Raw genomic sequence first — 40,919 nt, 5'->3', positions numbered from 1 at the left:
CCGCTGCCCCTACCAGGTCCTGGGCCTGGTGCTGCCGACCGCCGACTTCTGGGAGCTGCTGCAGGCCGACCCCGCCGCATTGACGCAACAACTGTCAACCCAACAGGATGGCGGATGAGACAGTGCCACAGGTGCCAGCCGATCGACAGCCGAAGCAGCACGAGGAACAGGGCGCCGAGGAAGCCGGGGTAGTACGCTCGCGGGGCCATGATGGTCGACCTTCCTGACTCGCTGGTCCGATCGGGGGGCGGCACCGGCTCGGGGGCACCGGGGAGGCCGGGCCGGGCGGGGCCCGGGGGATTTCGACAGTTTACGGGGAGTCGGCCGCGCCATCGAGGGCGTCGGCCGCGAAATCGCGGTCGGTGAGGTTGAACGTCGCCAGCGCCGGCCGGTCGCCGTCCCCCGACGGCAGGACGAACAGGGCGCCCACGTCCGACCGCTCGCGGAGGATCGGGGCGGCCCCTTCGGGGCCGAGCACGGAGAAGGCGGTGGACAGGGCGTCGGCCTCGGCGGCGGTCGGGGCGAGGACCGTCACGCTCGCCGGGGAGTCCTCGCCGATCGGCCGGCCGGTGCGGGGGTCGATCAGGTGGCTGTAGACCCGGCCGCCGGCCTCGAACCGCTGAATCGAGCTGCCGGAGGTCGCCAGCCCCCGGTTCCTCAGGTGCAAGGTGCCGACGGGACGGCCCGGGTCGAACGGGTTGGCCACCCGGATCTGCCAGCGCCCGCCGAAGTGGTCGGGGGGGGAGCCAATAGCGTACAGGCTCGACTGCCCGCCGTGGACCAGGGCTCCGGTCGGGAACCAGTACCCCTTGATCAGCTCGGCAACGCGGTCGATCGCGTAGCCCTTGCCGATGGCGCCGAAGTTCAGGACGACCCCGGGGCGGTCGAACGCCACGGTGCGGGCCTCGGGATCGAGCCGGAGGCGGTGCCGGCCCGATCGCGATCGGGCGTCGGCCAGCTCCTCGGGCGTCGGCACCCGCTTCGGGCCCCGGATGAACCCCCAGGCGAGGCTCAGCGCCCCCGAGGCGACGTCGTAGGCCCCCTCGGTCTGCTCGCCGAGCCGGACGCCCAGCGCGATCAGCTCGAACAGCTCGGCCGAGACGGGCACGGGCCGTTCGTGGGCGGAGGCGTTGACGAGGCTGACCTCGGAATCGTCCCGATAGATCGTCAGCCGGTGTTCGATGGCGTCGATCAGGTCCAGCGCCGACTGGGCGAGGGCCGCGGCGCCGGGGGTGCGGGCGGGGATGCGGACGTCGAAGTAGGAGCCCATCGCGGGCCGACGGGCGAGGATCAGGTCGCCGCCGTTGACGCGATCCAGCGCCGGCGGCGGCTCGGCCGGATCGGACCCCTCGGCGCCGCGGCTCGGGCGGAACCGGAACAGGTCGCGGCGGCTGACGCTCGACGGCGGTCGGGACACTCCGGGCCTCGCTGCTCGGATCGGGTCACGATCGGGGACGGTAGGCGGGGAGGGTGGGGCCGATCGCGACAGGCTTCCGGGACCGGGACGATCGATCCCGGAGGGCCGAGGCCGAGACGGCACCATTCATTCTATCCTCATCTGGGGCCGGGAAGGAAGGGCCTGTTCGCGGCCCGACGCCGGGAGGCCGGCCCTTCGGCCCCCCGGGCGGCGCATTCCGATTGACCGCTCCGGGAGCCTCGGCTATCGTCGCCGCCCGATCTCCCCGCGGGAGGCGGGGATCCCGGGCGGCGCCGGATCGGCCGCCCGACGGCCCACGGAGGGAGACGCGAAGCGATGCGAGACCACAACAAGGCGTTCTGCCGACTCGTTTCCGAGGCCTTCGACTGCCCTGGGCCGATCGTCGAATTTGGCGCCTACCAGGTCGAGGGGCAGGAGGGCTTCGCCGATCTCCGCTCGCTGTTCCCGGGCACGCCCTACATCGGCTGCGACATGCGGTCGGGCCCCGGCGTCGACCGGGTCGAGGACGTCAGCGCCATGACCCTGGCCGACGAGTCGGCCGGCACGGTCATCTGCCTGGAGACGTTCGAGCACGTTTTCGAGGTCCGTCGCGCCTTCGACGAGGTCTACCGTGTGCTCAAGCCCGGCGGGCTGTTCATCCTGACCTCCCCCTTCCACTTCCGCATTCACGGCTATCCGGATGATTACTGGCGGATGACCCCGTCATGCCTGGGCCGGATGCTGGAGTGCTACGCCCTGCGGGTCGTCGGCCAGCAAGGGCCGGTGAAGACGCCGCACACGGTGATGTCGGTCGGCATCAAGCACCCGGCCCCGGCCGACGCCGTCGAGCGTGCCGAGCGGCTGGCGGACGCCTACCGCTGCTGGCTCAACGCCCGGGAGGCGGCCATCCCTCCGCTGGAGAAGGCCCGCCGCCGCCTCGCGATGCTCTACCGCTCCAAAGCCGAGCGCGCCCAGATCCGGGACGAGCACGCCGTCCGCTTCTCGATTGACGGCACCGCGGCCGAGGCGCACGCCGTCGCCCGCGCCGGCTGAGCGGAGGATCGGGGAGCCCGGCGGCCTGACCCCCGAGTCGGGCCTCTCCGAAGCGAGGCGGGCTGGACGCTCCATCGCAGGGAAGGCTGGTCTCCGATCCGAGCCCCGGGAGCCGGCAGCCGGGAGCACGGACGGACGACGGGGCCGATCGCCGGCCCGGCCCGATGGGGGGCCGGCCCGGTCCAGGAGGATCGAATCGCCATGACCGCCATCGCCGACCGTGTCCTGATCCTCGGCCTCGACGGCGCCACCTGGTCGGTGCTCGACCCGATGCGCGACCGGGGGGCGATGCCGAACCTCGACGCCCTGATCTCCCGGTCGGCCCGGGGGACGCTCCGGTCCACCGAGCCCCCCATGACCGCCGCCGCCTGGGCGACGATGCAGACCGGCTGCGACCCGGCCGACCATGGCATCTTCGACCACCGCTACTATGACCCGGCCGCCGGCCTGATGCGCGTCAACCACTCCGGACGCTTCCGGGTGCCGACCCTGTGGCAGTTGCTCGACCGCGCCGGCCGGTCGGTCATCAGCCTGAACCTGCCGGGGACGTACCCGGCGCCGAAGGTCAGGGGCGTCGTCGTTTCCGGCATGGACGCGCCGCATCTGGAGGCGGCCCTCTCGGGAGTGCCGGCCGGTTTCGCCGAGGCTCTGCGTCGCGAGGCGCCCCGATACTCGTTGAACTACCAGTGGAAGCGCGTCCCCGAGTCGCTCGACGAGCTGAAAGCCAACGCCGAGGCCACCGTCTCCGGCTTCCTCGGCCGGGCCGAGGGGGCGCTGCTGGCCGACCGGATGGTGCCCGACTGGTCGGCCCTGCTGGTCCAGTTCCAGAACCTCGACCCGTTCCAGCACCGCGCCTGGCGGTACCTGAACGTGGATGAGACGGGGATCGAGCACGATTCCTGGAACGAGGCCGCCACCAGCGTCGTGCGCGGGCTCGACCAGGCGATTGGGCTGCTCTGCGAGCTGGCCGATCGCCGGGGAGCGGCCGTCCTCTGCGTCAGCGACCACGGCTTCGGCCCCTGCCGGGGGAGGATCCACGTCAACCGGATCCTGCTCGATCACGGCATCATCCGCCTTCCCGGCGTCGCCGGCCGCCTGCGACGGCGGGCGACGCAGGCCCTCGACCGCCTCCGCCTCTGGGGGGACAAGCGGCGCGACCCGAAGGCCCGGGGGGCCTCGTTCCACGCCTCGGTCGCCGCGAGCTTCCCGTTCGACTGGTCCCGCACCGTTGCCTTCGCCCCGCACCAGGACTGCGGCGCGATGGTCTACATCCCCCGGGACGGCGCCCCGGGCGGGCCCTTGCCGTCGACCCCGAGGCAGGTTGATGAGGTCCGGCGGCAAACTCGGGAGATTCTCGCCTCGGCGAAGCACCCCGAGACCGGCGAGCCGCTCTTTCCCAAGGTCATCGACCTGGGGGCCGACTACGGCCTCGACCCGAGCGAATTCGGCTATCCCGACCTGATCGCCCTGCCCGACCGCTTCTACTGGGTCCGCACCAAGTTGACCTCCGATCACTCCTGGGTTGCCGCCGACCCCTCCCTGCCCGGCACCCACCGCCCCGAGGGGATCGTCTCCCTCTCCGCCCCGGGATTCGGGCCCGACCGCTCGCTCGACGCCTCCTTGCGCGACGTGACGCCCTCGGTCCTCTCCCTGCTGGGTGAGCCGATCCCCGATCACATCCGGGGCGTTCCTTTCCCCGGCCTCGGATCGAAATCGGTCCGCTCCGATGCCGGCGACCGTGCCGGCGCCATCCGGCCGCCGCACGGCTTCGACTTCGACCCCGAGGACGAGGCGATCGTCGAGCAGCGGCTGATCGACCTGGGCTACCTCGGCTAATCGGCTTCGCGACGGGGGGAGCGCGGATCCGAGGGTCGGGAGCGTCCTCAGGCCCCGGGAGCCGCCCGCCCGACGCCGAAGAAGTCCAGCACGGCGGCAAGGACGGCCTCGCGCTCGACGTCCAGCGCCAGCAGGTGATCGGACCGCTCCAGCCAGAGGAGGAGGCGGTCGGCGGCCGGGGTGCCGAGGTGCCCCTCGAGCCAACGCGCGCCGGCGGGGTCGACGACCGAATCCCGGGAGGACTGGATGACCAGGGTCGGGGTCGAGATGCGGGGCACCTCGGCCCGGACCAGTCGGGTCAGCTCGACCGCGCTGCGCGCGGCGTGCAGGTTGAAGGAGCGGAAGGGGAGCTCCCGGCGGATCTCGGCCCGGACGGCCCGATCGGCGATTGTGGGAGCCCGGCGCGGGATCCGCTCCAGGAGGCGGCCGACCGTCTCCAGGTAGACCTCGAGCCTCGGCCCGAGGAACCAGTAGTGCTTCACGGCCAGGAACGGCGCCAGCAGGGCCAGCCGGGCCACGGGACGCCCGGCCGCCAGGTGCAACGCGAGCGTTCCCCCCGTGGAGAAACCGGCCACGGCGACCGTCCCGTGCCGGGCCGACAGGCGGTCGAAGGCGTCCCGGGCGACCTCGAACCATTCCGGCCAGGTCGATCGGGGCATGTGCGGCCCTGGCCCGGTGTGGCCGGGGTAGACCGGCGCCTCGACCGTCAGTCCGGCCTGCCGCAGGGCGTCGATCAGCGGGCGGGCCTCGTAGGGTCCGCCGCCGAGCCCGTGGAGCACCAGGCAAGCCCGGGGGGGTGCGACGTCCTCGTCGAGATCCGGGGAACGGTTCATCCAACCAGGACCGGAGCGGGGGGATCGGGTCAGGCGGCGCGGCCGCCGCGCGCCCGCCATCGATCGAGGAAGCGGCGGTAGTCCTCCGGCGTGTCGATGCCCGCCGCGGCGGTCGGCACGACGCCGACGGCGATCGGCTCGCCCAGCTCCAGCACTCGAAGCTGCTCCAGCCGCTCGGCCCGCTCCAGCGGCGAGGGGGGCAGGGTGGCCAACCGCATCAGGAACTCGCGGCGGTAGGCATACAGGCCCAGGTGCAGCAGGGCCAGCGGCGCGACCGCCGGGTCGGGCTCGCCGTCTCGGTGGCAGGGGATCGGCCGTCGGGAGAAGTAGAGGGCTCGGCCCCCCGAGGCGAGCACGACCTTGACGCACGAGGGGTCGAGGTACGTCACTCGGTCCCGGATGGGCGTGCAGAGCGTGGCCATCGGGGCCCCGGGGTCGTCGTCGAGCAGCTCGACGACGCGATCGAGCGCCTCGGGCTCGATCTCCGGCTCGTCCCCTTGCAGGTTCACGACGATCCGAGCCGAGGGAAGCATGGCGGCGACCTCGGCCACGCGGTCGGTGCCGCTGGGGTGGTCGTCCCGGGTGAGTACGGCCTCTCCCCCGAACCGCTGGACGGTGTCGAGGATGCGGACGTCGTCGGTGGCGACGATCACGCGGTCGATCCTGCTCGACCGCCGGGCCGCCTCGACGACATGCTGGATCAGCGGCCGGCCCGTCTCGGCCAGCAGCGGCTTGCCCGGCAACCGGCTCGACGCGAACCGAGCCGGAATCACGGCGACGACCGAGCCGCCTCGGTCGAACGGGGAGGACCGATCCGATCGGACTGCGTCGGCAGCCATCTTCGCACCTCGCCTTCCCTGGCGGACGGGGCGGCCGGCCCCCGGGCGGGGATCGGATCGGATCGGATCGACCTTCGGGGAGATCGCCGACCGCTCCGAGCCTCACCCTAGCCCCGGAGGCGGAGGGGCGTCAAGGTCGTTTGGTCGGTCGGGCCGGAGGATGGCCAAGCTGGCTGATGGCCGATGGCCGAGGAGGAGCGGCCTTGTGAGGAGGCGGCGGTGGGAGCCGGGGGGAGTTGGCGGAGGGGAGGGCGGTGGGCGGTGGGCGGTCGGATTGGGGGAGGGAGTTGATCGGGGCGGAGGGGGAGGTCGGCGAGGGCTGGATGGCGAGGGGGGCCGTCCTGGCTCCCGGGGAGCGTCATCCCTGGTTCATCGGAGCAAGATCATCCGTCATTCGCCATCATCGAGGAGCGATCGGGCGCCGTCGCGATTGGCTCGAGGCTCATCGGGTCGAGGCGAGGGCAGGCCTTCCGAGGATCTGCTCGGCGGGGAAGTGGTCGCCGGGGCAGACGGTGGGGGAGGCGGAGAAGTCGGAGTGAGTGCCAACGCGGTCGGCGGGGATGAGGTAGCGGTCCTGGAGGTAGGCGACCAGGACGCGGGCGGCTTCGACCTGCTTCGGGGTGGGGCCGGTGGCGTCGAGGTCGCCGACCAGGCAGATGCCGATGCCGTACTCGTTCACGCCGGACTGCTTCGGTTCCCGGCAGTGGGCGCCGGGACGCTGGTCGGACCAGCGTCGGGTGACCTCGATCGTGCCGTCGGGGGTCTCGCTGCCGTTGCCGATCACGAAGTGGTAGCTGCAGCCGTCCAGGCCGGCCCGCTCGCGGTGCTGGCGGTCGATGGCGGCGTAGCCTCCGGTCGGCGTGGCGCTGTGGTGCAGGACGATGAACCGCCAGGGCCGATCGGCCTTGGGAGGCTGCACCAGGTCGAGGGGATCGTCGGCCATCGCCTGCACTCGGGCCCGCAGCTCGGATCGAGAGGCGGTAAGCGTCGCGGTTCGGCCGGACTCTCTCCGGCTCATCGGGGTGTTCAACGGGGAGTTGATCAGCGGGGGCTGATCGACGTTGGACGGTTTCGTCTCGCCGGAGCCGGCGCCGTTGCCGAGGGGGGGGAGCGGCTGGGGCTCGTCCAGCGGCTTCAGCTCCAGCTCCGGCTCGGCGGCTGGGCCGGCGGGGGGCGAGACGTAGGGGCCGTAGGTGTCCTCGTAGCCGGGCGAGGGGACGGCCGACGGCGAGGACGAAACCCCGTAATCAGAGCCGGACGGGTCGGTCGGGATCACCGTCGCCGACGAGGGGGACGGATCGACCAGGACCGGCTCGGGGTCGACGAACACCGGTCGGAGAGCCGACCGGCGGTGCTTGCAGCCGGCCACCGCGGCCGAGGCGATCAGCAGCCCGACGACCATCATCTTGGCCAGCCGGCGGGCTCGGAGGGTGTTCCAACGGGCATCCATGAGTCGTCTCCACTCTGGGCTCGATTCGGACCGCGATGCGAGGTGCGATGTCGTCAGGAGCAAGGGCGGTGCCGAGGTCGATGGCCGTCCGGGGCCGTCCTCCTCGGATTCGTCTCAAGTCTACACGCCGATGGGACGACGGGACGGCCGATCCGCGCCGGATTCCCGAAAAATGGCTCAAGTCCCGGGAAAGATTTGCCGGGATCCCCTGTAACCCTTGCAAGGGCTAGGGTCGCATTATCATTGCGGCCCGCGCAGTCGTCTTCGTGCGCGCAGTCGCGCCCGGCTTCGCTGGCGTCGGAGCCGCATCGGGAGTATCCTTAGAGATCCGGCTTTTCTCTCCGCCCCCCCCCCCCCCCCGAGGATCGGGCCGACCGGCGCAACCCGAGCGACGCGACCCCGGCCGAAGACGTCCGCCGACCGACGAGGAGACCGCAGGTCGATGCCGGCCTACCACCCCCAGCGCATCGAGACGAAGTGGCAGCAGTACTGGGAGTCTCGCCAGACCTTCCGCGTCGCCGACCTCGTCCCGGACAAGCCCAAGCTCTACATCCTCGACATGTTCCCCTACCCTTCCGGGGCCGGCCTGCACGTCGGCCACCCGGAGGGGTACACCGCCACCGACATCCTCTGCCGCTACAAGCGGATGCGCGGCTACAACGTCCTGCACCCGATGGGCTGGGACGCCTTCGGCCTGCCCGCCGAGCAGTACGCCATTCAGACCGGCACCCACCCCCGAATCACCACCCAGAAGAACATCGATACGTTCCGGAGGCAGATCAAGGCCCTCGGCTTCTCCTACGACTGGTCCCGGGAGATCGATACCACCGACCCCGACTACTACAAGTGGACCCAGTGGATCTTCCTCCAGCTCTTCGACACCTGGTACGACCCCTCCTTCAAGTGGACCGACGCCGAGGGGCGCCCTCGCACCGGCAAGGGCCGCCCCATCGCCGAGCTGCCCATCCCCGAGGGCTGCGCCGACCCGGACGCCTACCGCGACTCGAAGCGCCTCGCCTACCGGGCCGAGGTCCCCGTCAACTGGTGCCCGGCCCTGGGGACGGTGCTCGCGAATGAGGAGGTCATCGACGGCAAGTCGGAACGCGGCAACCACCCGGTTGTCCGCATGCCGCTGAAGCAGTGGATGCTGCGGATCACCGCCTACGGCGACCGCCTGATCGAAGACCTGGAGCTGGTCGACTGGCCCCGCGCCATCAAGGACATGCAGCGCAACTGGGTCGGCCGCTCGGAAGGGGCCGAGGTCGACTTCAAGATCAAGATCGAACACGACTTCGACAACTGGCGACAGGCCCGCCAGGCGTCCCCCTGGCCCGAGGAGATCCCGGGGGACGTGATCCGGGTCTACACCACCCGGCCCGACACCCTTTTCGGGGCCACCTATATGGTGCTCGCCCCCGAGCACCCGCTCGTCGACCGCATCACCACCCCCGAGCAGCGGGCCGCCGTCGACGAGTACCGCCGCCAGGCCGCGGGCAAGAGCGACCTCGACCGCACCGACCTCGCCAAGACCAAGACCGGCGTCTGGACCGGCGGCTTCGCCGTCAACCCCGCCAACGGCGAGCCCGTACCCGTCTGGATCGCCGACTACGTCCTGATGGGCTACGGCACCGGCGCCATCATGGCCGTGCCCGCCCACGACGAACGCGACTTCGAGTTCGCCAAGACCTTCGGCCTGCCGATCCGCCCCGTCGTCTCCCCGACCGACTCCTGGCTCGCCGCCCATGCCCCCGAGGGGACCGCCGACCCCCGGGCCTCCTACGACCGCGACCCCGGCTCCTTCCCCGAGGCGTTCTGCGAGGAGGGCATCGCCTACAATTCCCGGAACCCGGAGCTCGTCCTCGACGGCAAGAGCACGCCCGACGCCAAGGCCGCCATGATCAAGTGGCTCGCCGCCAACCGCCTCGGCCGCAAGACCGTCAACTACAAGCTCCGCGACTGGCTCTTCAGCCGCCAGCGCTACTGGGGAGAGCCGTTCCCGATCCTCCTCGACCGGGAGGAGAGGCCCCGGGCCGTCGACGTCTCGGAGCTCCCCGTCCGCCTCCCCGAGATGGACGACTTCAAGCCCTCCTCGTCGGGGAAGCCCGAGCCCCCCCTCGCCAAGGCGGCCGACTGGGTGAACTACTCCGACGCCTACGTCCGAGAAACCAACACGATGCCCCAGTGGGCCGGCTCGTGCTGGTACTACCTCCGCTACATCGACCCGAAGAACTCCGAACACCCCTGGGATCCCGAGAAGGAACGCTACTGGATGCCCGTCGACCTGTATGTCGGCGGTGCCGAGCACGCGGTGCTCCACCTGCTCTATTCCCGATTCTGGCACAAGGTGCTGTTCGACCGCGGCCTCGTCTCCACGGCCGAGCCGTTCCAGCGGCTCGTCAACCAGGGGATGATCCTCGGCGAGACCGAGTACACCGCCTATCAGGATGAGCAGGGCCGCTGGGTCTCGGCCGCGATCGTCCAGGAGCGGGAAGGGGGGGGATTCGTCTCCCGGGAGGGCAGGGGGGAGGCCCGGCCGGTCTCTCCGGTCAAGTTGCCCGAGGACCGCGTGGTGAAGAAGGGCGAGGGCTTCGTGCTCGTCGAGGACGAGGCGATCCGGGTCGACGCCCGAGCCCACAAGATGTCCAAGAGCCGGGGCAACGTCATCAACCCCGATGAGGTCATCGCCGACTACGGGGCCGACAGCCTCCGCCTCTACGAGATGTTCATGGGCCCGCTCGAGGCCACCAAGCCCTGGAGCATGAAGGGGGTCGAGGGCGTCTACCGCTTCCTCGGCCGGGCCTGGCGGATGATCGTCGACGACCGGGCCGACGAGGTGACCCTCTCCCCCCAGGTCCAGGACGTTCCCCTCGACGCCGACGCCGCCAAGGTCGTCGCCCGGACGATCGCCGGGGTGACGGACGACCTCGAGGGGATGCGTTTCAACACCGCCATCAGCAAGCTCATGGAGTTCGTCAACGTCTTCACCGGCCGAGACGTCCGCCCGAAGGCCGCGATGGAGGCGTTCACCCTGCTGCTCTCGCCGATGGCCCCCCACCTGGCCGAGGAACTCTGGCAGGTGCTCGGCCACGACGAGACGCTTGCCTACGAGCCCTGGCCATCGTATGACCCGGCCCTGCTGGTCGACGCCGAGGTCGAGATCCCCGTCCAGGTCAACGGCAAGCTCAAGGGCCGAATCCTCGTTCCCGCCGAGGCGACCGAGGCCGAGGTCGAGGCCATCGCCCGGGCCGACGAGAAGATCGCCGCCGCGATCGAGGGCAAGGAAGTCCGCAAGGTGATCGTCCGCCCCGGCAAGCTGATCAACTTCGTCGTCGCCGGCTGACCTCGACCTTCCCTCCCCGAGGGAGGCGGGCGGGCCGGGGAGTCACGAGCCCCCGCCCGCTCCTCGAGCCTCGTCGAACACGTCGGCGAGGATCTGGTCCAGCCCCCGGGTCGGCTCGTAGCCGATCAGCCGTCGGATCTTGTCCAGGCTGGGGACGCGGCGGACCATGTCCTCGAAGCCGGAGGTGTAGGCCTCGTCGTAGGGGATGGTGCGGATCGCGCTCCGGCCGCCGGTCAGGTCTCGGACGCGCTCGGCCAGTTGCAGGATCGAGACTTCCTCGCCGTTGCCAACGTTGAAGACCTGCCCCCGGGCGTCCGGGTGGTGGATCAGCCGGACCAGGGCGTCGACCACGTCGAGCACATGGGCGAAGCAGCGCGTCTGGCGGCCGTCGCCGTAGACGGTGATCGGCTCGCCGGCCATCCCCTGCTGGACGAACCGGGGGATGACCATGCCGTATCGGCCGGTTTGCCGGGGGCCGACGGTGTTGAACAGCCGGGCGACGACGACCGGCAGCCTCGCCTCGTGCCAGTGGGCCAGCGCGAGAAACTCGTCGAGCATCTTCGCCCCGGCATACGCCCAGCGCCGGGTCGTGGTGGGGCCGAGGACGACATCGTCGTCCTCCCGGAAGGGGATGCGGTCGCTCTTGCCGTAGACCTCGCTCGTCGAGGTCAGCAGCATCGGCCGACGATATCGGGCACAACACCGGAGCACGACGTCGGTTCCGTTGACGATCGTCTCGATCGTCTTCACCGGCTCGTCCACCACCAGGCGGACGCCGACGGCGCTGGCCAGGTGGAAGACCGCCCCGCATTCAAGCACGCAGGCCTCGACCACCTCCGGCTGGGTGACGCTCGCCACCCGGAGCTCGAATCCCGGGCGGCCCTCCAGGTGGGCGACGTTGGCGAAGCGGCCGGTGCTCAGGTCGTCCAGCGCCAGCACCTCGGAGCCATCGTCGAGCAGGCGCTCGCAGAGGTGGCTGCCGATGAAGCCGGCGCCTCCGGTGACGAGGTATCTCATGTCGGATCGGGCCGGGGTCGGGGAGGAGGGCGATCGGTCGGCGATCGGCCGATTGCTCCAGTCTACCCCGGCCGTCGGGCCTCGGGCGATCCCCGGGGGCCAATCAATGGGCCCCCGGGGGGCGGTGGAGTGCGGCGCGGTGCGGGGCGGTGCGGGGCGGTGCGGTGCGGGCAGGAAGGAGGCGAGGGGCCTTACTCCCCCTCGTCCAGCGCCACGTTCCAGTAGGCCTCGCTGATGAAGCGGGACCAGCTCTCGATCCGCATGGTGGAGTAGGCGTACATCGGCTTCCACTCGGGCCGAACGGGCTTCTTGCGGAGCTTCATGTGCGCCTGCTCGGGGGTCCGGTTGGCCTTGCGCGAGTTGCAGGAGACGCAGGCCAGCACGCAGTTTTCCCAGGACGACACGCCCCCCTGCGACCTCGGCAGCACGTGGTCGATGGTTAGCTCCGAGGAGCCGGGCCGGCCGCCGCAGTACTGGCAGGTGGAGTGGTCGCGTTTGAAGATGTTGCGGCGGCTGAAGGTGACGGTCGACTCGCGGTAGCGGTCGTAGTGGGTCAGGGAAACCACCTCCGGCACGCGCATGCGAAACGTGACGGCCTGGATGAACGGCTCGTCGTCTCTTGGTTTCAGCCGGGCCCAGTCGGCCCAGTCGTAGAGTCGGAAATCGTCGGGGTCGACGACCCGGGCCGACTCGTTCCACAGCATCACCAGCGCCCTGGAGACCGAGGCCACGTTGACCGGCTGCCAGTTCCGGTTCAGGACCAGGGTCGGGCGATCGAGGACAGCGACGCTCATCGCGGGTGGGCCTCCCCCGACGCGGCGGGACCGGGTTCATGAGGGCCGAACTCGGTCGAGCCCGATCGGGGGGCTCGACGCTCCCGAGGCTGGGCGGACGCGGACGCGGACGGATGGCGGTCGACCCGTGGGGGGTCGCCCTACTATTATGACACGACTCACGCTCCGCTCCGCAACCTCCTGCACGGCGGACACGGCCGGCTTCGGGACCGGTTCGCACCCGGACCGCCCGGATTTCCTCGGAATTCCGGGTCCGGCCGCACGTCGGAGCGATTGCGAAAAGTTCATGAATGCACCCCAGGGGCCCGACCCGACGCCCCTCCGGACCGCCCGAGCGCCCCCATGCGAGCCGAGCTCCTGATCGTCGGAAGCGAGCTGACCAGTGGCGAGAAGCTGGACACCAACGGCCAGTGGCTCTGCTCCCGGCTGGCCGGGCTGGGGCTGCCGGTGCGGTTCACCACCGTGCTGGGGGATGATCTGGAGGACAACATCGCCGCCTTCCGGGCCGCCGCCGGCCGATCGGAGCTGGTCGTCTCCTCCGGAGGCCTCGGCCCGACCCAGGACGACCTGACCCGAGACGCGCTGGCGAAGGCCGCCGGCGTCGGCCTGGTGCAGGACGACGAGGCCCTCGGGATGATCGAGGCCCTCTTCGCCCGCCGCAACCGCCCTATGCCCGACCGCAACCGCATCCAGGCCCTCATTCCCGAGGGGGCCTCCATCCTTCCCAACCCGACGGGCACCGCCCCCGGCATCTGGATGAAGGTCGATCGCGCGAGGGTCGCCTGCCTGCCGGGCGTTCCCCGAGAGCTGAAGGCGATGTTCGACCAGGAGCTCGTCCCCCGCCTGAAGGCCGCCGGCCTGGCCGGCCGGGTGGTGGTGGGTCGGACGATCAACCTGTTCGGCCTCGGCGAGTCGGAGGTCGAGGCCAGGGCCCCCGACCTCACCGCCCGAGGCCGCGTTCCCGAGGTGGGCATCACCGCCTCCGACGGGACCATCAGCTTTCGGATCCGAGCCGAGGGGGCCGACGAGGCCGAGGCCCTCGCCCGGATCGAGCCCACCGCCGCCATCATCTACGAGCGCTTCGCCGACCTGATCGTCGGCGAGGGGACCGACGACGTGGCCGAGGGGCTTGTGGCCGCCCTGCGCTCGACCGGCAAGACGATCGCCGTGGCCGAGTCCTGCACCGGGGGCCTGATCGCCCACCGGATCACCCGGATCGACGGCGTCAGCCCGGTCTTCCCCGGCGGGGTCGTCTCGTACGCGAACGAGGCCAAGTCCGAACTGCTCGGCGTGCCCGACGACCTGATCGCCGCCCGGGGGGCCGTCAGCCCCGAGGTCGCCGAGGCGATGGCCGAGGGGGTTCGCCGCCGCCTCGGGGCCGACCTGGGGCTGGCCGTGACCGGGGTCGCCGGCCCGACCGGGGGCTCTCCCGAGAAGCCCGTCGGCCTGGTCTATCTCGGCCTGGCCGACGCCTCCGGCGCCCGCTCCCGACGCCTGGAGTTGGGCCCCGAGCAGCCCCGCACCGTCATCCAGAGCCGGGCCTCGAAGCACGCCATGAACTGGGCCCGCCTGGCCCTGCTCGGCAAGCTGCCCTGATCTCGCCTCCGGCAAGGTGGCCGATCGCCGGGCCGTTTCGTCCCTGGGTTCCCCGCACCCTCTCCCCGCCGACGAAGGAAACCGGTCCACCATCCCATGAGCTCGATCGACCTCGTCATCATCCTGGTCTACATCGTCGGCGTGACGCTGTTCGGTTCCCTCGTGGGCGCTCGGAGCAAGGGGCTCTCCGGCTACTTCCTGGGGGGCTCTCGGGTGCCGGCGTGGGCGGTGATGCTCTCGATCGTCGCCACCGAGACGAGCACGGCGACCTTCCTCAGCGTCCCTAGCCTGAGTTTCCGAGCGGGGGGCAACTTCACCTATCTGCAACTGGCCATCGGCTACATCATCGGCCGCGTGCTTGTCTCGGTCTTGCTGCTGCCGAGCTACTTTCGCGGCCAGATGTACACGGCCTATCAGGTGCTCAACCAGCGATTCGGCGGCGCGACCAAGACCGTCGCCTCGATCCTCTTCCTCCTCTCCCGGACCCTCGGCGACGGCCTCCGCCTTTACCTGGCCGCCATCGTCCTGCGCCGCCTCCTGCTGCTGAGCGGGCTGGTCGGCGACGGCCCGGGGGCGATCATGCCGGCCGAGTGGGCGATGCCCGCGGCGATCCTCGGGATGGGCCTCTCGACGATCGTCTACACCTTCCTCGGCGGCATGACGGCGGTGGTCTGGACCGACGTGACGCAGTTTCTTATCTATATGCTCGGTGCCGTGGCCGCCCTGTTCATCATGGTCGGCCGGCTCGACGGCGGCTGGGAGGACCTCTGGGCCTCCGGCGCCGCGGCCGGGAAGTTCCGCCTGTTTGATCTCTCGTTCGACCTGACCCAGCCGTTCACGATCTGGGCCGGCGTCATCGGCGGCATGGTCCTCAACACGGCCACCCACGGCGCCGATCAGATGATGGTGCAGCGGTACCTTTCCGCCCGGTCTCGGCGGCAGGCGTCCGGGGCGTTGATCGCCAGTGGCCTTGTCGTCTTCGCTCAGTTCGCGCTGTTCCTCCTGATTGGCGTGGCGCTGTCGATCTTCTACACCGAGCACCCCCCCGAGCGCCCCTTGCAGGTCGACGGCGAGTTCGCCGCGTTCATCGTCACGTACCTGCCGACGGGGCTGGTCGGCCTGGTCGTCGCGGCGATCTTCTCGGCGGCGATGAGCACGCTGTCCAGCTCGCTGAACGCTTCCGCCTCGTCGACGGTCAACGACCTGATCCGGCCGAGCTTCCCGGGCCTTGGCGAAGGGCGCCTCCTCGTGCTCTCGAAGGCCCTGACCGTCGCCTGGGGCATCGCCCAGATGGGGATTGCCGTGGTGGCGGCAGCCCGATTCCAGGACAGCACGGTGGTGGAGAACGCGCTGGCGATCGCCTCGTTCGTGACGGGGATCATCCTCGGCGTCTTCCTGCTCGGAGTGCTGACCCGTCGCGTCGGCCAAGGGGCGGCGCTGATCGGGCTGATCGCCGGCCTCGCGGCCGTCTCCTACGCCAAGTTCGGCCCCGTGCTCACCGAGTGGTTCCCCTCGATGCCCCGGGGCGTCTACCCGTTCGAGGGCGCTCTTGCCTGGCCCTACTTCGCGCTGGTCGGCTCGGGGACGACGTTCCTCGTCGGCCTGCTCGCGTCGCTGATCGTCCCCCGCACCGAGACGGCCGGGCCCGTCTCCGAAACCGGCCCCGAGGACTGAGCCGCCATTCGTTCGAAGGTTGCACACTCCAAGACGTTTCCGCATTCAGGATCGGAACGACGATGACCGCCTCCGCCGCCCTTTTGCTCGCCGGCCTGCTGGCCGCCTGCCCCGCTCCGGGGGCGCTCCCCTCCGCTCCTGCCGAGGATCTTGGCTTCGACGCCTCGAAACTCGCCGAGGTGACGGAGGCCGTCTCCTCCGCCGTTGCCGAGGGCCAGGTTCCCGGCGCCGTGGTGGTCGTCGGCCGCCGGGGCCGGATCGCGCTGGCCGAGGCGATCGGCCTCCGAGCCGTCGAGCCCGAGGCCGAGCCGATGACCCGGGACTCGGTCTTCGACATGGCCTCGCTCACCAAGCCCGTCGCCACCGCGACCTCGGTCATGATCCTCTGGGAACGCGGCCTCATCGACCTGGACGAGCCGATCACAACGTACCTGCCCGAGTTCGCCAGCAACGGCAAGGAGGCGATCACCGTCGAGATGCTCCTCCGCCACCGCGCCGGTCTGATCCCCGACAACCCGATCGGCGACTACGAGCACGGTGTCGAGGAAGCCTGGCGGCGCCTGGCCGACATCGACCTCGTCGGCCCCCCCGGCGATCGCTTCCGCTATTCCGACGTCGGTTTTCTGATCCTCGGCCGGCTGGTCGAGCGCGTCTCGGGGCAACCGCTCGACGAGTTCGCCCGCGAGCACGTCTTCACCCCCCTTGGCATGGCCGACACCACCTTTCTGCCCCTTGACCGCGGGATCGACCCCTCCCGGATCGCCCCGACCGAGCGCGACGGCGACTCCTTTTTCCGGGGGGTGGTCCACGACCCCCGCTCCCGGGCCCTCGGCGGCGTCGCCGGCCACGCCGGGCTGTTCGCCACGGCCGACGACCTGGCGATCTACGCCCAGACGTTGCTCGACGGTGGGGTCGGGTCAAACGGGACTCGCATCCTCGCCCCCCCGACCGTCCGGGCCATGATCGACCCCGACGACACTCCGGAGGGGGAGCGTCGCGGCCTTGGCTGGGACCTCGCCACCGGCTACAGCGCCCCCCGGGGAGACCGCTTCGGCCCCCGCAGCTTCGGCCACACCGGATTCACGGGCACGAGCATCTGGATCGATCCCGACACCGAGACGTTCGTCATCCTCCTGACCAGCCGACTCCACCCCGGCGGCGACAAGCCCTCCCCGACCGCCCTCCGCCGCCGGGTGGCCTCCCTCGTCGCTTCGGCGATCGTCGACACTCCGCTCCCGGCCCCCGAGCCGGCTGCCCCGGCCGACGTCCTCTGCGGGATCGACGTGCTCGAGGCCGAGGGCTTCGCCCCGCTTCAGGGCAAGCGCGTCGGCCTCGTCACCAACCACACCGGCAAGACCCGGGACGGCCGGGCGACGATCGACGTTCTGTTCGAGGCCCCGGGAGTCGAGCTGGCCGCCCTGTTCAGCCCCGAGCACGGTATCCGAGGCCTGCTCGACGTCAGCACCATCGGCGACTCCCGAGACGAGAAGACCGGCCTGCCGATCTACAGCCTCTACGGCGAGCGCCGCAAGCCCTCCCCCGAGCAACTGGAGGGCCTCGACGCCCTGGTCTTTGATATCGCCGATATCGGCGCTCGCTTCTATACCTATATCAGCACGATGGGGCTCGTGCTCGAGGCCGCTGCCGAGGAGGGCCTCCCCGTCCTTGTTCTCGACCGCCCGAATCCGATCGGCGGCGTCGCCGTCTCCGGGCCGGTTCGCGATGAGGACGCGCAGTCCTTCATCGCCTTCCATCGTCTGCCGGTACGGCACGGGATGACCATCGGCGAGCTGGCGGGGATGTTCAACGCGGAACGCGGCATCGACGCCGATCTCACCGTCGTCCCCTGCCGGGGATGGCGGCGGTCGATGACCTTCGACCAAACAGGCCTGCTCTGGACGAACCCCTCGCCGAACATGCGGAGCCTCACCGAGGCGATGCTCTATCCCGGAGTCGGACTGCTGGAGGCGACCAACCTCGCCACCGGCCGGGGGACCGACACGCCGTTCGAGCGCGTCGGCGCTCCCTGGATCGACCCCCGCCGCTGGGCCTCGGAGCTGAACGCCGAGGGCCTGGGCGGCGTCCGGTTCGTCCCGATCCGCTTCTCCCCGACCGAGCGCCAGTACGAAGGCGAGGAGTGCGGCGGTGTTTTCATCATCATCACCGACTGGGACGAGTTCGACCCGATCGAGCTGGGCATCACCCTCGCCGTGACCCTGCGCCGCCTCTACCCGGACGACTGGAAGCCCGAGGCCCTCAACCGGCTGATGGCCAACCGCGCCGCGTTCGAGGCGATCGTCTCCGGCGCCGACGCCCGAGCCGTCCGGCGCACCTGGGCCCGGGAGCTTCGCGAGTTCCTCGACGTTCGGGCGAAGTACCTCATCTACGAGGACTGAGCCGGGCTCGAGGCCGATGCGGGGCTCCCCTTTCGGGCCGTCCCCCCTTCGGCGAGCGTTCGCTCCCGGTCCGCCCTCACCGACGCTCGTCCCCGCTTCCGGCCGCCGGCCGCGCGCTCTTTCCGGGCGGAGAAGCGGCCGGGGAGAGGGGATGTCTGTGCCCCGGTTGGCATTGCCCGACGCTCCCCGATCCGTCAGCATGGCGGAATGGCTGGCTCCCAAGCCCGCCTCTCCGACATTCTCCCGCCTTCCCTTGGGGTCGAACCTGATGAGTGCCGCCTCCTACGTCCCGGAAACCTTCCCGCACCGCTGGCTTCCCGCCGACGTGGAGCTGAAGACCTGGGAGCAGATCGAGCCCTATTATCAACAACTGCTCGAGCGTCCGATCCATTCCCCCGCCGAGCTGGAGCAGTGGCTTCGCGACGTCGGCGAGCTGAATTCGGCCGTCTCGCAGGAGCGGGACTCCCGCTACATCGCCATGACCTGCCAGACCGACGACCCCGAGCGCGAGGCCGCCTACCTCGCGTATGTCCGAGACATCGAGCCGAAGCTCAAGCCCTACCGCAACCGGCTCCGGAACGCCTATCTCGACTCCCCCCATCGCGCCGGTCTGCCCGCCGATCGCTATGAGGTCTTCAACCGCTCCCAGGAGAACCGGCGGAACCTCTACCGTGAGGCGAACATCCCGAGAGAGACCGAGCTGGCCGAGCTTGGCCAGAAGTACCAGAAAACCATCGGCGCCATGACCGCCACCTTCCGAGGGGAGGAGAAGACCCTTCCCCAGCTCGCCCCCTTCCTGGAGGAGCCCGACCGCGCCCTCCGGGAGGAGGTCTGGCGGCTCATCTCCCGCCGCCGGCTCCAGGACCGCGACGCGCTGGACGACCTGTTCGACCGCATGCTCGCCCTTCGGGTGGAGATCGCCCGAGAGGCCGGCTTTGATGACTTCGTCGCCTACTGCTACGCCAGCCGAGAGCGCTTCGACTATGGCCCCGACCAGGCCAAGGCGTTCCAGGACGCCGTCGAGTCGGAGGTCGTCCCCCTGGCCCGAGCCCTCCAGCAGCAGCGCCGGGTGGCGATGAACCTGGAGCGGCTCCGCCCCTGGGACCTCTCCGTCGACCCCCAGGGCCGCCCTCCGCTCCGCCCCTTCGCCGACGCCGATCGCCTGGCCGAGGGGGCCACGGAGATCTTCTCCCGCGTCGATCCCGAGCTGGGCGCCCAGTTCGCCTTCATGAGGCAACGCAACCTGCTCGACCTGGCCAACCGCAAGGGGAAGGCTCCCGGCGGCTACCAGACGACCCTGGAGGACGACCGCCTGCCGTTCATCTTCATGAACGCCGTGGGGGTCGACGGCGACCTGCGCACCGTGCTCCACGAGGGCGGCCACGCCTTCCACACCCTCGCCGCCCGAGGAGAGCCGCTGGCCGACTACCGCGACGCGCCGATCGAGTTCTGCGAGGTCGCCTCGATGAGCATGGAGCTGCTCGGCGCCCCCGAGCTGACCGTCTTCTACTCCGAGGCCGACGCCCGCCGCTCCTACCGGGAGCTGCTCGAGGGGATCGTCCTCATCCTCCCCTGGATCGCCACCGTCGACGCCTTCCAGCACTGGATCTACCGCAACCCCGGCCACTCCCGGGACGACCGCCGCGCCGCCTGGGACGCCCTGATGGACCGCTTCGGCGGCCTGGTCGACTGGTCCGGCCTGGAGGAGGTGCGCTCGAACTCCTGGCATCGCCAGCTGCACATCTTCCTGTATCCGTTCTATTACATCGAGTACGGCATCGCGCAGCTCGGCGCCCTGCAGGTCTGGCGCCGATCGCGGTCCGACCGCCAGGCGGCCGTCTCCTCGTACCGATCCGCCCTGGCGCTGGGCGGATCCCGGCCGCTCCCCGAGCTGTTCGAGGCCGCCGGCGCGACGTTCGACTTCTCCGCCGCCACCATCGCCCCGCTGATGCGAGAGGTCTGGGAGGAGCTGCACCGGCTCGGCGACGCCTGACCCGCGCCCCGGTTGAGCCGCCGGGACTGGGGTCGCCCCCGACCCCAGCCCCACCAACGCAACGGCGTCTCCCCGATCGGGATCAGGCCTCGTCCGTCCGCTCCGCCGACTTGCGGACGAACTCCTTGGTTTCCAGCGCCGTCTGATGGTCCGGGACGCGGCCACCGGCGGGGGCCTGACCGCGGAAGTACTCCTTCTGCCAGTCCTTGCGGTGCGCCTCGGTGCCGGGAACGCCGCGATCGACCAGGAACCGGCCGCGACGGGAGTGCCACTCGCCGTAGGCCGAGGCCAGTTCGGGTTCATCGGCCAGGTCGCGGACCTCGGGGTCGAACCGCTCGATCAGTCCCCGGGGGTAGGGGATGAGCTGGCAGATGGGCTCGCCGGGCAGGAAGGTGATCGTGTGGAAGGGACGGGTGACCTTCCAGTTCATCGTGAACGGCGCGGGGGACCAGTCGGTCTCGACCATCCCCTCGAGCGGCTGGATGCCGTCCTTGATCATGTTGGCCGGGCCCTTCACCCAGAGGTTGTATCCGGGGCTGGTCCGGAACAGGTACGGCAGCTGGAAGGTGAGCACCCCCTCGCCGAAGTGGCTCTCGACGACCGACTCGGGGCCGAATGCCGTCGAGAAGCCGACCTGACCCGGAGGGGCGAGGACCTGGAGGTCGGGGGCGGTGGTCCCCCCGTTCCAGAAGACGCTGAAGTGGATCGGGTTGCGGATGAGCCAGCCGGCCTGGTTGGCGATCACCAGCGGCAGGCACCGGTAGGCGAACCGGCCGGCCGATTCGTCCATCCACCGCCGTTTCGGCGGGGCGCGGAACAGGGCCAGCTCGACCGGCCCGTAACGCTCGAAGGCGATGATCTTCAGGCGGTCGGCGCCCTCGCCGCCACCGTCCTCGCGCGGCTGGCCGTCGTCCATGGCCAGGCTCCCTCCCGGTTGGCGTTCGGAGATCGCCCCGGCGGCCGCTGTCGGCGAGAGACCGGGGCGATCGAGCGGCTCGCCCCCGATCATCCCCCGGATCGGTCCCCGCGCGAAGGGCGATCCGGAGGCGAGGGGGAGGGAGGCCCCTCTCCCGGGCGCTGCTCGGCCGCCGAGGGCGGGAGGCCTGCCCCCGGGGCGCCGCCAGATGCCGCCGGAAACTGGTCTTGAGCTTCGGATCGTGGGCCGCGTCGGCCATCCGGGGCAGGGCCCTGGTCCACCGTGGCTCGGCGCGTCGAGGTCGCCGATCGGGTCGTACGAGAAATCCTCGATCGCGAGGAGTTCCTTGCGGGTGAACGATCCCCTCGGTGTGGCTTCCTTCTCAAGAGACCTGGGGGCCGTCCGGGAGGACCCAAGAGATCGGGCCGGGGGGCCGCCTCGGCCGGGCCAGTAACGCAAAGGCCATTCCGTGGCGGTCGGTTGCGGAGCCGGGCCGAGTACCCTAAAGTCGAGTGCGCTCGGCTGGAAGCGGGCCGGATCGCCCCACCGGCCCTCGATCCCGGCGACCGGAGGCGGCCCGATGCGCGATGAAGCGACACTCTACGATCGAATCGGCGGCGAGGCCACCGTGGCCCGCGTCATCGACGACTTCTACCGCCGCGTCCTCGACGACCCGGAGCTCGAGCCGTTCTTCCGGCACGCTTCGATGGAATCGCTCCGTCGCATGCAGCGGGAATTCTTCGGGGCCGCCCTCGACGGTCCCCAGCGCTACTCCGGCCTCGCGCTCTCCCACGCCCACCAGGACCGCGGCATCACCGTCCACCACTTCAACCGCTTCACCCAGCACCTGCTGCAGACCCTCCGCGACGTCGGCCTCGAGCAGGCCGAGGTCACCGAGGTGATCGATCGCATCAACACCTATGCCGACGACATCGTCGGCCGCTCCACCGTCAGCGAGTGAGCCCTCCGCTCGGCATGGCGCGCAAGTTGCTCCGCTCCTCCGCATCGAGTCGACGGGCGCGGCGGCCCGTCCCCTTCAAGCAAGCGCGGGGAGGTCGGGACATGCGCATCAAGCGAGTCAGCTCGGATGTCGGGGACAAGATCGCGAGCCTGGCCCTCTGGCTGCTCGGGCTGGGTGTCTTTTTGACCATCTGGGGAGGGGTCTGGGCGGTCTACCTCATCAACAACCCGCCCGAGCGCGAGCTGTTCTCCTTTCTCTCCGCCGGAGTGTTGCTGAGCGGGCTCGACCTGGGAGCCATCGGCCTGCTCTCCGGCCGGATCGGCCGCGCCGCCCGGGAGCCGGCCGAGCGGCACGAGGACAAGCCCGATTCGATCGCCGTCACCGCCTCCAGGGGCGGCGAGGGCTGACGATCACCGCCGGTTCTCCTTCTTCGGCCTCCGACCCATTTCAAGGAGCGCTTGCCGATGCGACCCGATTCGAACGACTCCGAGGCCTCTTGGGCCGGCACGGCGCTGGCCGGCGTCACCGTCGGCTCGTTGCTGACGATCTGGAGCGGCCTCTGGATGGCCTTCCTCCTGCGCAACCGCCCCGACTCGTCCTTCTGGACCTACCTGGCCGCCGGCATGCTGCTGACCGGCCTGGCCTTCCTCATCGGCGGCTTCACCCTGGGGATCGTCCGCCGCCAGACCGAGGGGGAGGCGGAGCGGGGGCTCTCCTGACGGCGCTCGCGGGGGGGCGGTCATGGCCCGCTCCCCCGGCCAGGAGGGCCCGTCAGGCCCCCGGCGCCGTGCGGGCGACGTTGAGCCAGGTGTGCACATGGGGCTCGCCGTGGAAGTACCAGGCGAAGGCCGGGCCCTCCACCTTCCAGACGTCCCAGACCCCGTCCTCGCCGATGTCGCCGTCCGTGTAGTAGGTCAGCCGCATCGGGTCGACGCCGCCGGCGGCCTCGATGCAGGCGAGCACCTCTTGCTGATCGGCCTCGCGGAAGGGCGAGAGCATTGCTTCGATCAGCGTGCGGACCATCTGCTTCTGCTGGTCGTCCAGCTCGGAGACGAGCAGGCCGCGCTCGGGGACCTTCTCCCCCTTTAGCTCGATGGTGCGGGAGGCGTCGGCCGCGCGGCTGCCGTCCACGAGGGCCTGGGCGCGCTGGGACTCGTCCAGCGTCTTGAAGATGGCGTTGGCCTGCTCTCCCTGATACCACCAGACGTTGCCGGTGTGCGAGGCGTCCTCGTTGAACGACTTCGAGGCGTGGCCGTAGAAGATTGGCCCGCCGAAGGCCGCCCCCGGGACGGAGTTGCCGTCGGCCCGCAGAGTGTCGTGCCGGCCGGAGAGGACCCACTCGAACGGCCCTCCCGATCCCGGCTCGCCGAAGAGGGCCACGTGGTAGGCGCCGAAGCCGCCGTAGTCCTCGTCCATCTGCCTCATGAAGCGGTCGAAACCGTCTTCAGAGCAGATCCCTTTCATGATTTCGCGGCAGAGCTCCTGCTGCTCGGCCGTCATGTCGTCGATGGTCGGCTCGACGATCGCCCAGTTGTTCTCGACCCGGGAGCGCAGCGGGTGGTCGAACGGGAAGCAGATCGTCTCCCGCTGCTCCGAGGAGAGCGTGGCGAACAGGCGGGCGACGGCCGACTCGGCCGGATCGGTCGGCTTCGGCCCGACCTCGTCGGCCGTCCTCAGAGAAGGCATCGCCTCGATCGATCGCACTCCGATCAGCGGCACGGCGGCCGTCAGGCCGGCGGCGCCAAGGGTCCTCACGAAGTCTCGGCGGGTCGGGTGGGCGGCTCGGGGCGTCTCGGACATCGGCGGTCCCTCCTCCCTCGATGGGCGTCCCGGATTCAACGCGTCGACCAATCTTCCCGGAGCCCGGGCCGGCTCGCACCGTCCCGTACCGAGCCACTCTATCAGACGAACCCGCCCGGCGAAACCGCCCGATCGGTCGCCGACCCCGCGCCGATCCGGGATCGAGCCCGGGAGAAACCAGGGCCAATCGCCCCGCCGAGGACGCCCAGGAATGGGAGGAGCGAGTGCCTGCAACGAGGAGATCGAGCGAGGAGGCTGGTCGATGCCCGTCTGGATCGACGAGATGGTGGGTTTGATCTTGGACCGATCCCCCGAGGAGTTGTTCGGAGCGATCCTGCTGGCCCTGGTCCTCGCCCTGGTCGTCGCCGGGGTCGGTGCCTGGCTCTGCCGGGCGAGGAAAGACGAGACGACCCGGCTGACGGCCGTCATCCTCGTGAGCAACCTGCTCGCGATGGTCGTCTCCGGCGCCTTCGCCCGGCAGGTCTACAACGAGCGGGAGCAAGACGGGCCGTACGAGCGACACTCCGGCCTTTTCGCCGGAGCGATGGTCCACGACCACCGGGTGTACGCCCTGCTCGACCTTGACCGCGACGGCCGAGTCTCCGAGCGGGAGCTCTCCCGGGCCTCCGCCGCGCTCGGCTCCGTTCCGAGGCGATTCCCAGGCTCCCGAGACGGCGCCGATCCCCCCGGGAACCGCTTCCGCTTCCGGGGGGATTGGCACCCCGGCCGCTTCGGCCCCGGAGCCCGGGCGCCCCTGCACTCGGATCGCGACGAGCAGGGCGATGGTCCCGAGGCGCCTCCTGAGACGTCGGCCCCCGGGGACCACTCGGACCCGGCCGGTCCCGAGACGGAGCGTTCCGCTCAAACCCAATGATCGAGTCCGCCGCAGCCGATGGCCGGCGCTCACGATGCGACGGCGGACGTCGGAGGCCCGGCCGTTCGACGCCGACACCGACGCAGGCCCGGTGACCTCGGGGGTCGATCCGTCGCTGGCCGTCTCCTCCTCTTCCCTCCGGACTCGAACCACCCGGCGAGCAGGAGGAACGATCGCCAGGTGCATTCACCAGGACTTCTCCATAAGTCGAGGAGCCTCCTCGCCTCCAATCGCGATTCCGCATCCTCCTCGTGATTCTTGAGAGCCCCTTCCGCTCCACATTCCGCCGTTCGAGTTTCGCTTCCCCGTGCTCGTCGGGCCGGTCGGGCAAGCCCTCGCGGTCGTGGGGGTCGCAACGCCGATCGACCTGTTTACAATCCGGTACAAGGCAATCTTTCAATCGGCTCTCGACGATACCTTTGCACGGGCGGAGGAGGCTTGAGCCGGCCCCGGGGCGACGGTGGGGCAGGCGGGCCGATCAGCCGGGATCGGGAGGAAGCGACGGATGCGCCCTGGATGATCGGGATGCGGGGCGGGGCGATGGCGACGGTCGGGGCGAGGGGCGTCGAGGAAAATCCTGTCGGGTGATGAAGGGCGGCGACGAAGCCGTCCGATCGGATGAGGCAGCGAGGGATCTCCGCGGCCCGAGCCCTGGGCCCGATCAAATCGATCGGCCCGGCCTGGTCGCGGGGAGATGAACGGCCGGGACGACCCCGGCCGGATTCGGCGGGCTCAGGACGGGTCCGCCGCCCGACGATCGGGTCGGTCGGCCCGATCGGGCCGCAGGATGCGACGCACCGCCAGACCGCCGCGACCGGCCCATGCCGTCGCGGCCGCCTCCCCCTTGAGCCCTCCGATCGGCTCCGTCGCGCCCGCCCCGGATCGCTTCGCGGCCTCCCGACGCTTCGCCCCGCGTCGGCCGCGATCCTCCGGCGCCGCCCCGCGTCGGTTCGCCCGGTCGGTCCGTCGCGGCCGCCCGAGAGTCCCGATTCATGTCGCGCAACCGCACCCGACCGCAATCGCGCCGCCCCGGCGTTGAGCCCTTCGAGCACCGCCTGCTGCTGAGCGTCGCCGACCTCTCCTCGGTCGGCGACCCCGTCCCGATGCCCGCCGAGTCGAACCCGGCCGTCGTGGCGACCCCGGCGGCGACGACCGCGCAGGACGCCATCATCGGCGCCTCGGAGGCCCGGGCCCGCTACGGTGTCACCGGCGCCGGCCTGACCGCCGCGGTCATCGACACCGGCGTGAATTACAACCACCCCGCCTTTGGCGGCGGTGGCTTCGGCTCGGGAGCGGTCGTCGTGGGCGGTTACGACTTCGGCGAGGGGGACGCCGACCCGATGCCCAGCAACACCTTGCACGGCACCGGGGTGGCCGGCATCATCGCCTCCCGCGACCCGGCCGCCCTGGGAGTCGCCCCCGGGGCCCAGATCGTGGCCCTCCGGGTCTTCGACGACAGCGGCGCCGGCAGCTTCGATCGCATCGCCGACGCCCTCCAGTGGGTCGTCTCGAATCACGAGACGTACAACATCTCGGTCGTCAATCTGTCGATCTCCGACGGTAAGAACTACGTCGCCGCCCCCACCCTGTTCGCCAGCCCGGTGGTCCAGCGGATCATCAGTCTGATCGACACGCTCGAGCGCTTGAACATCCCGGTCGTCACCGCCGCGGGCAACAGCTTCTCCGGCACACAGGGGATGGGCTTCACCGCGATCGTCAGCGACACGATCAGCGTCACCGGGTCCGACGGCCCCGACCGCATCGCCGCCGACGCCCAGCGCCTCGGCCGGGCCGTCGGCGGCGCCTCGGCCACCGACCTGCTGGCCCCCGGCCGAGCCGTGGTCGGCCCCTGGGACGGCTCCTCTTTCGCCCCGCTCGACGGCACCAGCTTCGCCGCCCCGCTGGTCACCGGCTCGGTCCTCCTGCTCCAGGAGCTGTACCTGAAGCGGTTCGGTACGCTGCCCACCGTCGACCAGATCGAGGGGTGGCTCCGCGATTCGGCCGACCCGGTTCGCGACCCCGTCACCGGCGTCACCATCGGCCGGCTCGACATCCCCTCCGCCGCCGCCCTCATCCCCAGCCCATCGCCTTCCTCCCCCTCCTCCGGGACGTCAGGGCAGGGGGGGGGGACCGGGGGCTCGACCGCTTCCGGCTCCTCGACCTCGCCGAAGCCGGCGGCCCCGGCCCTCCCTTCCTCGCCGGCGGCGGAGCCGTCGGACGGCTCGACAGGATCGGGAGGTTCCGGCTCGGGGGCCGGCTCGGGGTCGACCCAGGGCGGATCCCGTCCGTCGACGCCCCCCTCGAACCGCCCGGCGCAAGGCGGATCGGGTTCCTCGACGGGCGACCTCCCCTCGTCGGGCTCGTCGGCCGAGCCGTCGCCGACCGATCCGAACACTCCGACTCCCTCCCCGGCTCCGGCCCCGGCTCCGGCTCCCGAGCCTCCCTCCTCCGAGCCAGCCGGGCCCGACGCCCCGTCGTCCCCGCCGCTGGCGGCCGAGCCCCCGGCGGCTGATCCCCCCAGCCCCGGCTCCCCGACCGATGCCGACGCGCCCGCTCCGCCGGCGGGCGACGTTCCTCCCATCGACGTGTCGGTGGTGATCGATCCAGGGATGGGAGAGGATCCCGAGCCGGCTCCGGCTCCGGCTCCGGCCGATCCTGTTGCCCCGGTCTTGGAGAACGACGCCGCCCTGCAACTCGCCGCCCTGTTCCGGCTGCCGGGGAAGGCCGCGGCGGTTCGGGCCTGGAACATCGGGTCGGGGGCCTCGGTGGCCCAGGGGAGGGCCCAGTTCCTCAGGGCGTCCCGGCTCTCCACTCGCCTCCGGCCCGCCCGGCCCGAGGGCTGGCGGCCCTTCCCGGCGGGTTCGGCCCGCCCGTTCGCCGCCCTGGTCTCCCGGCGGTCGTCGCTCTGATTGAGGAGGGCGCCTCCGGCGGTTAGAATCCGGTTCGTCTCGACGCGGGGCCGGTCCGATGCACACGATCGGACCGGCCCTTTGTCCGTCGAGCTCGGGCCGGCCCCGGATCGCTCGCCGGCCGACGGGTGATGCCGGGTGACGGACCCGACGGGGCCTTCCCTTCGGGGGCCCTCGGGTCATCGCCCCCGATTCGATCGAACTCCAGCCACAGAGGACGCGACGTGGAGCACCGCACCGCACTGATCACCGGGGCCGGCAGCGGCATGGGACGGGCGATCGCCGAGGACCTGGCCCGTGCTGGGCTTCGGGTCGCCCTCGTCGGCCGAGATCGAGCGAAGCTGGAGGCCGTCAAGGCCGGACTGGGAGACGCCGGCGCGTCCTGCCGGGTCGAGCCCTGCGACGTCGCCGACCGCGCCGCCGTCGCCGCGATGGTCGAACGGGTGCTCGACGATTTCGGCAGCATTGACATCCTCGTCTGCAACGCCGGCATCAACATCCCGAATCGGTCGCTCGAGGTGCTCGACCCCGCCGACTGGGACCGCCTGATCGCCACCAATCTGACCGGCGCGTTCAACCTGGTGCACTTCGTGCTGCCTTCGATGCGCCGGCACCGCCGCGGGCTGATCGTCCAGATCGCCTCCATCGCGGGGATCCGGGCCAGCGTGCTCGGCGGCACGGCCTACTCCGCCTCGAAGTTCGGTCAGAATGCCCTGGCCTGGTGCATCGGCCGGGAGGAGCGCGAGCACGGTATCCGGTCGACCGCCATCCACCCCGGCGAGGTCGAGACGCCGATCCTCGACCGCCGTCCTGTGCCTGTCTCCGCCGAGCGCCGGGCTCAGATCCTCCAGCCCGAGGACGTCGCCCGGGCCGTCCGGTTCCTGGCCGAACTGCCGGCCCGCGCCCACGTGCCCGAGCTGATCATCAAGCCCACCGTCGACGACTTCGCCTGAGCCCGATCGCCGCCCGGGGGGCTCGCCGACGCGACGCCGCGCCCCCCGCTCCGGATGAGGATCATCCTCGAAGCATCCCGGGATCACTCCTGCATCTGCCCCGCCTCGATGCCGCCGGCGGCGAATTGGTTGAACTCCAGATATTGCAGGTGCCGGTACAGCTTGCTCTCGGCCTGCAATTCCTTGGCCGAGCCGATCGCCTCGATCCGGCCGTTGTGCAGCACCACCACGCGCTCGCAGGCCCGGATCGTCGAGAGGCGGTGGGCCAGGAACAGCACCGTCCTCCCCTGGCAGAGGCGGCTGATGGCGTCGTCGATCAGCGGCTTGATCGTCTCGTCCAGCGGCACGGTCGGCTCCTCGATGATCAGGATCGAGGGGTCGTGCAGCCAGGCTCGGGCCAGGGCGATGCGGTACTGTTCGTCGATCCTCAGGTAGTGCCCCATCGGGCCGACGAAGGTATCGTACCCCTGGGGAAGGTCCTGGATGACGTGGTGCGCGTGGGCGTTCTTGGCCGCCTCGATCAGCCGGGGGAGGTCGTAGCTTGGGTCCCCGAGCCCGATGTTGAAGGCCACCGTGTCGCTGAAGATCAGGTCGGACTGGAAGACCGTGGCGACCTGCGCTCGGAGCGAGTCGAGCGTCACCTCGCGCAGGTCGTGCCCGTCCATCCGCACGCGGCCGACCTTCGGGTCCAGCAGCCGGGGCAGGAGGCAGACGAGTGCCTGCTTGCTGTCCTCGTCCCGGCCCATGATCGCCGTCCTCGAGCCGGCCGGCAGCTCCAGAGACACCCCCTCCAGCAGCCTCCGGCCGGTTGGGCCCTCGACCGTGACGTTCTCCAGCACGATCCGAGAGCGAACCGGCGAGAGGAACTTGGCGTTCGGCATCTGGAGCAGTTCCGGCCGCCGGTCGAGGAACCGGGAGACGTCGGCCGCCGACCGGGTGGCTCGCCGCAACGCCCGACGCATCCGGACCCAGCCCAGCGCCGGCCCGGACAGCAGGCCGAGGGTCGCCACCAGGGTCAACGCCGCCGGCGGGTCGATCCGACCGGCGATCGTCAGCAGGCCGATCAGGCCCACCCCCAGCGCCGAGGCCGCTCCCAGCACCAGCACCACCCCGGGGCCGAGCCGGCCTTCCGAACCCACCCGGCTGGCGTCTCGCTCCCGGTAGTCCTCCAGGTGCTCGTCGAACCGGCGGTTGTCCACCGACTCCATGCCGAAGACCCGGACGGTGCGGATCTGCCCGAGATCCTCGTGCAGCAGGCTCATCTTCATCTCCGCGTCCCGGGCCGCCGCCTCGGCCGTCGAGGCCGACCGCCGGTGGAGCGCCGAGGCGATCACCGCCACGAGCACGCCGAGCACCGAGAGGAACAGCGTCAGTGGCCAGGACAAGGCGATCGCCAGCGCGACCAGCCCCGCGGCCAGCACCGGATGCCGCCACGAGCCATCGAGCCCGGCCCGGAACCCGTCCCGGAGGTCGTCCACCTCCCGCGTGAAGAGGTCGACGATCGGCCCGATTCCCTCCGTCGGCAAGGCCGACTGGCCAAAGCGGTACATCTGCCGGTGGATCAGCCGGCGGATGCTCGAGGCGAACTGGGCCGAGAGCCGGGCGATCCCCCTTCTCCTCAGCGAGTCAATCGCCGAGATCGCCAGCAGCAGGCCCAGCGCCACCGCCAGCAAGATCGCCAGCAGGCCCCGGGCCGACGCCCGCCACGCTGCCAGCGAAGCGTCATCGGTCCCCTCCGGCAGCGGCGGGAGCTGCACGAGCGTCCGCCCCTCGGAGCCCCGGAGCTGGATGCTCGGGTCGCCCGGATCGGCGGCGATGAGGGCCAGGATCAGGCCGACGACGATCACCAGTGCCGGGATGAGCAGCGACTGGACCACCCCCGCGACGTGCACAACCACACGGCGGGTCGTCTCGACCTTCGCGCCCTCTCGGACGCGCCGATAATCGTCCCAGCTCATGGCTTTCGGACCCCTCGCCCGGGGCGAGGCGAAGTCGCCCCGGGACCAACCCCGGAGCCCGGAGGCGTCCGGGCCGTCCCGGGCCGAAGGGCGTCACGCCACGTCGCGGGTCTCGAACAGCAAGAACGCGAACAGCAAGGCCGCTCCACTATACAACACACAGTACACCAGCGCGGGGAGCACATACCCCACCCACGGGATGATCACCCCCGTGGAGATCGCCGGGCCCGCGTTGAAGAACTCCAGGAACGGCAGCGCCCACTGGAACAGCCGGGCCATGAACGTGACCAGCTCGTTGGCCCGGATGTCCTCCGCCTGGCGTACCAGCACCTCGGTCAGGTGTCCCAGGAAGAAGATCGAGATGCACGTGATCAGGTTGACCAGCATCGGCAGCCGGGTCGAGATCGCCACGCTGATCGCCGCGATCACCGTCACCTCGAAGAACCCCAGCGCCAGGCCCGGCATGACCTGCAAGACCTGCTTGACCCGCATCGCCGTGTCGATCGTCCCCCCCGCCCCCTCGCGCAGGTCGTAGACGTACTTGTACCAGACCCCAGCCGCGAACAGCGCCCCCAGGATCAGGAACAGCGCCAGCACCGCCGCCTCGATCCCCATGAACTTGCCCACGATGAACTGCCGACGGTTCACCGGCTTGGACAGCAGCGTCACCGCCGTCTTCCCCTCGATCTCCTCCGCCACCGCCGAGCTGCTCGTCAGCAGCGCCAGCAGCAGGGCGAAGAACGTGATCGCCGTCAGGCCCGTGTCTTTGTACATCTTGATGTCCTCGCCGAACGTGAAGTACGGCAGGAACACCGAGGTGATCAGGACCATCGAGGCGAAGAAGAGCAAGACGACGAAGGCCGGCTGGCGGATCGCCTGCGTGGCGGTCGCCCGCGCGATGGTCAGCGTTTTCATGGCGGTTGGGGCCCGATTCGGCGTCGCGAGGATGCGGGGAGGATGAGAACGGGACGGCCTCGGCCCGGACGCCGATTGCGGACGGCGATCCGACGCCCGGGGCGTCCGTTTCAGTATGCTACGCGGAATTCGGAGAAAGGTTCGCCCGGCGGCAGGATTTCCGTCCGCTCGTCCCGGATGAACCGGCGCAGCTCGGATCGCACCGCCGTCAGGAACGTCTCGACCTCGTCCTCCGTCCCCTCGACGACCAGCTCCACCCGCCCGTCGTCCAGGTTCCGAACCGTGCCGCCCACCTCGAAGTCGGCCGCGATCCGGCTCGCCGTCGCCCGGAAGCCAACGCCCTGCACCCGGCCGTCATAATAGACGCGGCATCGGATCATGCGCTCTCCTCTGACCTCGGGGCGGGGGGGGGGACGGATCCGGTGCTCCGGTTCGTTCCGCGAAGGATGTCGAGTGTAGCGTCCCGCCGACCCCGCGATCAACCGGCCTCGGATCCGCTCCTCTCCTGGCTGCCCTGGGCCAGTTCATCCTCCGGCTGGTGATGACGGAAGGTCCCTCGTCTTCTGGGGATGGCCGTGCGGGTGGTGAGATTGAGCAGCCGGAGGCGCCTCCCGCCATGCTTCGAATCCGCCGGGGAGGATCGCCGTGGGGCTGGTCCCGCTCTTGCCCGCGGGCCTGGCGAGGATGGTTCGGCCCATCGGGGCCGGCGGCGGATGCCGCTTGTCAAAAGCGCCAGGCGGGTCGTCAAGATCCCCAAGCCGTTCCATCGAGGAGCGGTGGGCGTCCTTGCCCGAGTCCTGATCGAAGGTCCCTCCGATGTCTTCCATCGCGTCGGAAGACGCTCGAAACGGCAGCGCGAGCTCTGGCTCGATCCGAGGGAAGGCCCCTTGCCCCTCGGAGAGCGTCCCTCGCTGACCCCCGGCCCCGCCGTCTGGTACACTTGGCCGTCCGACCGACCTCCGAGGCCCCCGCCGACCGCCCTGAATCCCTTCGAATCGAATCGAATCGAATCGTACTGGACCGGACCTCCCGCCCATGTCCACGCCCGCCCCCGAGCCGCCGCGATCGCCGGTCGATTACAAGGCCGCCGGCGTCGATCTCGACGCCTACGAGCAGACGATGCGGCAGATCCCCCCCCTGTTGCGGCGGACCTACACCCCTCGGGTCATCGAGTGGCCGGGAGGGTTCGCGGGCCTCTTCCGGCTGGACGACAACATCCGGCTGCTGACCCGCACCTACCGCGACCCGGTGCTCGTGGCCTCGACCGACGGCGTCGGCACGAAGCTGAAGCTGGCCTTCGCCACCGGCCGCCACGAGACGGTGGGGGTCGATCTGGTGGCGATGTCGGTCAACGACTGCCTCTGCGCCGGGGCCGAGCCCCTGCTGTTTCTCGACTACGTCGCCATGAGCCGGGACGACCCCGACCTGACCCGTCGGATCGTCCAGGGAGTCTCCGACGGCTGCGTCGAGGCCGAGTGCGCCCTGCTCGGCGGCGAAACCGCCATTTTGCCCGACTTCTACCATGCCGGTGAGTACGACCTGGCCGGCTTCTGCCTCGGCGTCGTCGAGCGCCGGCAGATCCTCGACGGCTCGGAGGTCCGCCCGGGCGACAAGGTGGTTGGCCTGGCCAGCTCGGGCCTGCACTCCAACGGCTATAGCCTAGCGAGGAAGCTGGCCTTCGAGGTCGCCGGCCTGCGTCCCGACTCGTTCGTCCCCGAACTGGGCCGCACCGTGGCCGACGAGTTCCTCTCGCCGACCCGGATCTACGTGAAGGCCCTCAAAACGGTTTACCGGCATTATCGCGTCAAGCGGATCGTCCACGCCATCGCTCACATCACCGGAGGCGGCCTGATCGACAACCCTCCCCGGGTGCTGCCCGAGGGATGCTCGATCCACCTGCGCCGGGGATCGTGGGAAGTCCCCCCCGTCTTCGGCTGGCTGAAGTCGGTCGGCTCCCTGCCGGACGCGGAGGCCGACCGCGTCTTCAACATGGGGATCGGCCTGGTGCTGATCGTGGCCGAGTACTACGCCGAGGCCATCGCCCGCTACCTGAGGACCGAGGCCGGCATCCCCTCCTGGGTCATCGGCGAGGTGCGCGAGGGGCCTCGAGGCGTCGTCTGGGACGGCTGATCGCCGGTCCTCCGCGCTCCGGCTCCCGGTCGAGCCGCCGGCCGCCGTCGCTCCCGGCTCGTCCCCGCCCCTCGGGAAGTCCGGGGGGCCAAGCTCCCCCGCCGATCTCCCGAGGGGGAATCGGATCGGAGACCAGGAGGCCTGGGCCTTGAATCGATCGGAAGCGCCCCGGGGGCTTCGGGGGGCCTCGCCCCTCTGAGGGGCCCATCGCTCCTGGGGTTCGATCACCCCGGCTCGGTGGGCGCTGCGATCGGTTTCACCCTCCCCGTCCCGAATCGATTCTTCCCCGTCCGGTCGAGGCTTCCGACCGGCCGATCCGGAGCCCGGGATCCTCTCCCGCCCATCGGAACCGGAGGAGGCGGGCCGACCGGCCTCCGGGCTCCCGCCGCCACAAGGGCGAGTCAATGCGCTCCATGCGGCGGGGAGATTCTGGCTCCCCCAACCGGGGGGAGCCCCAGGATTCGCAGGTGCCAACGGACGCCCGGCCGCCGTGAGAACGGGGAAGGAGGAATGACTTGACAACGGTCTGCCAGTCGGCGAAACCACATGGTGTCTGTCTTATTTCTTGTCGACCTCGAACGTTGCTCGAATCACGATTGCGTGAGTTCGGGCACGATTGGGCCGGGCTCGGCGTCCGGTCGGCCCCCGAATTGGGAAACGTGGCGGTCGAGGTCGATCCCGAAGTGGGAATGCGAATCGTCAATGCCTAGGAAACGTCCCCACATCCTGCTGGCGACCCTCGCGATCGCGGCCCCCTTGCTCGGCTGCGGCGGGGGAGACGAGCTCGATCGACAGCCCATCTCCGGATCGGTGACGCTGGACGGGCAGCCGCTGGAGTCGGGCCTGATCACCTTCGACCCCGCGTCGAACCAGAGCATCACCTCGGTGGCCACGGAGATCACCCAAGGCGAATTCTCGTTCAATCGCACCAACGGGCCGGTCCCGGGAGAGTACCGGGTGGTGATCAACTCGGCTGGCTCGACGGGCGTCGAGCCCGGCGCCGGCGAGGCCCCCGGCGATACCTTTATTCCTCCCGCCGAGGAGCTGGTGCCGAAGAAGTATAACGCCGAAACCACCCTCCGGGCCACCGTTGAGGCCGGAGACAACCCGCCCATCGTCTTCGAGCTGACCTCGGGATGATGAGCCCCCCGGGCCTGGCCTGCCCTGGGCCCGCTCGCCTCCTCACCTCCTGATCAGGAGCCACCGCATGATCCGATCCTCAAGACGGGCGTTTACCCTCATTGAACTGCTCGTGGTCATCGCCATTATCGGTGTGCTCATCGCCCTGCTGTTGCCGGCCGTGCAGAGCGCCCGCGAGGCCGCTCGCCGCGCCCAATGCACCAACAACCTCAAGCAGGTTGGCCTGGCGATGCACAACTATCACGACGCCTTCGGCTCCCTCGCCCCGGGCCGCAAGGGCTGCTGCTGGGGGACCTGGCAACTGTTCATCTTGCCGCAGTTGGAGCAAGTGGCCGCCTACAACGCCTTCAACTTCAACGGCAACAATTCCAGCGCCGGCCAGGCCGCCGGGTTTGACGGTAACTTCCGCTACTTCGGCGCCGTCAATCGCACCGTCGCCAACCTCGACCTCGCTGCCTATCTCTGCCCAAGCGACGAGGGGAGCAATCCGGCCAACCCGATCACCGCCACGGTCAACGGCGTCCGCTTTGAGTGCAAGTACCGCAACTACGTCGCGAATCTCGGCAACACGACGGTTTCGCAGCTAAACATGCCCGCCTTCAACATCAATTTCCGCGGGGCCCCGTTCTATGACATGGGCTCCCCGGACATCGACATCGCCCCGTCGTACTATCCTGGCCGCACCACCCGCAAGGTTGTTGGCTTTTCCAGCATCCGAGACGGCCTGAGCAACACCCTGCTGGTCTCCGAGACCATCATCGCCCAGGGGCGCGACCTCCGCGGCTTCACCCAGTGGGGAGACGCCACCGGGTTCAACGGCTTCCTGACCCCCAACAGCAAGTCGCCCGATGTCATCGACGCCTACTGGTGCAACAACACCGCGCCCAATCCGCCCTGCACCCCGGTGACCACCGAGCTCGACAAGACCTTCGCCGCCCGCAGCCGCCACCCCGGCGGGGTCAACGTCGCCATGGCCGACGGCAGCGTCAAGTTCTTCAAGGAATCGATCAACGTCTTCGTCTGGCGGAGCCTGAGCACCACCAGCGGCGGCGAGGTCATCAGCGCCGATCAGTATTGATCGATCCGTCAATCGATCGATCAATCGCGACCATGCATCTCGCGACCCGACCGGGTCTGGGCCGGTCGGGCTGTCTCTCCCCGGGGCCGGCGTGAGCCAACGCTCGTGCCGGCCCCGATGTGTTCCTGGCTCCCCCCGCCTGAGGAAGGCTCGGCCGATCAGGGCGTGTTGGCCGCCTCGGCAGGCTCTTCCGCCTGCTCGATGCCGTCCTGGCCAGCCTCGGACGGGGAGACTTCAGAGGCCCCGGAGCGGATCTCACGGGGGGGAATGATGGTATCCGGCAGCGCCGAGGTCAGCGCGTCGGCGCCGTCCTCGGTGATGTTGGTCCGGTCCAGGTACAGGTAGGCCAGGTTCTTCAATTGCGCGAGCCGGGGCACGGCCGCGTCGGTGATCTCCGTGTCGTTGAGGTAGAGGTTGCCGAGCTGGGTGAGGCTCAGCAGGTACTCGGTCCCTTCGTCATCGATCGGGATGCCGACCAGGTAGAGGGTCGACAGCGAGTCCAGCCCGGCCAGCGCGGCGAGCCCCGGACCCTTGATGCCGGTGCGGCTCAGGTGCAGGGTCGAGAGCCGGTCGAGCGGGTCGAGCCGATCCAGTCCCTCGTCGGTCACGGCGGTCTCGGAGAGGTCGAGCTCTTGCAGTTGCGACAGCGTCGCGAGCCGAGCCAGTCCCTCGTCGGTGATGGCCGTGCCGGAGAGGTTCAGCACCGTCAGCCCGGGCAGCTCAGCCAGGGCGGCCAGCCCCTCATCGGTCACGGCCGTGTCGCTCAGATCCAGCCAGGTCAGGCGGGGCATCGTCGCCAGTCGGGCCAGCCCGGCGTCGGTGACCTGGGTCCCCCCGAGAAACAGGCCGCTGACCGAGTCGAGGCCCTCGAGCCCGGCGAGGAAGTCGTCCCCGACGGACGTGCCATCAAGGTTGATCCGGGAGATCGAGCCGTCGTCGGCCAGCTCGACGGTGCCGCCGGCCCTCTCGATCTCAGCCCGCTGGGCCGACTCGGAAGCGCATCCCGAGAGCAGGACGGCGCTGGCGAAGGCGATGATCGTTCGTCTCATGAGGGTCCCCGGTTCATCGGTCACCGATGCGAATCCCGGACGCCGGACGAGCCGCCGCCGGCCGGCTGGATTGTAGCCAGGTCGGCGGCCCGATGCGACCTCGTCGGCTCGCCGCCCGCCGGCTCAATCGGCCGTCGGGGAGGCCGAGGGCTCCCGGATTCTCCCCTCCCCTTCCCGGATCCGATAGCGGCGGTCGGCCGGCACTCCCTCGATCACCTCTCGGAGCCCGGACGGCCAGTCGACCTCGATCCGGTCCACCCACTCCTCCTTCCCGAGCCCGAAGTGGAGGGCCGGGCCGGAGGAGGACTGGTAGCTGCCGCCGCCGAACCGGACCGCCACCCGCCGAAGGCCGCCGGCGACGACCGCGCAGGTCGCCCCGATCGCGTCCCGGTTCGACCGGGTCCCCTCCAGCCTCAGGGTGAGGAAGTGGCCGCCCTCGGAGCGATTGAGCAGCAGGGCAAGCGGACCCCCCTGGTCGATCGCGACCGCGTCGACCCGGCCGTCGTCGTCCACGTCCCCCACGGCCAGACCCCGGCCCAGCCGGGGCCGGTCCCAGGGAGGGGACCCCGGGTCGTCGACCGGCACCAGCCGGCCAACGCTGGACCCCAGCAGGAGTTGGGCGGGCATCGCGTAGGGGAACCTCGGCCGGTGGTCGTCGACATGCCCGTTGACCGTCAGCAGGTCGAGCCTCCCGTCGTTCTGCGCATCGATGAGCGCCGTGCCGAAGCCGAGCAGCGATCGGGTCGCCGCGAGCAGACCGACCGAGGCCGAGCGATCAACGAACTGCCCGCCTCCCAGGTTCTCGTAGTAGGTCGTCCCCTCGCCAAAAAAGTTGGTGACGAGCAGGTCGATCGCTCCGTCGCCATTCAGGTCGCCGCAGGCGATCCCCATGCCCGCCTGGTAGCCGCCCTGAGCATTGGCGGCGAGCCCAGCCATCTCGGCCGTTTCCTCGAATCGGCCGTCGCCGAGGTTGCGGAAGAAGAAGTTCGCGGTGGCGTCGTTGGCCACGTAGAAATCGATCAGGCGGTCGTCGTCCAGATCCAGCGCAACGACCCCCAGCCCCCTCCCCGCCTCGGGGACCCGGATGCCGGCCTCCTCCGAGACGTCGACGAAGCGTCCTCCGTCGTTCCGGTACAGCAGATCGGGGGAAGCGGGCAGCGCCAGCGGATGGCAGTAGGAGAAGGAGCCGTCCTCGCGGCGGCATCGGATCGGGGCGGTCGGATTCCAATCAACATATCGGGCAATGTAGAGATCGAGATCCCCGTCTCCGTCGATGTCCGCGAAGGCCGCCGAGGTGGGCCAGCCGCCCGCCCCGGCCAGGCCGGCCGATTCGGTCACGTCCTCGAACGTCCCGTCCCCCCGGTTCCGGTACAGGGAGACGGCGCCGAGCCGGGTGACGAGCAGGTCGGGATGGCCGTCCCCGTCGAAGTCCGCCGAGCAGGAGCCGTGCCCGTACCCGCGATCGCCCCCCAGGCCGGCCGATTCGGTCACGTCCTCGAACGTCCCGTCCCCCCGGTTCCGGTACAGGCGATCCCCCGATGAGGGCGGGAGGCCGGGCTGGCCCGGCAGCCGTCCTCCCTGGACCGCGAAGATGTCCAGCCGGCCGTCCCCGTCGGCGTCCAGCAGCGCGACTCCGCCGCTCATCGTCTCGGGGAGCTGGCGATCCGGGGTGCGCCCGGGCTCGTGCTCGAAGTCGAGGCCGACCTCGCGGCCGACCTCGACGAACCGGGCCGGCGGCGGTGCCTCGGGGTCCCCTCCCGGGACGATCCCGGCCGACGCCGAGGCGATCAGCTCCCGGATCGTCGGGGGGGACGGTCCCTCCTCGGCGGATCGCCTCCGCTCCTGGATCCGAGCCAGCGCCTCCCGAGACTCCTCGTCGAACCCCCGGGAGCGGCCGATCAGGGTCCACCACCCCTCGGCCTCGAACCATCGACCGAGGCGCTCGGCCAGCCCGGCGAGTTCCACCCCCTCGTCGATCAGGTCGGCCCGGAAGTACCGGGAGCGATACCGGTTCATCGCCGCGTCGAGGGCGGCCTTGCGGGCCCGAAGCTCGGCGGCACCGGCCGGATCCCCAAGCCGCACGAGCAGTCCCGAGAGCCGCTCCAGCGCCTCCAGGTCCGTCGGGTTCCGCTCCAGGAGCCGGCGGAGGGCCGTCCGGGCCTCGTCCAGGTCCCCCCGGCGTTCGGCGAACCAGGCGTCCAGGTCGAGCAGGCGATCGGGCGGCAGCGCCCCCTCCGGCAGCCGATCAAGGGCCTCCAGGGCCGAGGAGGAGTCCCCGGCCGCGATCGCCAGCCGGAGCTGGGCGAGTCGGACGCTCGGGTCGTCGGGCCGGGCGGCCAGGCATCGGCGCAGCCAGCCCGACGCGAGGTCGAGCCGGCCCTCCTCAAGCTCCAGGTGGGCCATCCCCAGCCAGGCCCGGTCGTCTTCCGGGAACCGATCGAGGGCCCGTTCCAGCTCGGCTCGCCGCTGCTCGACCGGGGGCGGTTCGAGGTCGACCAGGCAATACTGCCGGAGCAGATCGCGAGGGCTCGACACCTCCGGCCACTCCCGGCCCGGCGGTCGCTTCAGGGCCAGATTCCAGACCTGCTCGATCAGCGGCCTCAGCTCGTCCCGGCGCCCGGTGAGGCGGGCGATCTGGACCAGACGCTCCCGAAGCATGGCGGGCTCCGGGCCGTCTCCCTCCCCGGCCTTGATCGCGAGATCGAGCCTCCGTTCCGCCTCGGCCAGCCGACCGAGCCCGATCAGGGCCTCCGACGCGGCCAGCGCCGCCCTGGGGCCGAACGCTCCCGCCGGGTCGATCGCGGCCCAGGTGTCGACCGCCTCTTCGAGCCTCCCGAGCCTCTGTTCGCAGGTTCCCAGCAGGAAGCGAAGCCGATCGTCCCCGGGCCGATCGTCGAGCCGACGCCGCAGGACCGGCTCGGCCTCCTCGAAGCGCCCGGCCTCCACGGCCGAGATCGCCGCGGCGAGCTGGGAGCGGTCGCGACGGGCCCGAGCCAGCGTTAGCGCCCCCCAGCAGGAGAGCGCAACCGCGGCGGCCAACAGCATCCCAACCGGCCAGCGGCGGGCTCTCATGCGCAATCGCCTGGCAACCACGTCCCGACCGGGACCGGGGTCAGTCCATCGGCTCGCCCCGGATGCGGGCGATCTCGTAGGCGTCCTTGTCCCCCCGGCCTGAGAGGCAGATCAGGACCACCTTGCCGGGGCCGAGCCGGGCCGCTTCCTTCATCGCCTGGGAGACGGCGTGGCTGGACTCCAGGGCCGGGAGGATCCCCTCTCGTCGGGCGAGCGTGTGGTACGCCTCCAGCGCCTCGGCGTCGGTGATCGACTCGTACCGGACCCGCCCGATCTCCTTCCAGTAGCTGTGCTCCGGGCCGACGCCCGGGTAATCCAGCCCGGCGGAGATCGAGTGCACGTCGCTGGTCTGCCCCTCGTCGTCCTGCAACACGTAGCTGAAGCTGCCGTGCAAGACGCCCGGCTGCCCCTTGGTCAGGCTGGAGGCATGCTGGCCGAGGTTCGAGTTCCTTCCGCCGGCCTCGGCGCCGATCAGCTCGACCCCCTCATCCCCGATGAACGGGTAGAACATCCCCGCCGCGTTCGACCCGCCCCCCACGCAGGCCACCACCGCGTCCGGCAGCCGGCCGACACGGTCCAGGCACTGCCGCCGGGCCTCCTTGCCGATGACCGACTGGAAGTCCCTCACGATCATCGGGAACGGGTGCGGGCCCACCACCGAGCCAATCGTGTAGTGCGTCTTGTCCGACGAGCCCATCCAGTCGCGCATCGCTTCGTTCGTCGCGTCTCGGAGTGTGCGAGAGCCGGTGGTCACGGCAACGACGGTGGCTCCCATCGTCCTCATGTTGAAGACGTTGAGCTTCTGGCGGCGGATGTCCTCCTCCCCCATGTAGACGGTGCATTCCAGACCCGTCAGGGCGCAGGCGGTGGCCGTGGCCACGCCGTGCTGCCCGGCGCCAGTTTCGGCGATCACCCGGGTCTTGCCC

The 40,919-nt window shown here is 70.6% G+C and carries 30 protein-coding genes (1 of these 30 only partly in view); 16 read left to right on the top strand and 14 right to left on the bottom strand.

Going from position 1 to position 40,919, the window contains the following annotated elements; translation table 11 throughout:
- Positions 1-310: 310 nt before the first annotated feature.
- Entirely contained in the window at positions 311-1,417 is a 1,107-nt protein-coding gene (locus TsocGM_RS06800) for an FAD:protein FMN transferase (protein WP_233578478.1), read from the bottom strand.
- 336 nt (positions 1,418-1,753) lie between these two features.
- Between TsocGM_RS06800 and TsocGM_RS06795 the strand changes: the two genes are divergently transcribed.
- Positions 1,754-2,470 carry a class I SAM-dependent methyltransferase gene (locus tag TsocGM_RS06795; protein ID WP_126724550.1) on the top strand — a complete coding sequence of 239 codons (717 nt, stop codon included), beginning with the start codon at positions 1,754-1,756 and terminating at the stop codon, positions 2,468-2,470.
- A gap of 201 nt (positions 2,471-2,671) precedes the next feature.
- Positions 2,672-4,306, top strand: coding sequence for an alkaline phosphatase family protein (locus TsocGM_RS06790; RefSeq protein WP_126724549.1), 1,635 nt, complete (start codon positions 2,672-2,674; stop codon positions 4,304-4,306).
- Positions 4,307-4,353: 47 nt separating this feature from the next.
- On the opposite strand, the gene TsocGM_RS06785 is transcribed toward TsocGM_RS06790, so the two are convergent.
- The 3 genes from TsocGM_RS06785 to TsocGM_RS06775 all read right to left on the bottom strand — a co-directional run bounded on the left by TsocGM_RS06785 (position 4,354) and on the right by TsocGM_RS06775 (position 7,428).
- A complete protein-coding gene (locus TsocGM_RS06785; protein ID WP_126724548.1) occupies positions 4,354-5,139 on the bottom strand; it encodes an alpha/beta hydrolase in 786 nt (261 codons plus the stop codon).
- Positions 5,140-5,168: 29 nt separating this feature from the next.
- The gene (gene kdsB, locus TsocGM_RS06780) at positions 5,169-5,978 is read right to left on the bottom strand and encodes a 3-deoxy-manno-octulosonate cytidylyltransferase (protein ID WP_126724547.1); all 810 of its coding nucleotides are present in this window, start codon (positions 5,976-5,978) and stop codon (positions 5,169-5,171) included.
- A 442-nt stretch (positions 5,979-6,420) separates the two neighbouring features.
- Positions 6,421-7,428 (bottom strand): peptidoglycan recognition protein family protein, encoded by a 1,008-nt coding sequence (locus TsocGM_RS06775; RefSeq protein WP_126724546.1) that lies wholly within the window; start codon positions 7,426-7,428, stop codon positions 6,421-6,423.
- Between the two features lie 442 nt (positions 7,429-7,870).
- Here TsocGM_RS06775 and leuS point away from each other — a divergent pair, with 442 nt between their 5' ends.
- Entirely contained in the window at positions 7,871-10,768 is a 2,898-nt protein-coding gene (gene leuS, locus TsocGM_RS06770; protein WP_126724545.1) for a leucine--tRNA ligase, read from the top strand.
- Between the two features lie 42 nt (positions 10,769-10,810).
- Here the strand turns inward: leuS and TsocGM_RS06765 are convergent, their stop codons facing one another.
- Together TsocGM_RS06765 and TsocGM_RS06760 are read right to left on the bottom strand one after the other, a co-directional pair.
- On the bottom strand, positions 10,811-11,785 hold the full coding sequence (locus tag TsocGM_RS06765) for an NAD-dependent epimerase/dehydratase family protein (protein WP_126724544.1): 975 nt from the start codon (positions 11,783-11,785) through the stop codon (positions 10,811-10,813).
- 191 nt (positions 11,786-11,976) lie between these two features.
- Positions 11,977-12,579, bottom strand: coding sequence for an HNH endonuclease (locus TsocGM_RS06760; RefSeq protein ID WP_126724543.1), 603 nt, complete (start codon positions 12,577-12,579; stop codon positions 11,977-11,979).
- A 342-nt stretch (positions 12,580-12,921) separates the two neighbouring features.
- On the opposite strand from TsocGM_RS06760, the gene TsocGM_RS06755 reads away from it, so the two are divergent.
- The 4 genes from TsocGM_RS06755 (at position 12,922) to TsocGM_RS06740 (ending at position 20,238) form a co-directional block, all read left to right on the top strand.
- Positions 12,922-14,175, top strand: coding sequence for a competence/damage-inducible protein A (locus TsocGM_RS06755; RefSeq protein WP_126724542.1), 1,254 nt, complete (start codon positions 12,922-12,924; stop codon positions 14,173-14,175).
- 96 nt (positions 14,176-14,271) lie between these two features.
- Complete coding sequence (locus TsocGM_RS06750; RefSeq protein WP_126724541.1) at positions 14,272-15,849, top strand: sodium:solute symporter; 1,578 nt, start codon at positions 14,272-14,274, stop codon at positions 15,847-15,849.
- Positions 15,850-15,911: 62 nt separating this feature from the next.
- Positions 15,912-18,245, top strand: a complete 2,334-nt coding sequence (locus TsocGM_RS06745) for an exo-beta-N-acetylmuramidase NamZ domain-containing protein (protein ID WP_126724540.1) — start codon at positions 15,912-15,914, stop codon at positions 18,243-18,245.
- 268 nt (positions 18,246-18,513) lie between these two features.
- Positions 18,514-20,238: a M3 family oligoendopeptidase gene (locus TsocGM_RS06740; RefSeq protein ID WP_126724539.1), complete on the top strand. Its 1,725-nt coding sequence runs from the start codon at positions 18,514-18,516 to the stop codon at positions 20,236-20,238.
- Between the two features lie 82 nt (positions 20,239-20,320).
- Here TsocGM_RS06740 and TsocGM_RS06735 read toward each other — a convergent pair whose 3' ends face one another.
- Complete coding sequence (locus TsocGM_RS06735; RefSeq protein ID WP_126724538.1) at positions 20,321-21,154, bottom strand: DUF6065 family protein; 834 nt, start codon at positions 21,152-21,154, stop codon at positions 20,321-20,323.
- A 580-nt stretch (positions 21,155-21,734) separates the two neighbouring features.
- On the opposite strand from TsocGM_RS06735, the gene TsocGM_RS06730 reads away from it, so the two are divergent.
- From TsocGM_RS06730 to TsocGM_RS06720, 3 genes are all read left to right on the top strand, one after another.
- Positions 21,735-22,115, top strand: coding sequence for a group I truncated hemoglobin (locus TsocGM_RS06730; protein ID WP_126724537.1), 381 nt, complete (start codon positions 21,735-21,737; stop codon positions 22,113-22,115).
- 101 nt (positions 22,116-22,216) lie between these two features.
- Entirely contained in the window at positions 22,217-22,522 is a 306-nt protein-coding gene (locus TsocGM_RS06725) for a hypothetical protein (protein ID WP_126724536.1), read from the top strand.
- 57 nt (positions 22,523-22,579) lie between these two features.
- Positions 22,580-22,834 (top strand): hypothetical protein, encoded by a 255-nt coding sequence (locus tag TsocGM_RS06720; protein WP_126724535.1) that lies wholly within the window; start codon positions 22,580-22,582, stop codon positions 22,832-22,834.
- 52 nt (positions 22,835-22,886) lie between these two features.
- Here the strand turns inward: TsocGM_RS06720 and TsocGM_RS06715 are convergent, their stop codons facing one another.
- The gene (locus TsocGM_RS06715; RefSeq protein WP_126724534.1) at positions 22,887-23,915 is read right to left on the bottom strand and encodes a DUF3500 domain-containing protein; all 1,029 of its coding nucleotides are present in this window, start codon (positions 23,913-23,915) and stop codon (positions 22,887-22,889) included.
- A 262-nt stretch (positions 23,916-24,177) separates the two neighbouring features.
- Between TsocGM_RS06715 and TsocGM_RS06710 the strand changes: the two genes are divergently transcribed.
- From TsocGM_RS06710 to TsocGM_RS06700, 3 genes are all read left to right on the top strand, one after another.
- Positions 24,178-24,789 carry a hypothetical protein gene (locus tag TsocGM_RS06710; protein WP_126724533.1) on the top strand — a complete coding sequence of 204 codons (612 nt, stop codon included), beginning with the start codon at positions 24,178-24,180 and terminating at the stop codon, positions 24,787-24,789.
- 992 nt (positions 24,790-25,781) lie between these two features.
- A complete protein-coding gene (locus TsocGM_RS27560; RefSeq protein ID WP_126724532.1) occupies positions 25,782-27,698 on the top strand; it encodes a S8 family peptidase in 1,917 nt (638 codons plus the stop codon).
- Between the two features lie 224 nt (positions 27,699-27,922).
- Positions 27,923-28,651: an SDR family oxidoreductase gene (locus tag TsocGM_RS06700; RefSeq protein WP_233578471.1), complete on the top strand. Its 729-nt coding sequence runs from the start codon at positions 27,923-27,925 to the stop codon at positions 28,649-28,651.
- Between the two features lie 83 nt (positions 28,652-28,734).
- Here TsocGM_RS06700 and TsocGM_RS06695 read toward each other — a convergent pair whose 3' ends face one another.
- From TsocGM_RS06695 to TsocGM_RS06685, 3 genes are all read right to left on the bottom strand, one after another.
- On the bottom strand, positions 28,735-30,609 hold the full coding sequence (locus tag TsocGM_RS06695; protein WP_126724530.1) for an ABC transporter ATP-binding protein: 1,875 nt from the start codon (positions 30,607-30,609) through the stop codon (positions 28,735-28,737).
- A gap of 93 nt (positions 30,610-30,702) precedes the next feature.
- Positions 30,703-31,524 carry an ABC transporter permease subunit gene (locus TsocGM_RS06690; RefSeq protein ID WP_126724529.1) on the bottom strand — a complete coding sequence of 274 codons (822 nt, stop codon included), beginning with the start codon at positions 31,522-31,524 and terminating at the stop codon, positions 30,703-30,705.
- Between the two features lie 110 nt (positions 31,525-31,634).
- Complete coding sequence (locus TsocGM_RS06685; protein ID WP_126724528.1) at positions 31,635-31,904, bottom strand: acylphosphatase; 270 nt, start codon at positions 31,902-31,904, stop codon at positions 31,635-31,637.
- 655 nt (positions 31,905-32,559) lie between these two features.
- Here TsocGM_RS06685 and purM point away from each other — a divergent pair.
- The 3 genes from purM to TsocGM_RS06670 all read left to right on the top strand — a co-directional run bounded on the left by purM (position 32,560) and on the right by TsocGM_RS06670 (position 35,872).
- On the top strand, positions 32,560-33,654 hold the full coding sequence (gene purM / locus TsocGM_RS06680; RefSeq protein ID WP_126724527.1) for a phosphoribosylformylglycinamidine cyclo-ligase: 1,095 nt from the start codon (positions 32,560-32,562) through the stop codon (positions 33,652-33,654).
- A gap of 702 nt (positions 33,655-34,356) precedes the next feature.
- On the top strand, positions 34,357-34,794 hold the full coding sequence (locus TsocGM_RS06675) for a hypothetical protein (RefSeq protein WP_126724526.1): 438 nt from the start codon (positions 34,357-34,359) through the stop codon (positions 34,792-34,794).
- A 70-nt stretch (positions 34,795-34,864) separates the two neighbouring features.
- Positions 34,865-35,872: a DUF1559 family PulG-like putative transporter gene (locus TsocGM_RS06670; protein WP_391731738.1), complete on the top strand. Its 1,008-nt coding sequence runs from the start codon at positions 34,865-34,867 to the stop codon at positions 35,870-35,872.
- 158 nt (positions 35,873-36,030) lie between these two features.
- On the opposite strand, the gene TsocGM_RS06665 is transcribed toward TsocGM_RS06670, so the two are convergent.
- From TsocGM_RS06665 to trpB, 3 genes are all read right to left on the bottom strand, one after another.
- Positions 36,031-36,921 (bottom strand): leucine-rich repeat domain-containing protein, encoded by an 891-nt coding sequence (locus tag TsocGM_RS06665; protein WP_126724524.1) that lies wholly within the window; start codon positions 36,919-36,921, stop codon positions 36,031-36,033.
- A gap of 123 nt (positions 36,922-37,044) precedes the next feature.
- Positions 37,045-39,993: an FG-GAP-like repeat-containing protein gene (locus TsocGM_RS06660; protein ID WP_126724523.1), complete on the bottom strand. Its 2,949-nt coding sequence runs from the start codon at positions 39,991-39,993 to the stop codon at positions 37,045-37,047.
- A 40-nt stretch (positions 39,994-40,033) separates the two neighbouring features.
- On the bottom strand, positions 40,034-40,919 hold the 3' portion of the coding sequence (gene trpB / locus TsocGM_RS06655; RefSeq protein ID WP_126724522.1) for a tryptophan synthase subunit beta. The gene runs 335 nt beyond the window's last position; 886 of the gene's 1,221 nt are visible here — the last part of the coding sequence; its start codon lies off the right edge, out of view; the stop codon is at positions 40,034-40,036.

The sequence above is a fragment of the Tautonia sociabilis genome (assembly GCF_003977685.1).
Classification (GTDB): Bacteria; Planctomycetota; Planctomycetia; order Isosphaerales; family Isosphaeraceae; genus Tautonia; species Tautonia sociabilis.
This window is presented reverse-complemented; position numbering and strand designations above follow the sequence as displayed.

What these genes read in the sequence shown, in the direction of transcription:
- TsocGM_RS06710 (WP_126724533.1), top strand. Translation starts at nt 24,178, where the DNA reads ATGCCCGTCTGGATCGACGAGATGGTGGGTTTGATCTTGGACCGATCC.
- TsocGM_RS06660 (WP_126724523.1), bottom strand. Translation starts at nt 39,993, where the DNA reads ATGAGAGCCCGCCGCTGGCCGGTTGGGATGCTGTTGGCCGCCGCGGTT.
- leuS (WP_126724545.1), top strand. Translation starts at nt 7,871, where the DNA reads ATGCCGGCCTACCACCCCCAGCGCATCGAGACGAAGTGGCAGCAGTAC.
- TsocGM_RS06715 (WP_126724534.1), bottom strand. Translation starts at nt 23,915, where the DNA reads ATGTCCGAGACGCCCCGAGCCGCCCACCCGACCCGCCGAGACTTCGTG.
- TsocGM_RS06730 (WP_126724537.1), top strand. Translation starts at nt 21,735, where the DNA reads ATGCGCGATGAAGCGACACTCTACGATCGAATCGGCGGCGAGGCCACC.
- TsocGM_RS06775 (WP_126724546.1), bottom strand. Translation starts at nt 7,428, where the DNA reads ATGGATGCCCGTTGGAACACCCTCCGAGCCCGCCGGCTGGCCAAGATG.
- TsocGM_RS06690 (WP_126724529.1), bottom strand. Translation starts at nt 31,524, where the DNA reads ATGAAAACGCTGACCATCGCGCGGGCGACCGCCACGCAGGCGATCCGC.
- TsocGM_RS06755 (WP_126724542.1), top strand. Translation starts at nt 12,922, where the DNA reads ATGCGAGCCGAGCTCCTGATCGTCGGAAGCGAGCTGACCAGTGGCGAG.
- TsocGM_RS06735 (WP_126724538.1), bottom strand. Translation starts at nt 21,154, where the DNA reads ATGGACGACGGCCAGCCGCGCGAGGACGGTGGCGGCGAGGGCGCCGAC.
- TsocGM_RS06720 (WP_126724535.1), top strand. Translation starts at nt 22,580, where the DNA reads ATGCGACCCGATTCGAACGACTCCGAGGCCTCTTGGGCCGGCACGGCG.
- TsocGM_RS06745 (WP_126724540.1), top strand. Translation starts at nt 15,912, where the DNA reads ATGACCGCCTCCGCCGCCCTTTTGCTCGCCGGCCTGCTGGCCGCCTGC.
- TsocGM_RS06790 (WP_126724549.1), top strand. Translation starts at nt 2,672, where the DNA reads ATGACCGCCATCGCCGACCGTGTCCTGATCCTCGGCCTCGACGGCGCC.
- TsocGM_RS06785 (WP_126724548.1), bottom strand. Translation starts at nt 5,139, where the DNA reads ATGAACCGTTCCCCGGATCTCGACGAGGACGTCGCACCCCCCCGGGCT.
- TsocGM_RS06675 (WP_126724526.1), top strand. Translation starts at nt 34,357, where the DNA reads ATGCCTAGGAAACGTCCCCACATCCTGCTGGCGACCCTCGCGATCGCG.
- TsocGM_RS27560 (WP_126724532.1), top strand. Translation starts at nt 25,782, where the DNA reads ATGTCGCGCAACCGCACCCGACCGCAATCGCGCCGCCCCGGCGTTGAG.
- purM (WP_126724527.1), top strand. Translation starts at nt 32,560, where the DNA reads ATGTCCACGCCCGCCCCCGAGCCGCCGCGATCGCCGGTCGATTACAAG.
- TsocGM_RS06760 (WP_126724543.1), bottom strand. Translation starts at nt 12,579, where the DNA reads ATGAGCGTCGCTGTCCTCGATCGCCCGACCCTGGTCCTGAACCGGAAC.
- TsocGM_RS06725 (WP_126724536.1), top strand. Translation starts at nt 22,217, where the DNA reads ATGCGCATCAAGCGAGTCAGCTCGGATGTCGGGGACAAGATCGCGAGC.
- TsocGM_RS06795 (WP_126724550.1), top strand. Translation starts at nt 1,754, where the DNA reads ATGCGAGACCACAACAAGGCGTTCTGCCGACTCGTTTCCGAGGCCTTC.
- TsocGM_RS06740 (WP_126724539.1), top strand. Translation starts at nt 18,514, where the DNA reads ATGAGTGCCGCCTCCTACGTCCCGGAAACCTTCCCGCACCGCTGGCTT.
- TsocGM_RS06665 (WP_126724524.1), bottom strand. Translation starts at nt 36,921, where the DNA reads ATGAGACGAACGATCATCGCCTTCGCCAGCGCCGTCCTGCTCTCGGGA.
- TsocGM_RS06695 (WP_126724530.1), bottom strand. Translation starts at nt 30,609, where the DNA reads ATGAGCTGGGACGATTATCGGCGCGTCCGAGAGGGCGCGAAGGTCGAG.
- TsocGM_RS06685 (WP_126724528.1), bottom strand. Translation starts at nt 31,904, where the DNA reads ATGATCCGATGCCGCGTCTATTATGACGGCCGGGTGCAGGGCGTTGGC.
- TsocGM_RS06765 (WP_126724544.1), bottom strand. Translation starts at nt 11,785, where the DNA reads ATGAGATACCTCGTCACCGGAGGCGCCGGCTTCATCGGCAGCCACCTC.
- TsocGM_RS06750 (WP_126724541.1), top strand. Translation starts at nt 14,272, where the DNA reads ATGAGCTCGATCGACCTCGTCATCATCCTGGTCTACATCGTCGGCGTG.
- kdsB (WP_126724547.1), bottom strand. Translation starts at nt 5,978, where the DNA reads ATGGCTGCCGACGCAGTCCGATCGGATCGGTCCTCCCCGTTCGACCGA.